At 62.1% G+C, this 56,678-nt stretch carries 54 protein-coding genes (1 of these 54 running past the window's edge); 22 read left to right on the plus strand and 32 right to left on the minus strand.

What is annotated here, in order from left to right; translation table 11 throughout:
* The first annotated feature begins 203 nt into the window (after positions 1-203).
* Positions 204-1,052 (plus strand): hypothetical protein, encoded by an 849-nt coding sequence (locus tag O6W96_RS18820; RefSeq protein ID WP_353470950.1) that lies wholly within the window; start codon positions 204-206, stop codon positions 1,050-1,052.
* A gap of 57 nt (positions 1,053-1,109) precedes the next feature.
* Here the strand turns inward: O6W96_RS18820 and O6W96_RS18825 are convergent, their stop codons facing one another.
* Positions 1,110-1,604 carry a hypothetical protein gene (locus O6W96_RS18825; RefSeq protein ID WP_353470951.1) on the minus strand — a complete coding sequence of 165 codons (495 nt, stop codon included), beginning with the start codon at positions 1,602-1,604 and terminating at the stop codon, positions 1,110-1,112.
* Between the two features lie 484 nt (positions 1,605-2,088).
* Between O6W96_RS18825 and O6W96_RS18830 the strand changes: the two genes are divergently transcribed.
* The 4 genes from O6W96_RS18830 to O6W96_RS18845 all read left to right on the plus strand — a co-directional run bounded on the left by O6W96_RS18830 (position 2,089) and on the right by O6W96_RS18845 (position 5,661).
* Positions 2,089-3,120: a replication initiator protein A gene (locus O6W96_RS18830; protein WP_353470952.1), complete on the plus strand. Its 1,032-nt coding sequence runs from the start codon at positions 2,089-2,091 to the stop codon at positions 3,118-3,120.
* A gap of 447 nt (positions 3,121-3,567) precedes the next feature.
* A complete protein-coding gene (locus O6W96_RS18835; protein WP_353470953.1) occupies positions 3,568-4,371 on the plus strand; it encodes a helix-turn-helix domain-containing protein in 804 nt (267 codons plus the stop codon).
* Positions 4,372-4,672: 301 nt separating this feature from the next.
* Positions 4,673-5,341, plus strand: a complete 669-nt coding sequence (gene parA / locus O6W96_RS18840; RefSeq protein ID WP_353470954.1) for a ParA family partition ATPase — start codon at positions 4,673-4,675, stop codon at positions 5,339-5,341.
* Positions 5,338-5,661: a ribbon-helix-helix domain-containing protein gene (locus O6W96_RS18845; protein WP_353470955.1), complete on the plus strand. Its 324-nt coding sequence runs from the start codon at positions 5,338-5,340 to the stop codon at positions 5,659-5,661. Before parA ends, O6W96_RS18845 begins: the two co-directional genes overlap by 4 nt.
* Positions 5,662-6,539: 878 nt before the next feature.
* On the opposite strand, the gene O6W96_RS18850 is transcribed toward O6W96_RS18845, so the two are convergent.
* A complete protein-coding gene (locus tag O6W96_RS18850; RefSeq protein ID WP_353470956.1) occupies positions 6,540-7,643 on the minus strand; it encodes an HAD family hydrolase in 1,104 nt (367 codons plus the stop codon).
* Positions 7,644-7,799: 156 nt separating this feature from the next.
* Between O6W96_RS18850 and O6W96_RS18855 the strand changes: the two genes are divergently transcribed.
* Positions 7,800-8,126, plus strand: a complete 327-nt coding sequence (locus tag O6W96_RS18855) for a hypothetical protein (RefSeq protein ID WP_353470957.1) — start codon at positions 7,800-7,802, stop codon at positions 8,124-8,126.
* Positions 8,127-8,421: 295 nt separating this feature from the next.
* Here the strand turns inward: O6W96_RS18855 and O6W96_RS18860 are convergent, their stop codons facing one another.
* Entirely contained in the window at positions 8,422-8,685 is a 264-nt protein-coding gene (locus O6W96_RS18860; RefSeq protein ID WP_353470958.1) for a helix-turn-helix domain-containing protein, read from the minus strand.
* Between the two features lie 53 nt (positions 8,686-8,738).
* Here O6W96_RS18860 and O6W96_RS18865 point away from each other — a divergent pair, with 53 nt between their 5' ends.
* Positions 8,739-9,416, plus strand: a complete 678-nt coding sequence (locus tag O6W96_RS18865) for a hypothetical protein (protein WP_353470959.1) — start codon at positions 8,739-8,741, stop codon at positions 9,414-9,416.
* Between the two features lie 5 nt (positions 9,417-9,421).
* Here O6W96_RS18865 and O6W96_RS18870 read toward each other — a convergent pair whose 3' ends face one another.
* From O6W96_RS18870 to O6W96_RS18890, 5 genes are all read right to left on the minus strand, one after another.
* Positions 9,422-9,568 carry an XRE family transcriptional regulator gene (locus tag O6W96_RS18870; RefSeq protein WP_353470960.1) on the minus strand — a complete coding sequence of 49 codons (147 nt, stop codon included), beginning with the start codon at positions 9,566-9,568 and terminating at the stop codon, positions 9,422-9,424.
* On the minus strand, positions 9,558-10,454 hold the full coding sequence (locus tag O6W96_RS18875; protein ID WP_353470961.1) for a glycosidase: 897 nt from the start codon (positions 10,452-10,454) through the stop codon (positions 9,558-9,560). Before O6W96_RS18875 ends, O6W96_RS18870 begins: the two co-directional genes overlap by 11 nt.
* Complete coding sequence (locus O6W96_RS18880; protein WP_353470962.1) at positions 10,451-11,224, minus strand: SDR family NAD(P)-dependent oxidoreductase; 774 nt, start codon at positions 11,222-11,224, stop codon at positions 10,451-10,453. Before O6W96_RS18880 ends, O6W96_RS18875 begins: the two co-directional genes overlap by 4 nt.
* Before the next feature lie 232 nt (positions 11,225-11,456).
* On the minus strand, positions 11,457-11,945 hold the full coding sequence (locus tag O6W96_RS18885; RefSeq protein ID WP_353470963.1) for a DUF922 domain-containing protein: 489 nt from the start codon (positions 11,943-11,945) through the stop codon (positions 11,457-11,459).
* A 292-nt stretch (positions 11,946-12,237) separates the two neighbouring features.
* Positions 12,238-14,655 carry a TonB-dependent receptor gene (locus O6W96_RS18890; RefSeq protein WP_353470964.1) on the minus strand — a complete coding sequence of 806 codons (2,418 nt, stop codon included), beginning with the start codon at positions 14,653-14,655 and terminating at the stop codon, positions 12,238-12,240.
* A 146-nt stretch (positions 14,656-14,801) separates the two neighbouring features.
* Between O6W96_RS18890 and O6W96_RS18895 the strand changes: the two genes are divergently transcribed.
* Positions 14,802-15,290, plus strand: a complete 489-nt coding sequence (locus tag O6W96_RS18895; RefSeq protein WP_353470965.1) for a homogentisate 1,2-dioxygenase — start codon at positions 14,802-14,804, stop codon at positions 15,288-15,290.
* Positions 15,291-15,365: 75 nt separating this feature from the next.
* Here the strand turns inward: O6W96_RS18895 and O6W96_RS18900 are convergent, their stop codons facing one another.
* Together O6W96_RS18900 and O6W96_RS18905 are read right to left on the minus strand one after the other, a co-directional pair.
* Positions 15,366-15,728, minus strand: coding sequence for a winged helix-turn-helix domain-containing protein (locus tag O6W96_RS18900; RefSeq protein ID WP_353470966.1), 363 nt, complete (start codon positions 15,726-15,728; stop codon positions 15,366-15,368).
* Positions 15,729-15,827: 99 nt separating this feature from the next.
* Entirely contained in the window at positions 15,828-16,034 is a 207-nt protein-coding gene (locus tag O6W96_RS18905) for a TOBE domain-containing protein (protein ID WP_353470967.1), read from the minus strand.
* A gap of 225 nt (positions 16,035-16,259) precedes the next feature.
* Here O6W96_RS18905 and O6W96_RS18910 point away from each other — a divergent pair, with 225 nt between their 5' ends.
* From O6W96_RS18910 to O6W96_RS18920, 3 genes are all read left to right on the plus strand, one after another.
* A complete protein-coding gene (locus O6W96_RS18910) occupies positions 16,260-17,675 on the plus strand; it encodes a sugar transferase (RefSeq protein WP_353470968.1) in 1,416 nt (471 codons plus the stop codon).
* A gap of 13 nt (positions 17,676-17,688) precedes the next feature.
* The gene (locus O6W96_RS18915; protein WP_353470969.1) at positions 17,689-18,675 is read left to right on the plus strand and encodes a glycosyltransferase family 2 protein; all 987 of its coding nucleotides are present in this window, start codon (positions 17,689-17,691) and stop codon (positions 18,673-18,675) included.
* A gap of 198 nt (positions 18,676-18,873) precedes the next feature.
* Entirely contained in the window at positions 18,874-19,017 is a 144-nt protein-coding gene (locus O6W96_RS18920) for a hypothetical protein (protein ID WP_353470970.1), read from the plus strand.
* 97 nt (positions 19,018-19,114) lie between these two features.
* Here O6W96_RS18920 and O6W96_RS18925 read toward each other — a convergent pair whose 3' ends face one another.
* Entirely contained in the window at positions 19,115-19,831 is a 717-nt protein-coding gene (locus O6W96_RS18925; RefSeq protein ID WP_353470971.1) for an SGNH/GDSL hydrolase family protein, read from the minus strand.
* 57 nt (positions 19,832-19,888) lie between these two features.
* Between O6W96_RS18925 and O6W96_RS18930 the strand changes: the two genes are divergently transcribed.
* Complete coding sequence (locus tag O6W96_RS18930) at positions 19,889-20,905, plus strand: acyltransferase family protein (RefSeq protein WP_353470972.1); 1,017 nt, start codon at positions 19,889-19,891, stop codon at positions 20,903-20,905.
* A 51-nt stretch (positions 20,906-20,956) separates the two neighbouring features.
* Here O6W96_RS18930 and O6W96_RS18935 read toward each other — a convergent pair whose 3' ends face one another.
* From O6W96_RS18935 to O6W96_RS18950, 4 genes are all read right to left on the minus strand, one after another.
* A complete protein-coding gene (locus O6W96_RS18935; RefSeq protein WP_353470973.1) occupies positions 20,957-22,213 on the minus strand; it encodes a hypothetical protein in 1,257 nt (418 codons plus the stop codon).
* Between the two features lie 4 nt (positions 22,214-22,217).
* Entirely contained in the window at positions 22,218-24,413 is a 2,196-nt protein-coding gene (locus O6W96_RS18940) for a GumC family protein (protein WP_353470974.1), read from the minus strand.
* 43 nt (positions 24,414-24,456) lie between these two features.
* On the minus strand, positions 24,457-25,152 hold the full coding sequence (locus O6W96_RS18945) for a polysaccharide biosynthesis/export family protein (protein WP_353470975.1): 696 nt from the start codon (positions 25,150-25,152) through the stop codon (positions 24,457-24,459).
* 82 nt (positions 25,153-25,234) lie between these two features.
* Positions 25,235-26,707, minus strand: a complete 1,473-nt coding sequence (locus O6W96_RS18950; protein ID WP_353470976.1) for an O-antigen ligase family protein — start codon at positions 26,705-26,707, stop codon at positions 25,235-25,237.
* Between the two features lie 227 nt (positions 26,708-26,934).
* Here O6W96_RS18950 and O6W96_RS18955 point away from each other — a divergent pair, with 227 nt between their 5' ends.
* Positions 26,935-27,978, plus strand: coding sequence for a glycosyltransferase family 4 protein (locus O6W96_RS18955; RefSeq protein ID WP_353470977.1), 1,044 nt, complete (start codon positions 26,935-26,937; stop codon positions 27,976-27,978).
* 53 nt (positions 27,979-28,031) lie between these two features.
* Entirely contained in the window at positions 28,032-29,342 is a 1,311-nt protein-coding gene (locus O6W96_RS18960; protein ID WP_353470978.1) for a hypothetical protein, read from the plus strand.
* Here the strand turns inward: O6W96_RS18960 and O6W96_RS18965 are convergent.
* The 5 genes from O6W96_RS18965 to O6W96_RS18985 form a co-directional block, all read right to left on the minus strand.
* Positions 29,327-30,019, minus strand: a complete 693-nt coding sequence (locus O6W96_RS18965) for an acyltransferase (RefSeq protein WP_353470979.1) — start codon at positions 30,017-30,019, stop codon at positions 29,327-29,329. The two genes, O6W96_RS18960 and O6W96_RS18965, sit on opposite strands and share 16 nt — an antisense overlap.
* Complete coding sequence (locus tag O6W96_RS18970; protein WP_353470980.1) at positions 30,016-31,281, minus strand: glycosyltransferase family 4 protein; 1,266 nt, start codon at positions 31,279-31,281, stop codon at positions 30,016-30,018. Before O6W96_RS18970 ends, O6W96_RS18965 begins: the two co-directional genes overlap by 4 nt.
* A gap of 8 nt (positions 31,282-31,289) precedes the next feature.
* Positions 31,290-32,354, minus strand: a complete 1,065-nt coding sequence (locus O6W96_RS18975; protein WP_353470981.1) for a glycosyltransferase family 2 protein — start codon at positions 32,352-32,354, stop codon at positions 31,290-31,292.
* Positions 32,351-33,838: an O-unit flippase-like protein gene (wzx, locus tag O6W96_RS18980; RefSeq protein WP_353470982.1), complete on the minus strand. Its 1,488-nt coding sequence runs from the start codon at positions 33,836-33,838 to the stop codon at positions 32,351-32,353. The genes O6W96_RS18975 and wzx overlap by 4 nt, the downstream gene beginning before the upstream one ends.
* A gap of 73 nt (positions 33,839-33,911) precedes the next feature.
* Positions 33,912-35,183 carry a right-handed parallel beta-helix repeat-containing protein gene (locus tag O6W96_RS18985; RefSeq protein WP_353470983.1) on the minus strand — a complete coding sequence of 424 codons (1,272 nt, stop codon included), beginning with the start codon at positions 35,181-35,183 and terminating at the stop codon, positions 33,912-33,914.
* A gap of 376 nt (positions 35,184-35,559) precedes the next feature.
* Between O6W96_RS18985 and O6W96_RS18990 the strand changes: the two genes are divergently transcribed.
* The 6 genes from O6W96_RS18990 to O6W96_RS19015 all read left to right on the plus strand — a co-directional run bounded on the left by O6W96_RS18990 (position 35,560) and on the right by O6W96_RS19015 (position 41,552).
* Positions 35,560-36,270, plus strand: a complete 711-nt coding sequence (locus O6W96_RS18990) for a class I SAM-dependent methyltransferase (RefSeq protein ID WP_353470984.1) — start codon at positions 35,560-35,562, stop codon at positions 36,268-36,270.
* An 83-nt stretch (positions 36,271-36,353) separates the two neighbouring features.
* Positions 36,354-36,920, plus strand: a complete 567-nt coding sequence (gene rfbC / locus O6W96_RS18995) for a dTDP-4-dehydrorhamnose 3,5-epimerase (RefSeq protein WP_353470985.1) — start codon at positions 36,354-36,356, stop codon at positions 36,918-36,920.
* An 11-nt stretch (positions 36,921-36,931) separates the two neighbouring features.
* A complete protein-coding gene (rfbB, locus tag O6W96_RS19000) occupies positions 36,932-37,987 on the plus strand; it encodes a dTDP-glucose 4,6-dehydratase (protein WP_353470986.1) in 1,056 nt (351 codons plus the stop codon).
* A complete protein-coding gene (rfbD, locus tag O6W96_RS19005; protein WP_353470987.1) occupies positions 37,984-38,913 on the plus strand; it encodes a dTDP-4-dehydrorhamnose reductase in 930 nt (309 codons plus the stop codon). The genes rfbB and rfbD overlap by 4 nt, the downstream gene beginning before the upstream one ends.
* On the plus strand, positions 38,910-39,776 hold the full coding sequence (rfbA, locus tag O6W96_RS19010) for a glucose-1-phosphate thymidylyltransferase RfbA (RefSeq protein WP_353470988.1): 867 nt from the start codon (positions 38,910-38,912) through the stop codon (positions 39,774-39,776). The genes rfbD and rfbA overlap by 4 nt, the downstream gene beginning before the upstream one ends.
* Before the next feature lie 846 nt (positions 39,777-40,622).
* Positions 40,623-41,552 (plus strand): sugar transferase, encoded by a 930-nt coding sequence (locus O6W96_RS19015; protein WP_353470989.1) that lies wholly within the window; start codon positions 40,623-40,625, stop codon positions 41,550-41,552.
* Between the two features lie 43 nt (positions 41,553-41,595).
* On the opposite strand, the gene wecB is transcribed toward O6W96_RS19015, so the two are convergent.
* From wecB to O6W96_RS19065, 10 genes are all read right to left on the minus strand, one after another.
* Positions 41,596-42,729, minus strand: a complete 1,134-nt coding sequence (gene wecB / locus O6W96_RS19020) for a non-hydrolyzing UDP-N-acetylglucosamine 2-epimerase (RefSeq protein WP_353470990.1) — start codon at positions 42,727-42,729, stop codon at positions 41,596-41,598.
* A gap of 31 nt (positions 42,730-42,760) precedes the next feature.
* Positions 42,761-43,153, minus strand: a complete 393-nt coding sequence (locus O6W96_RS19025; protein WP_353470991.1) for a J domain-containing protein — start codon at positions 43,151-43,153, stop codon at positions 42,761-42,763.
* Entirely contained in the window at positions 43,150-44,154 is a 1,005-nt protein-coding gene (locus tag O6W96_RS19030; protein WP_353470992.1) for a M48 family metalloprotease, read from the minus strand. Before O6W96_RS19030 ends, O6W96_RS19025 begins: the two co-directional genes overlap by 4 nt.
* 101 nt (positions 44,155-44,255) lie before the next feature.
* Positions 44,256-44,489 (minus strand): hypothetical protein, encoded by a 234-nt coding sequence (locus O6W96_RS19035; RefSeq protein WP_353470993.1) that lies wholly within the window; start codon positions 44,487-44,489, stop codon positions 44,256-44,258.
* A 248-nt stretch (positions 44,490-44,737) separates the two neighbouring features.
* Entirely contained in the window at positions 44,738-45,733 is a 996-nt protein-coding gene (locus O6W96_RS19040; RefSeq protein ID WP_353470994.1) for a GDP-mannose 4,6-dehydratase, read from the minus strand.
* 72 nt (positions 45,734-45,805) lie between these two features.
* Entirely contained in the window at positions 45,806-47,767 is a 1,962-nt protein-coding gene (asnB, locus tag O6W96_RS19045; RefSeq protein ID WP_353470995.1) for an asparagine synthase (glutamine-hydrolyzing), read from the minus strand.
* A gap of 467 nt (positions 47,768-48,234) precedes the next feature.
* Positions 48,235-49,314: a glycosyltransferase family 4 protein gene (locus tag O6W96_RS19050; RefSeq protein ID WP_353470996.1), complete on the minus strand. Its 1,080-nt coding sequence runs from the start codon at positions 49,312-49,314 to the stop codon at positions 48,235-48,237.
* 3 nt (positions 49,315-49,317) lie between these two features.
* A complete protein-coding gene (locus tag O6W96_RS19055; RefSeq protein ID WP_353470997.1) occupies positions 49,318-50,421 on the minus strand; it encodes a glycosyltransferase in 1,104 nt (367 codons plus the stop codon).
* A gap of 168 nt (positions 50,422-50,589) precedes the next feature.
* Positions 50,590-51,645 carry a glycosyltransferase gene (locus O6W96_RS19060; protein WP_353470998.1) on the minus strand — a complete coding sequence of 352 codons (1,056 nt, stop codon included), beginning with the start codon at positions 51,643-51,645 and terminating at the stop codon, positions 50,590-50,592.
* Between the two features lie 129 nt (positions 51,646-51,774).
* On the minus strand, positions 51,775-52,878 hold the full coding sequence (locus O6W96_RS19065) for a glycosyltransferase family 4 protein (protein WP_353470999.1): 1,104 nt from the start codon (positions 52,876-52,878) through the stop codon (positions 51,775-51,777).
* Positions 52,879-53,045: 167 nt separating this feature from the next.
* Here O6W96_RS19065 and O6W96_RS19070 point away from each other — a divergent pair, with 167 nt between their 5' ends.
* Together O6W96_RS19070 and O6W96_RS19075 are read left to right on the plus strand one after the other, a co-directional pair.
* Positions 53,046-54,557, plus strand: a complete 1,512-nt coding sequence (locus O6W96_RS19070) for an oligosaccharide flippase family protein (protein ID WP_353471000.1) — start codon at positions 53,046-53,048, stop codon at positions 54,555-54,557.
* A gap of 53 nt (positions 54,558-54,610) precedes the next feature.
* Entirely contained in the window at positions 54,611-55,834 is a 1,224-nt protein-coding gene (locus O6W96_RS19075; protein ID WP_353471001.1) for a glycosyltransferase family 2 protein, read from the plus strand.
* Here O6W96_RS19075 and O6W96_RS19080 read toward each other — a convergent pair whose 3' ends face one another.
* Positions 55,835-56,332: an acyltransferase gene (locus O6W96_RS19080; protein ID WP_353471002.1), complete on the minus strand. Its 498-nt coding sequence runs from the start codon at positions 56,330-56,332 to the stop codon at positions 55,835-55,837.
* A protein-coding gene (locus O6W96_RS19085; protein ID WP_353471003.1) for an NAD-dependent epimerase/dehydratase family protein crosses the window boundary here: on the minus strand, positions 56,329-56,678 show its 3' end. It continues 457 nt past the right edge of the window; the window shows 350 of its 807 coding nt (coding positions 458-807); its start codon lies off the right edge, out of view; the stop codon is at positions 56,329-56,331. Before O6W96_RS19085 ends, O6W96_RS19080 begins: the two co-directional genes overlap by 4 nt.

The following is a 56,678-nucleotide window of genomic DNA, read 5'->3' on the forward strand; positions in this document are numbered from 1 at the left end:
TGCCGGGATACCAGCGTCATTCCGTCCACCTGTATCTCCGTTTGCACGTTCTCGCCCTTGGCGGGGCATGGGGCGGGGGATAAGCCGGGCAAATGTCACCCTGGTCTTCGCCACCCTCTTCGTCATGTTATCGGGCGTTCGGCCTCCGGTTGCAATCTGCGCTACCGCTTCCCGAACTTCATCCGGATGCTGTGTGCCCGGTCATGGATGAGGTCGTCGATGGGAGGGGCGTCGATCGGACCATCGATGTCGACGTCAGGCTGGCCCCAGCCCCACCCCCCGATGCCCCCGAACTCTTGCCCGCGGTCCGCGTCGACGCCGATCACTTCTGGATGGACGTTCCTCGCGTCGGTCGCTTCCTGGTCCGCAACGGGCGCGAGATGATCGTCGAGCCATGTCCAGGCGCACCGGACGGCGATGTACGCGCCTATCTGCTCGGATCGGCGATGGGCGCGCTTCTCCAGCAGCGCGGGCTGCTGCCGCTTCACGCGTCGGCGGTGGCGGTCGACGGACGTGCCGTCGCCTTCATCGCACCGGCAGGCAGCGGCAAGTCGACGATCGCGATGCATCTCCAGCATCGTGGCCACCGCGTGATCTGCGACGATATCTGCGCGATCGAGGTCGGCGACGGGTCGGCGCGATTATCGCCAGGCCTGCGCAACCTCAAGCTGTGGCGCGCGTCACTCGGCGCGATCGCGCGGACCCCCGACGGGCTGGAACCGGTCCTTGTGGACATGGACAAATACCGCGTTCCCATCGATGTGCCGGGTGAGGAGCGTGTCTTCGACCTCGCTGCGGTGGTGCTGCTCGGCTGGGGGGAGGAAACGGCGATCGCACCCTTGGCCGGTGCGGACGCGGTCGGCGCGCTGATTGCCAACACCTTCCGCGGTCAGCTGGTCGCGCCGATGGGACGCCAGACGGCGCATTGGCGGCAGTGTCTCGATCTGTTCGCCGCGGTGGGAGTCCACCGTCTCGTTCGTCCCCGCGCGCTCGATCGGCTGGCCGAGGCCTCGACTCTCGTGGAACGACTGTCGCTCGACATGTCGCGTTGAGCTCATGTCTAGTCGTCGACATGTAGGCGTGTCGACGACTGGACATAGGGTTTGCTCTTACCGTGTCACCGCACTCGACTGATGCGTCCGGCCGGAGATTGATCGAGGGCTCAAGGCGAGGCGGTCGCGCGTGACGCGGGGATCTTCGTACAGGTCGCGTAGCGCGCGCAGGCGGAACGCGTTCCACCAGCGTTGCCAGCGATGCTCGGCCGCGTCGTGGAGCATGTGGCAGCGCTGGCACAGGGCGGCGAGGTTGGCCGGCATGTTGTGCCCCGGATCGTGATCGAGATGCGCGCAGGCGAGCACGACATAGGTAGTGTGGACGCCGGCCAGCTCGAAGCGATCGCGGACTGCGATCCTCCGGCCTTGCGCGGAACGCCAGCATCCCGTTTCGGCGTCCCACCAGCGCCCGTCGCCGAGATGCGCGACGAAGCGGCGATGCGGTCTCGCACATTGTTCGCAGCGTGCGCCCGCGCGACCGAACCGGATCGTGTCCGACAGCTGCGGCCAGTCGATCGGATAAAGCCAGCGGTTTTCGGGGCGGATCGGCATCGTGATTCTATGAGTCAGCGCCGATTCGAAGGAAAGCGAAATCTTTCGCATTTCGTTGCCGTCCTGTTCCGGACGTGTTCGAGACGCGGATCGACGGCCGCTGAAGCACTGCTACGCGTCGACATTCCGATGTGTCGACATGTAGAATCGTCGGGATGTCGGATCGTCGGTGCGTCGGATCGTCTGCGTGTCACGGCCGCTCCTTCTCGAACAAAGGCGACGGAACACCTGTCGGATGGGCGTAACGCGCCCTATCGCTCCACGATATCCTGTCGAAGCCCCGACACACCGACATGTCGACATCCAGACGTGTTAGTGACGCGTATCAGACACGGCAGGCAGCACCGCACCCTTAGTCGATTTGCGTGATGTCGCGGATGAATTTCTACTCGAAAGCACGAACTGGACGGCAGTAGTGCCCTCCCCGCCCCGTATGACAGGAGATGGGATGCCAAAAGTTCGTGCTTTCGAGTAGGAATGAGCAATGACCCGATCGCCCACCGTAAAGCGCACCAAGGATGGCAAGACGACGCCGTCCCGGATTCCCCAAGGCGAGCTCTTCCTGCTCGACAGCCCGCTCTATGGCGAGATCCGTGGCGAGCGCTCGCTGATGGCCTTCCCGTTCTTCGCGCTGAGCAAGAATGCCTGGATGAAGCCGCTCAGCTACCAGACCGATACCGTCACGATCGAGGTCCGCCCGAGTGCCAGCGGCGTCGCGACGATCTACGACAAGGAGATCGTGCTCTACATCGCCAGCCTCATGGCCGCCAAGCTCGAGGCGGGCGAGGACGTCGCGCAGGATTTCGTGTTCACCGCGCACGATCTGTTCAGCGTGACCGGCAGCAACCACAGCGCGCGCTCCTATGGTCGGCTGTCCGAGGCGCTGGAGCGGCTCCAGGGCACGCAGATCAAGACCAATATCGAGGCGGGTGGCGAAGGCGAGGAAGGGTTCTTCTCGTGGTTGTCCGAGGCAAAGCTGCATTACAACAAGACGCGGGCCGGCGAACGGCGGTTGAAGGCGGTAAAAGTACGGCTCTGCGACTGGCTGTTCCGGGCAATCCTGCTCGATCGGCATGTTCTCGACTATGCCGCGGCGTATTTTCAACTCGGACCGATCGAGCGCAGGATTTACGAAGTCGCACGCTCGACCGGCGATGGTGACGGGTTCGAGATCGACCTGGCGACCTTCCGCCTGCAGATCGGCTACCAGAATCCGCTCGCCAATTTCCGCGCCGCACTGCGGCAGATCGCGGGCGCTGACACGATCCCGGACTATCGGCTAGAGCTGATCGAGACCGTCAACGACCCCGACGCGATCGTCGATACCGCCAAGCGCGGTCGCAAGAGCAACCCGGTCAAGGTCGTCATTACCCGACGCCCTCCCCTGCTCGCCGAGTCTGCTCCGGTGATCGGTCCGCCGACCGATTCGGGGCGCGATGCAGGCCGGGAATCGATGCGCGACTCGATTTCCGACTCGCGTCGCGAATCGGCATCGCCCGATTCGCAGGCATCGTGAATTGATACTCGAAAGCACGAAGTTGCATCGGAATTGATATCCGAAAGCACGAACTTGTGCAGTAATTTATACTCGAAAGCACGAACGCACCAATGAATTGATACTCGAAAGCACGAACTTTCGCCGTCGGAATGTAAAGTATTTCGTAATTGATACTCGAAAGCACGAACCGTAGGTGCTTTCGCTCTCCAGGATTTGCTGCAAAAATCAGGAAATGTCGGCGCTGATGCTGGCACGACCGAAGATGGAGCGGCTGTGACCCCATAAAGGAAAGCCCGGCACGAGGCCGGGCATCCCAAGCTTTGATGGAGCGACGTCGCCAAACGTCGATCCGAGGTCACTTTCAGACCTCCTTCATATAGCCGGACACGAACTTCGGTTCAAGGATGCGCGTTTCGCGCCACGCCCCTTTTTGCCTTGGTCCCAGCCCCGACAAGGGGATGGAAGATGACGGTTTTTACCCTGGGCCAGGCGACCGCGAGGGCGCTTGGCAAGGCGGGCGGGAGCCTGCGCGCGCACTGCACGGCGCCTGATGCCACCGGACGCACGCGCACGCCGCATCGCACGGGCGCGCCGGTGCTGCGCGACAGCATCGAGGCGGGAACGTTCGAAAAGCTGTTCTTCGCGGTACCCGCCAAGGGCGAGACCGACAATTTGCTGCGGATCGCCCGGCGGACGCTCGATGCGGGCCGCCAGTTGCGCCGCGAAGCGCGTGCCGGCGACCGCGTCCTGACCGCGGCCGAGCGCCGGATCGTTACGCTGACTGCAGCCGCCGTACGCGTTTATGAGGAGATCCTCACGCTGGCGCGTCTCAACCGCGGGCGCGTCTTTCCAAGTTACGATCATCTGTCCGATGCGACGAGCCTTGGCCGGGCGACGATCGCCCGTGCCCTTCACATCCTCGAGGATATCGGATTCCTCGTCCGTCAGCGCCGCTTCAAGCGGATCGACGCGGACGGACCGGGACCGCGCTACCGACAGACGTCCAATGCGTACCGCCCGACCCTTCCGCAGCGGGTGCTCGGCTTCATGCCACGCTGGATGCGGCCGGCGCCCCTGCCCGACGATGCGGTGCAGCACGAGAGCGAACGCGCCAGCGAGGTCGCGGCGATGGTCGCAGGCCTGTCATGCCGGGATATGGCAGCAGCGACGGTCGGCGGGCAATTGGGCAAGATGCTCGCCAAGCTTGGCGCGAGCATCGATCTACGTGAGCGCGAGTCTCATTTCCATCTGCAACCGCTCCTAAGTTAATATAATTGTTATCAGTCGAACCGACCTAGCCGGTCGGTGAATCAGTCTGGCGACACCGGAACAAGACCAAACACCATGAGAAACGCTCTCGCAAAAGGATAAACCTGGAATGCCGGCTACGCCGTCATATGCTCCCTAGCTGGAGCAAGAGGTTGGTGGTGCGTGCCAATCCAGCTGGTCTGCGTGCCGGGGCCGATGTCGATAGGGCAGGGGCAAAGACAGAAGCGTCAAGCGTACGCGGTGCCAAATCGCTTGCCAGCCCTGTTGCTTTGTCGCCATGTAGACATGTAGGGTGTCTGACATGACGACAATCGCAATCATCAGCCAGAAGGGCGGGGCGGGCAAGACAACGCTGGCGCTTCATCTCGCCGCAGCCGCGCACGATGCCGGGCGGGTCGCGCTCGTCATCGACACCGATCCCCAGGCGACCGCTAGCCAATGGGCGGCGTGGCGCGAGGAGGCTCCGCCCGAAGTGATCGATAGTCCGCCGCCCCGACTTGCTGCGAAGGTTGCGCAGGCGAGGGAACAGGGCGCCGAGTTTATCGTCATCGATACGCCGCCGCATGCCGACAGCGCTGCACGCGCTGCGGTCGAGATCGCCGATCTGGTGCTGATCCCGTGTCGACCCAGCGCGTTCGATCTTTCGGCGATCCAGACGACCGCAAAACTGGTGCAGTTGCTCCGTAAGCCGGCCTTCGTCGTCTTCACCGCGGGTTCGCCCAACGCACCGCGGGTCTATCAGGAGGCGGGAGAACTGGTCGAAAGCTTCGGGACGCCCGCCTGTCCGGTCCAGATCCCCGATCGCGCCGCCTTCCGCCACGCCAGCGCCGAAGGCCGCACGGTCATGGAGTTCGAGCCGACCGGCAAGGCTGCCGATGATGTTCGACAGATCTACGAGTGGACATGTAGACAGGTCGGCATGTCGACCAAACCTGTCAAACCGGCGCGAAAAGGAAAAGTCGCAGTATGAGCCGCAAGCCCTCGTTCGCCAATCTGCGCGATCGCACGCCCCCCGCACCGGCCGCGTCTGCCGGCATCGCGCAGACGACCAATTCGAGCCATGCGCCGGCGGGGCAGGGTCAGAACGGCCAGACCCTGGGAGGGCAGGGGGCTACCACCGGGCCCGCCAGCCGCCAGGGCCGCAAGCAGATTGCCGGCTTCTTCTCGCCCGAAATGTCGTTTGCGATGCACACGCTCGCACGCCGTCAGGGTCGCAGCCTTCAGGCGCTGATGGCCGAAGCGTTCAACGATGTCCTCCGCAAGCACGGTGAAAGCCCGATCGGCGACTGACCTGCGTATGATACGTTCAAGTAGCTGGCCGGTTCTTGCGGGTTGCTGCCGTTGGACGGTCAGTGAATCTCGCGCGTCCCGAGCATTCCAGTATCTCGCCTTGACCATGATGAATGAGTAGCATATTTTTCAAGTACCAAGATGCCCTGAACGGCTAAATTGGCGATCCTAATGAAAATTTAAAATTGCAGTAGTGTTATTGATCTGATTCTGGCGGACGAGTTAAGGCATGCTGCTGATGGGCGAGCGAACCTGGCGCAAGAGGTGCTGTTCTACGGCTTCAGTCTGGAGCAAAATGTTCCCATGAATGATATGCTGCACTCGGTTGGCTGGTTCGTGGCCTGTCGCGTATCAGCGAGCATTTTAGCCGTTCTACAGCGAGATGGGGCGAATATCGATCAATCCTGAGTTGATAATCCACATGCTCACCCACGGCTACGCTGGTGCCGTTTTGATCGTCGCTCCCCTTCGGGACCTACCGGTTGCTTGATGATCTTGGACCACTAACCTCCGCTTCTGCAATCTGCCTGATCCCGAAGGAAGGTTGTGCTGTCATAGCAGGAGATACGGTTTGTCATGGTTCCGGTTGGTCGTGAAATCTCTCGTGGTAATTTACATCGCTGGCGTAGCCTACGGGCAGATCAACAAGAACGACAATGCGCTTCCGAAGGTTGCCCCCCAAGAATGAACGAGCAGGCACTGGCAGCCTGGCAAAGATTGGGTTCAGGTGTCGCTCTGGCCAGCGACCACGCCTCTTCCGAAGCCCGAATCCGGCGATAGGTCCGAGGCGGCCGGTAACGGGACGGGACTCGTGTGTAAGCGCAAATGGCATTGGGCGCCAAGGCGGCCTAACGCCGCTGGGCTTAGCGATGGAGAAGTCAGTCGCTCGCGCGGCGTGCCTCAATCTGCTCGAACGCACTCTGAATCAAAGCGGCTCGGCTGTTTTCGGGTTGAGCACGTGTGCAATAGTGATCTTCCGCCGCCTGTTTCGCAGCAGCTTTTTCAGTATCGGGCGCACGCTCGACAGCTTGGCGTAAACGGCCCATCTCGTTCGCCCAACGCTGATTATGGAGATAGTCGAGGTTCGCATCGATGCTTTCGATGACAAGCTCCATTTCCGTTTTATGGGTTGCCGGGCCTCGATCCGGGCACGCGTCGGCCAAGCCGCTAGCGGCAATGAAGCGGCGAACGTGGGACGCACGGCCATCGCGATCGAGCCACCTTGCACGTGATCCAGCATCGACGGCGCCGACGATATCGTCCCGCCAGGTGTCGCCCACCATCAGCAGCTCGTTAGGCTCACAGCCTAGCTTGGCAGTCAGGCCGGCGTAGAACGCCCGCTCAGGCTTGATCGCGCCTGCATCGAAGGAGAGGTGCCAAACGTCGATCAAATCGCCCAGGAGGGCCTTTAGTGGGGCCGCGTAGGGCATTGCGAGGTTGGAGGCGAGGGCGACTTTCATGCCCTGATCGCGAACCCGGTGCAGCGTATCGAGCGTATCAAGGTAGAGCGTGATCGTCGCCAATTCCTCATCCAGTGCCGCCAGCTCGATGTCCGGACGAGGCAGCCCTAGGGCTGCTGCATAGTCGGCAAGCCCGATCGGCTGGGCCATCGGCGAGGGGATCATCTTCGCCCGGTCGCGCGCCTGCCGGATCAACCGCTCGAACGGATGCCGCTTGCGGCCGATATGGACCAGGGTGCCGAACGCATCAAACGCAATGGCGCGCGTAACGGGTTGGCCAACGCCGTGACGAAACGCGGCGTAACGGCGATCCACAACAGTAAGTAGACGGGTGTACAGTTCATCGCTGACGGCGCCTGCGTGAACCATCGCATCGGCGATCACCGCTGCTATGGGATCGGTCGGCGTGCGAAAAGCCATGACCGCCTCGTTTCCGCGAGGACGGCCGGCGAGATCGATCAGGACGGCATCATAAGCCGCTTTTTCGGCCGGGTTGCGGAAGCTTGGACGGGCATCGCTCATTGCAGGATCGTCCTGTCTTAGGGACCGGTGGTGGGTCGTTGAAAGTTCGTCCGGACAAACTTTGTATCTATAAAATCTTTACGTGGTTCTGATGGCAGGATAGGCCACCGGCCGGTTTTGTATTACAATTCCGGTTTTGTCTGCCATAAATAATGAATGACCCGTTTCACAGTCCGCCTCGACGACATGACCGCTGCTTATTTCGACGCCTTTGCCGAACAGTTCGGGGGGCGGTCGCAAGCGATGCGGGCGTTGATTGAGCAGGCACTTACGGCCTCACGCGCCACGCAAAGCTCGTTGCCCGAGGGGGGCGGGAAGCAGCGGCTTGAGGTACGGCTTACCCAGGACGATATGGCGTTGCTGGAAGAGGCTGCCAAAGCACGTCATTGCAAGCCAACCTGGTGGGCGTCTCAGCTAATCCACGCTCAACTTCGGGGAGAGCCCATCGCATCCCCACTAGATTTTGCAGCCATTTTTGAATAGCCATTTCCAGAGCCTGTCAAAGGGCCACCATCCCAATCTCAGGTAGATCTGGAAGCGGCGGGACAGATGCGCCTGCTGGACTGATTGGCGAACCGAACAAGCGGTGGATCACGGGCCACGCAATGCCCTGAGCGTTGTTTGTGCAACGCTTTTTGCCTTTGCGGTCGTGATGGCAGGATAGCCTTAGCGGCGCTTATGTATTACATTTTTTCCGGTTTTGTCAGCCAGTGCGGATCGCCTGCATGCAAATGTGATTCGGGGAAGCAGCGATTTGCGCAGTGCAAAGTCGTGTAGGCTAGCCGTTTCGGGCAGCTCGGGGGCGTAAGGGTGCTTCGGGCGGTTCGAGAGCGTCGCTACCTTCCAGCAGATCAACCACACGGAGGTTCAAGGGTGTTGCCACGTCCTGCATCGTCAGCAAGGTTGGGTTGCGGCGCCCACGTTCAATATCGCTGAGGTAGGTCCGATCCATGCCGGCACGGAAGGCAAGTTCCTCCTGCGTCATGCCGGCAGCCAGGCGGTGACGACGAACATTCAGGCCAACTAGCGCACATAGCTCCATGCGCCAGTAGGCAGACGATTGTCGACTATATCTCTATAGGATATAGTCGACATATGACCGAAAACATCGTGCCTGCCCTGGCAGCACAGCTCGATCGCGAAGCGCTGATGACGCGTTCCAAGGCACTTCATGCGCTAGGCGGGCAACACTTTCGGGGCGTGGCGCCATTCCTGTCGTCTGCGCGCGCGCAGGGTCATGCCAAGCGGTTGTCCCGTCTGCGTTCCGAGGCATGGACTGAAGACAATACTCAGGCGGTGTTTGTGATCGAGCTGGCAGCGTGGACAGCCGATGAGGGGCGTAGCACAGCGTTGCAGCGCTACGCCCGCCAGCGATCGGCGCCGATGACCTCTGATGAAACAGCCGTGCTTGCCGGTATGCAGATGAGCGTCATATCATTCTGGACAGTGCAGGAGGCGCACCCCGTCGCTGGGTGGATTATCCGGGATTTGTTGAACGAGGGGACGGCTTGGGTCGTCGATGAAACCCTTGAGAGTTATATCACTCATGGCGCACGGCCCCACTTCCTTGCTCGCCTGTTTCGGGCCAAGCGGGAGGATTTCTGGTTGACCTGCGGCACCATAATCACGCTGCCAGGGGCAGTGGAATCTGTCGTGTCAGAACGAGAGGAAGATGTTTTCAGGTCTGGCTCCGAACAGCATGCCGCTCGCAGTCGGCATAGCGATTATGTCTCTAATCTCTATGCCCAGATCCCGAGGATCGGCGCGACTTGAACGCGTCAGGCCGCTTCCGATACTTGAATATGGACGACCAGACCGGAAGCGGTGTCAAGGTTCACTAGCGCATTCAGCAAAGAATTTTCCATCTCGCCCTGCAACAGGTCGTTGAGGCGAGGGCGGGTAATCCCGAGCCGGTTAACCGCCATATCGGCGTATCAACGCTCGCCGCAGCATCCGGTCCTCCAGCGAATAGTAGAGCGCGATCCGATCGCCGGCTGCCACGGTCGATGCCGCAAACGCAATGTCGGTCGCTTCGCGGTTCGACGCCGGTGGTGGCACCAGCAGCGGTTCGAGTCCGCGTCCCGTCACACGCGCGAAATCGGGACTGAAGCTGATCCAGCCGATCCGCCAGCGCGCATCGTGCGTCGCACCGTTGTAGAACATCATCGGATCCTGCCCCGCCGCCTGCCAGATCGGCCCGGTCGACAGATGCCAATTGTCCCAGCTGTCCGCGCGGATCCCGAACGGATCAGGCAGCACGGTCCACGGACCCTTCGCCGTCGGCCCGCCTGCCATGCCGATCCGCGACGCGCCGTTCGCGGCATATTCGTAGAATAGTCGCCAATCCCCGGCTGCGGTCTGCGCGAGCGTCGCTTCCTTGATATTGCCTTCGCCGGGCGGTGCCTTCAGCACCAGGTCCTCCTTCACCAGCGCGGTCAGGTCGGGCCCCGCCGCCAGGATCATGCACCCCTGCGCTCGCGCCGCATCGACGCCGGTATAATAAACGAGATACTCATGACCGGTCACGAGTACGGTCGGATCCTCGCACCCGCCGGTGTCTTCGGCACCCGGGCCAGGCATGATCGCGAGGCCCGGATCCATCGTGAAGGTCAGCCCATCGCGGCTCTCCCCGCGCGCGATGATCCCGGTCGGATCGCGGGGCCCGAGCGGATGCGGCACGCCGCGCACCATGATCCGGTACAGGTCGCCTTCCCGCCACACGAACGGACTCATCAGGTCCATGCCGTCGACGACCGATGCAGCGGAGATCATGACGGTGTCGAGCTGCTCGACTGCGTACGTGATCGTCATGCACCCTGCGCCACGGTGAGCGACAGCGCGCCGTCGATCGTGACGGTGGTGCCCGTGATATAGTCCGCTGCCGGCGACAGCAGGAACACGACGAGTGCCGCCACCTCGTCGGGTCGGCCGGCACGCTTCCACGGGATCGCCGCTTCCTTCGCCGCCAGCTCGTCGGGATGGTCGAGCGCGGACTGGTTCATCGGCGTCAGGATCATTCCCGGCGCGACGCCGTTCACCGCAATACCCTTGGGCGCCAGCTCCAGCGCCAATGTCGCGGTCAGCTGCGACAGGCCACCCTTGGCAGAATCATAATCGACCCCGCCCGGGCGCGGGGCGCGTTCGTGGATCGACGAGATGTTGACGATCCGGCCCTTGGCATTCTTGGCTTCGAGCGCGCGGACCAGCCGTCGGCAGGTCAGGAAAGGGCCATAGAGATCGGACCGGATGACCCGGTCGAACTGCGCAAGCTCCATGTCGACGAGCATCACTCCGCTCATGTTCAATCCGGCGGAATTGACCAGCAGGCTGACGGTGCCGAATGCCTTTTCGGCCTCCGCGAACAAGCGTTCGACCGCGGCTTCGTCACCGACATCGGCCTGCACGGAAATCGCACGATCGTTGCCACCGATCGCGGCACAGACTGACTGTGCCGCTGCGGCATCCTTGAAATAGGTAATCACGACGCGGGCACCGGCATTGCCCAACGCTGTCGCGCAGGCGGCGCCAATCCCGGATTCACCGCCGGTGACGATAACGATCTGATTGTCGAACAGGGTCATCACCGCTGAACCTGCGGCATGACATCCCAGTTGCATGAATTCGCCGCCATAAAGGGTAGCCGCCATCCGCGTCGTAAATACGCGCGTTTCCACGACTTCGCTTCAGACCCCGTGAATGGACGTCGGGCTTTGGGGACGGTTAATTCAGGCGTCGGTGGTCGCAAAAGGGTGATAGTGGAATGGAGAGTAGGTACTGCGGCGTCTTTCCCCAGGAAGATGAGAACGATAGCGTTTACTGCAACACGGCACACTGCGTAGCGCCGCTGTCAGTTTCCCGGTCATAGGCGTTTTGCGTGGCCCGCGAGGCAGCTTCATCGGCATCGTACGCGGCTTTGTAATGGCTGCAATTCGTTCCGACGATCGCCACGCCAAAATCATGGATATGCTGGTAGCTCAGCCGGATATGTCCCGCTTCGTGCTCCTTCAGGCCAGCGATGAACGGTCCCCATTTCGCCCGAATACGCTGAGGAACAGAGCTTTCAGCCACCAATCGCGGCAAAACGACGATCGCGCCAAGTTGCGAATCCAGCTTTACGACCTTGCAGACTCCCTTGGTCGTCATCTGGAGAGGTCGATAGCGCGAGGTGTAGCGGGTTTGACCCAGCGCCCAGCTCCCGTCCGGCCGATGCGGACTATTCGATTGGATAGAAGCATTGATCGACTGCTCGTCAGTTCCGGAGACGTCGTAATACTCCACAACAACGTTTTGCAGGCCCTGCAAGGGATCCGCCCGGGATGCTATGGAAAATGTCTGGGCGCCGCCCGAGGCTGGTAGAGTTCCTACGACGGCTGCAAGGCAGAGCGATATGCCTTGGCGAACTGTCGGTCTCGGTCGAGCGTGAATCTGAAGCAGCATGGCGCTTCATTGCCCGATGCCTGAGCTTCTGCAAATGGCTGCGGCCGGTGACCGGCGATGAACCGAGCGCATGGTGCGCGCCACATACGCCGGGAAAATCCGGCGGACTGGAGCACCGTGCTGCAAGGACCGATCGTCGCTTCTCCCCGCAACGGCCTTATTGATGCGCGCGGAAGGTCACGCCGATCGTGCGCGGATCGCTGGGTGTCGCGAGGATCAGGCCCGAATTGCCGGCCTGGATCGTGACGTTCTGGATATAGTCGCGATCGAACAGGTTGCGGGCGAAGACGGCAAGCTCCCAGCCCTTTTCGCTGCGATAGCCGACGCTGCCGTTGACGACGCTGTAGCTGCCGATCGTCGTGAAGCGCGAACCGGTCGGATCGCCGAACTGCTTGCTGCGATAATTCGCATCGGCGTGCGCGAACAGGCTGCCCTTCAATGCCTCGACGGGACGGAGATAGTCGCCGCCGACGGTATAGGACCATTTCGGCAAACCGGGCAGGCCCGTGCCGCTCAGGTTGCAGGACGCCGCTGTATTGCCGATCAGCTCTATCGGGCAGGGGCCCGCAGGGTAGCTGTCATACTGGCCATCCGCATATGCAGCGGACGCCCGAAGCGACAGGTCGCGGGTGATCGCTGCAACGGCGTCTGCCTCCACGCCCTTGACGGTGACACGCGGAATGTTGGCGAGATAGGTACGTAGCGCGGCTGCGGCGCGGGTGTCGCTGACGTTGGTCTGGAAGTCGGTGACACGGGTGTAGAAGCCATCGATGTTGACGATGAGCCGGTTGTCGAACAGGCGCGTCTTCACCCCAATTTCATAGGCGGTGTTCTTTTCCGGCCGCACGACGGCGGTGCCGATTGCCGGCAGGTTCTGATCGTTCAGCGGCAAGCCCGACATGTTGATGCCGCCCGACTTCTCGCCGCGCGCGTAGCTGACATAGCCGAGCACGGTGTCGGTCGCCTGCCAGGCGATGTTGGCGCGCCCGGTCAGCGCACCATCGTTGACCTTCGCGGCATAGGTCTGGCCGCGCAGGATCCCGAGCCGGGCGTTGATCAGCGCGGCGTTGGTGGTGGCAGGCCCGCCGAACACGAACGTGTCGTAGCTGCCGGTCTTGTGCTCATAGGTGTAGCGCAGGCCCCCGGTCAGCGTGATCCGGTCGACCGGCCGCCAGTTGACCTCGCCGAACGCGGCGTAGCTGTTCGACTGGAAATCGGTGCGGCCATCGGTGCCGTAGCCGTCGAGCAGATTGGCAGCGACAGGGGTCGCGTTCGCGCCTGTCGTCGTGCCGATCAGATAGCGCGCGGCTGCCGGGCCGTAGATCGAGATCGGCCGTCCCTCCACGCGCTGGCGGAAGAAATACAGCCCGCCGACGTAGCTGAGCGCATGGTTGCCGTTCGAGGCGAGGCGAAGCTCCTGGCTATACTGATCCTGGCGCGACGGGATGTGCTGTTCGATCTGGATCGGAATGCCGGTATAGTCGCGGTCGTTGGCGGCATCCCAGTTCCAGAAGCGCCAGGCACTGACCGACGTCAGCGTGGCACCGCCGAGATTCCAGTCGGCGATCGCCGCGACGCCGCCCTCGTTGGTATCGACGCCGAGCTGTGCGTCGATATCGGTTACGCGGTCATAGGGGTTGGTGCTGGGCGGCGTGTAGTTGAACTGCGTGGCAAGGCCGGTCGGTCCGGCAAACTGCCGCGTGGCGGTGCGCGCCACGTCGCGGGTCGCGACACGGTAATAGACCTGCGTGCAGCAGTTGCTCTGGAAGTTGGTGAAGTCGGCGCTGAGCTTGATCTGGAACATCTCGGACGGCTTGAACAGCAATTGCCCGCGGACTGCCTGGTTGCCGATCTGGTTCTGGTCCCGGCCGGTGCGGATATTGTCGATTACGCCGTCGCGGCGTGTCGACACGCCCGATACGCGGAACGCCAGCGTATCACTGATCGGCCCCGACGCGGCCGCCCTGACCTGGACGAAGTTGAAGCTGCCGACCGAAATCTCCTCGCTCGCTTCGGGCGTGAAGGTGGGTGCGCGCGTGGTGATGTTGATCGCGCCGGCGGTGCTGTTCTTGCCGAACAACGTGCCCTGCGGACCGCGCAGCACTTCGACCTGGCCGATGTCGCTGAAGTCGAATGCGGCTGTCGCAGGGCGGGCATGATAGACCTGGTCGACGTAGAAGCCGGCGCCCGGCTCGAGCCCGTCATTGGCCTGGCTGACGGCGACGACGCTGCTGCCCAGGCCCCGGATCGTGAAGGCGGTATTGCGGGGGTTGGCCGAGCTGTAGTTGAGCGTCGGTACGAGCTGTGACAGTTGCTGCGTGTTGACCGTGTAGGAGCGGTCGAGCAGCGCGCCGCCCACCACCGAGAGCGACCCGGGGATACGTTGTGCGTCCTCGGCGCGACGGCGCGCCGTGACGGTGATCTCGGGGAGTCCGGCCCTGTCGTTATTGGCCCTGTCTTCGTTGGCACCGGTCGCCGTCGCGGTCGACTCGTCGTCCCGTGGCACCGACCGGTCCTGTGCGAGAATGGGAGTAGCAAGCGCGATGATGCTGACGGCGCAGAGCAGGTAACGCATCGAAAATTTCCCCTGTCGACCAACACGCTGCTAGTGCAGGGTAACTAGGTCTATATCCAGCCATATACAGACCTGAATCGATTGGAAAAGACCTTGCCGGCATCCTCTTGATTTCCTTGCTCGTCCTTGCTCCGAGCCTTCAGGCGATGCCCTCGATGGGCCATGCCGAGGTCGCATGCCCCGCGACGTCGGTTCCGCTACCGAGCGGGCTCGAAGGGTGGGCTCGCAAGCAGCCGGTTCGTGCTGGCGACACGGCTAGGACGGCCACCACTCTACCGCTGGGGTCGGGCGTCACGGCGACGCTGCTGCCGACACCGCAGATCACCTATTCCGTCCGCGCGAAGAAGCCCGTCGGGCCGGCGAGCAGCGGCGGGATGTTTGCCTTCGCCGTACCCGCCAGGGGGCGCTACCGCGTTGTGCTGGGCTCTGCGGCGTGGATCGACGTTCTGCGCGACCCGACGCTCGGGACATCGGGCGTGGCGCCGCCCATTCCGTCGGTCGCGCATGCGCATGGGCCCGATTGCACAGGCCTGCGCAAGATGGTTGATTTCGATCTGATGCCAGGCCGCCATCTGCTGCAAGTGGTCGGCAACAGCACTGCGGTGCTGCCCATGATGGTGGTATGGATGCCGTGAGCCGTCGGTATTGCCGAACCGCTAGCAAAGCCTGATCGGCGAGGACGACACGAAGGAAAGCGAAGGCGCGATGCGTCACCCTTCCGGTTTGATGGCGTCTATCAACCAGTCGAAATCCGGTCCCGCGGCCGCAGCGACCATGCGCGCTTCGATTGCCCGGTAGCTGGCGAGCATCTTCTCGCCGAACGGGGTCAACTGAGCGCCGCCCGTTGTGCCACCGCCGACACGGGTTTCGACCACGGGCTCGATCCATGCCTGGTTGAGGCTGTCGACGAGCAGCCAGATGCGCCGGTAGCTCATCTTGAGATCCCGCCCCGCAGCGGAGATGGAGCCGGTGCGCTCGATCGCGTCGAGGACAAGCGCCTTGCCCGGCCCGATCGCGGGTTCCACGCCGCGCAGGAGCTGGACGTTGACCTTCAGGGGACCATCAATCGCCACCTGTGCGCTCCCGGTCGAGGGCGTGACCCGCAGCTATTGGATGTGGCCGGTGTCGGGTTGCGCCGTGCAGGGCCGCACCGACGCATCCCGACCCGCGCATCACTTTCCGATCAGGACGTCGCTCGCCTTGACGAGTATTGTCACCTGATCGCCTTCGCCGAGCGCCAAGTCGGCGATCGCCTCTTCGGTAATGTTGGCGGTGATGATGATACCGTTGCCGATATCCACCTTGACCGAGCCGTTCACCGCGCCGGGATGAATGCTGCTGACACGACCGGAGATCTGATTGCGCGCGCTGATTTTCATGCGGTCGCCTTACAGAATGCCAGGATTGGAAGAAAGCATGATTGCTCCGTGTATGGGATCAAAGCCGACCGGCTGTACCAACGACCAAGGCGCAGTCGACGATCGTGGCAGGGCCCGCCCGCCCGCCGCAACGCTGGCCGCATCGAGACTAACGGTCGTTGCATATCCGTGGCATAGGCGGACGCTGGCGGGCAAGCCACTCAATGGTCCACCGGAACAGACTAGATGAATATTCAGAGCAATCGTCGCTACGACAGCGTCACCAACCCGACAGAATCCTTGATCCTCCCAGACTCGCTGATCTCGGTCAAAAACATGGAGACGCGACGGATACGCTGCTACGCGGCGCTGGCAGGGGCCGACGTGATGGCGATCGGCTTGGGGTTCCTGTTCGCCAACCTGATTTATCTCGGCACATGGTCGACGCTCCACGGCACGACGATGTTGAGCGTGCTGTTGCCGATCTACCTCTGGGTCGCGGCGATCAACGGATCCTACAACGGGGCAGTCCTGCGCGATCCGCGGGTCGGCGCGTTCACCGCGATCCGCGCGATCGCCTTCGCCGCCGCGGCGATGCTGATCATCGCCTATTCCTTCAAGGTCGGCGCGGCGTTCTCCCGCCTGGTCTTCTGGACGGGCACGTTGAGCGCGGCCGGGCTGATCATCGGCGAACGGCTGATCTTGGGTAGGACCATGCTGCGCCGTCTGGGGGGGACGCCGTTCAGCACCGTGGTGGTGCTCGACGGCATCGCCTGGACTGCGCCGTCGCATGGCATGATCCTCGATGCCGGACAGATCGGGTTCGATCCCACGACCGAGGATCCGCTCGAATATCACCGCCTCGCCAAGCTCGTTGCGCATGCCGACCGCGTGGTGATCGCCTGCCGCGACGACCGCGTGGTCGCCTGGGCGCATGTGCTGAAAAGCATGGCCGTCGACGGGGAAATTCTCACCCCCGAGGTCGATCGCATCGGTATGATCGGCGTCAGCCATTACCATAACCACCGGACACTGGTGGTGTCGGCAGGGCCGCTGCATCTGCGCGACCGCATCATGAAGCGGCTTTTCGACATCGTCGTCTCGATGCTGGCGTTGGTGCTGCTGTCGCCGTTGCTGGTAGGCATCGCGATCGCCATCCGTCTCGAATCCCCCGGTGCCGTGTTGTTCCGTCAGCAGCGGATCGGCCGCGACAACACGCTGTTCATGATGCTCAAGTTCCGCAGCATGTTCGACGACCAGTGCGATGCGACCGCCAGCGTGCTGACCACCCGCAGCGACAGTCGCGTGACCCGGATCGGCCAGTTCATCCGGCGCAACAGCATCGACGAACTGCCGCAGCTCATCAACGTGCTGCGTGGCGACATGAGTATGGTCGGGCCGCGGCCGCATGCGTTGTCGGCGCGCGCGGCCGAGCAGCTCTATTGGGAGATCGACGCGCGCTATCGGCATCGCCATGCGGTCAAGCCGGGCGTGACCGGCCTTGCGCAGATCCGCGGTTTTCGCGGCGCGACGGTTCTGACCGCAGACCTGACCAACAGGCTGTCGTCCGATCTGGAGTATCTGCGCGACTGGTCGATGGGTAAGGATATGTGGATTTTGTTCAGGACCATCTTCGTCATCAGGCACGACAATGCCTTCTGATCCGGCCTTTCCCGTGTCCGAAACCGGAACCCGGCCCGGAACCCAGCAGTGGACGATCGATCCGGCGCGCGTGTCGGTGGTCATCCCGACGCTCAACGCGGGCGCCTATCTGTCGGCGCTGTTACCGGCGCTGGCAGGGCAGGGGCTCGCGCCTGCACAGTTCCTGATCGTCGATTCCGAGTCCGACGATGACAGTTGCGCGGCGTTCCGCGCTTTCGGGGCGACGGTCGTCGGGATCGAGCGTCGCACGTTCAACCATGGCGGAACCCGGCAGCGCGCGGTCGAGATGCGGCCCGAGGCCGATATCGTCGTCATGCTGACGCAGGATGCCATCCCGCAGGCTCCCGATACGATCGCCCGACTGGTCGATGCGTTTGCCGATCCGCAGGTCGGGATGGCGTATGGTCGGCAGCTGCCGCGCACCGTCGCGCGCGGTATCGAGCGGCATGCCCGACTGACCAACTATCCCCCGGCCTCGGAGACGCGGTCGCTCGAGGATCGCGCGCGAAGCGGCGTGAAGACGGTATTCTGTTCGGATTCCTTCGCCGCCTATCGCACCCCCGCGCTGGCGGCGGTCGGTGGGTTCCCTGAGGATGCGTTCTTCGCGGAGGACCAGCTGGTCGCCGGACAGATGCTGATCGAGGGCTGGCGGATCGCCTATCGCGGCGATGCAGAGGTGATCCACAGCCACGGCTATACGATCGCCGAGGAATTCCGCCGGTATTTCGATGTTGGCGTGTTTCACGGTCGCAATCGCTGGCTGCTCGACACCTTCGGCACGGCCGAAGGGGAGGGGCTTCGCTTCATCCGCTCGGAACTGACCTATCTGGCGCGGCACGACCCGCTGCAGCTGCCCTCGGCGGTCACGCGGACCTTCGCCAAATATGCCGGCTACAAGATGGGCAGTCGCGAGGCCAAATTGTCGAACCGCTGGAAGCAGCGCCTGTCGATGCAGCCCTTCTACTGGCGACAGCGCGATCGTGCGGAGCGACAGGCCTGAGAGGCTCCACGTCGTCAGGGCTGCGGTCTTTTGCCCCGACGAGGGCCGATGATCGAACGCAGCCGGGCTAGTCGATACCGTCGAATTCTACCTGAAAAGGCGTACATCTATACCATATATTCCGTTGTTTCTCGGCGATAGGGGAGATTTCGGTGCAATTTTGGATGCATCGATTTCAAGGACGTCTGGCCCAAACCCATGGCAGAAAACGAACGCGACTATTATTTTGCCAGGGCGGCCGAGGAGCGGTCGATCGCGGAAATGACCAGCGACGGCTGTGCAAAAGCCGTGCATCTCGAACTGGCCCGCCGGTATGCCGATCTGGCAAACGGCAAGGTTTAGACGTCGCTAGCTTTGATAGACCCTGGCCAGCATAGCTCTCCAGGCGATCGTCGAAGGCTCATCGCCGATCGTCATGCGCGGTAGTCAACAGCCCCGGTCACTTCGATCGCAGCAGGCGCAGGATCACCGGGCGTTCGAGTGCAGCCATCGTGACGAACCCGGTGTCGTCGGGATGGGCCGGATCCGCCAGCGGAATCCCGCCCTTGTCCTGCGCGCGCGCATAATCGATCACGACGATCCCGGCAGCCGCGATCTCGCCGGATTTGATCATCGTGTTGAACGCGAGACGTTCACGTTCCTTGTCAGCCGGGAAATGGCGCGCGAGGATCGTCCCGACCGCGACCTTCCAGCCGCTGGCCTTCAGTCCCGTCGCATAGCTCCGCAGCGTTGCGTACAGCGCCGGCGCCTTTGCGTCCTGTTCGAGGTCGTTCGAGCCAGCCAGGATGATCGCCACGTTACGGACGCCCGGCCGCTTGATCGCGCCGATATCGTTGATCCCGACGATCGACCCCAGCGTTATGCCGTTGATCCCCTTGTTCACGACATCGACCTTGGTCCCGAAGCGCTGCTCGAAAAGCGCAGGTCGGGATTTGGTGGTGGGGTCCGACGACCCCTGCCCGAAAGTGATACTGTCGCCTACGAACACCACTTGGTCGCGCGCCGATTTGATGTATGGCGATAGCGCTGATGCGGATCCGGTCGCAACGGCGAGGCCAAGGCCGGTGGCAAGCCAAGCGGCCTTCGCGATGGCAGATCCCCGACCTAGCCTGTGGTAAACACGGGATATTATGTCGATCGCCTCCGTTACCTCCATTCCGATTTTTGCATACCGGGAGGGCTCACACCCTTCCGTAATTCGGGTCCGCTAGCAGTGCAAGACAAGCGTACATTCCTGCGTATCCAGATATTGCGGTTCATCGCTGCTGCCGTCGTCGTCGCCTATCACGCGCAGATCACGACGATATCCTATTTCGGGGGAGACGACCCCTATCCGGTACTTGAACTAGGCGTTTACGGGGTCGACCTGTTCTTCGTGATCTCGGGCTTCATCATTGTCTTCATCGGCTCGAGCCGGGAGACGACGGCGCCGCTGTTCGTGAAGCGTCGGATTGAGCGGATCGTGCCGATGTACTGGATCATGACGATCGCGACGTTCGCGCTGACGCATATCCCCGGGCTGGCGCGAAATGAGGTGTCGGGCCCGGGGCATCTTCTCCAGTCGCTGCTGTTCATGTCCTGGGTCAATGGCCCCGAGACCTATCCGGTGTTGAACGTCGGCTGGACGCTCGAATATGAGATGCTGTTCTACGCCGTTGTCGCAGTGGCGATGGCCTTGACCAAGCGGCCCTGGGCAACCGCCGCGTTCGTCATGCTAGCACTGGTCCTGTCGGGACGGGGAACGTCCTTCTTTCTGCAGAATCCGATCATGATCGAGTTCGTGTTCGGGATGACGATCGGCACGTTCCTCTACGATCGCCGGCTGTTCCCGTGGATGCTGCTCGGCAGCCTGTTTGTCCTGGCGACGCTGCCGATAAGCGGTGCGGCGTGGCGGGTATGGGCCTTTGGGGTCCCGTCGGCCGCGCTGGTCTCGCTCGCGCTCTACGCCGATTTCCGCAAACCCTATGCGGGTACGCTACTGCCCGAGCTCGGCAATGCGTCCTATTCGATCTATCTGGTCCACGTGATCGCGATATCGTTCGTCTGCAAGATCACGTCGGTGGCGATGCCCAAGCTGCCGACCGCGATCGGCGTACCGCTGATATCGGTGTTTGCGATCGCCGCGGGGTATCTCACCTATCGGCTGATCGAGCAGAACCTGCTTCGTGTCTTCGGCCGCAAGCGCAGCAAGGCCGCGCTAGCGGTCAATCCTCCGGTCCACGCCGAATAGCGGCTGTCCTGCCCGGCAGGACAGCCTTCCGGCGATCGTCGGGCCGGAGGGCTAGCGAACGCGGATGTCGCCGATCGTGACCGATTGCGCATCGAGCCGGTCGCGCGTCATCAATGCCAACTGTTGCGCGCCGCAGCCGTCGCTGGGCACGTCGAACGTCACGTTGGACAATTCGTCGCTCGCTCCGCGTGCGAGGCGGCGCGGCAGGACCTGCTTCGAGGGCAGGCAGGTGATCGTCCACCCGGCAGCCGCGGCGCTGGGCGATCCGTCGATCCGTGCGGTCAGGGTATGTTCGCCGGCCGGCAGGATCACCACCTGTGATGCGAGCGGCGTGCCGCCCGCGACGTCGGTGGGGATGGTCAGCGACGATCCGCCTGGAGCGTCGGCGAAGGTCATCGCAAGATCGGGGTTGAAGACCCATTCGAACCGGCTGGTGGGCGCGTCGTTGGGCCGCACCGCCGCGCGTGCGAAATTGCCGTCATAGGGCGACGTCGACAATCGGCTCGCGGGGATATTGAAAGCGGTCGCCCAGACCTGGCGCGCTCGCTGGAACTGGCCGAGATCGATCAGGCGTTCGGCATAGCTCAACCATTCGATCGGTCCGATCATCTGGCCGCGGGCCTTCATGTCGCGAAACAGCGCTTCCATGCCTGCGGTCGAGGTTGCCGGCAGGTTCTGGCGGATATCGGCGAAGAACGCACCGCGCCACATCGGCTGGTCGCCAAGGCTGTCGGCAAGCGCACCGCGCAGGTGAGGCTCGGTGACCGCAGCCCGGAACAGCGGCTGGGTCAGTTCGCCCGATCGGTTGCGGCGCGCCAGCGCATCGGCGCGCTGGATCACGGTGACATAGTCGTCGCGCATGACGGCGTCGCGCAGCACCCACAATTGCGTCGGCGTATCGCGCCACCCGAGTGCGGCTGCCTGCCGCATGATCGCGGCGCCGCGGTCACGCTGCCCGAGCGCCTCGGTCGCAAGCCCGAGCACGCGCATCGCCCGGTCGTTGGTCGGGTCGACCAGCACGATCGACCGGGCGAGCGCCGCTGCAGGCGCGCGTTGCCCGGCTGCCAGCAGGCTCTGCGCCATGATCGCCCCGGCCTGCGGATGCGCGGCTGATCCCGTCGCCGCCAGAAGGTGCGGATCCGAAGACCGGGCCGCGAGCGCGGCGACCCCGGCCGCGCTGATCTGCCAGCACAGGCCGGTCCCCAGCAGTACGGCGACAAGCGTACGCGCTATGCGGCCCGTTTTGCCAACCGTCTTAGTGGCGGGCCGATCGGGCGTCTGGGGGATGGTCTTACCGGTATCCGGCATGCATTCAGCTCCGGGTATCGGGTTGACCATAGCTGTACGAATAGCCGTAATCGGTCGAGTGCCCGATCACCTTGGCATCGAACTTCGTCAGTAGCGCACCGACGACATAGGCACGTGCGGCCTTGAGCCGGGTCAGCGCGATCCGCGCCTGGCGACCGCGGGCATGATTGGCCTGGACCACGAACAAGGTCGCATCGACATGCGACGCGAGCGTCGGCGCATCGGCGAGACCCAGCACTGGCGGGGCGTCCACCAAGATGATGTCGTAATCGTCCTTGATCTGTTCGATCAGCGTCGCCAGCCCCAATCCGGCGATCAACTCGGCAGGATTTACGGGCAGGGGCCCGGCCGAGATGAAGTCGAGGTTCGGCGTGGTCGTATGCTGCAGCACTTCCTGCAGCGTCGCCTGGCGTGCCAGCAAATTGGCGAGGCCGAACTTGTTGGGTAGCTCCAGATTGCGATGCTGGGCCGGCTTGCGCATGTCGGCATCGATCAGGATCACGCGGCGACCAATCTGTGCGAACCCGCGGGCAAGCGCATAGGAGGTGGTCGACTTGCCTTCCGACGGCCCCGTGCTGGTCACCATCAGGCTGTGCGGCGCACCGGTCGGAGTCGCCAGTTCGAGGGCCGCACGCAGCGCGTAATAGGCCTCCGACGTCTCCGAGCGTACCTTCTGCAACTCGGCATTGGGACTCTGGCCCGCGGCGAGCATCGGCACGAGCCCGATCATGCTCGTGCCGAGTTCGGTCTCGACATCCTCCGACGAACGGATCGCATCGTCGAAATGCTCGCGGAGCACGACATAGCCGATACCCAGCAACAGGCCGGTGAACAGCGCCAGTGCAAGATTGAGCAACAGTCGCGGGGATACCGGGACGATCGGTGGATCGGCGCGGTCGATGATCGAGACGTTGTTCGACGACACGCCGGCGGTCGCGCTCACGCCCTTGTAGCGCTGCAGCAGCGCATCGTAGAGCGCGCGGTTGGTATCGACTTCGCGCCGAAGGATATTGGCCTGGACGCCGCGACCCTGCTCGGTGAGCGTCGTGCCCTTCAGCTTGTCGAGATCGCGTTCGAGCGCCTTTTCCTGGCTCAGGGCGATTTGATATTGCTGGCGGACGCCGTCGCGGATGCCGCTGGCGATGCGCGAGATCTGGTTGTTGAGCGTGTCGATCTGCGCCGCAGCCTGGGTCTGGCCGGGATAGCCCGACAGATAGCGCTTGGCGTTCTGGGCGTATTCCGCCTGCGCCTTGGCGCGCTCCTGAATCAGCACCTGGATCGCGGCGTTGCTCAGGACTTCGGGCTGGTTCAGCAGCGCTGTTCCTGATGCCTCACGCCACCGCTGCTCGGCCATGATGCGATTGCTGACGGCCTGCGAATAGGCCTGGTTCAGTTGGATCAGGTTTGCGGTCGTCAACGACTTCGGTCCCGAGGACTGGCCTTCGGAAGACCCTGAACTCGCGTCGATCAGCCCGGCTGAGCGCGCATAGGCGATCTGAGCACGCTCGGATTCCTCCAAGCGCTGGCGGGTCTGGCCGAGCTGCCCTTCAAGGAAGCGACGGGCATAGGCCGAGGTGTTGAACTTGCGCTGGATGTTGCTGACGATGAAGCTGTCGGCAAAGCTGTTGGCAACCTGCGCCGACAGCTGGCGGTCAGGGCTCGAGAACGAGATCGTCACGATTCGCGAGTCGACCGGAAGCTCGACGTCGAGATTCTTCTGAAGCGCGTCGACGACCTGCTCGCGACGCGTCTGGACCAGATTATAGGATCCCCGTGGCTCGGCCGCGGGTTTGACGTGCATCTTCTCGAGGAAGCTGTTGTTCCGGTAGAGACCGCTCGATTCCGCGACCTGGCGTGCCAGCGTCCGGCTCTTGATCACGTCGATCTGGGTCTGGAGGAACCGGTCGCCGTCGAGGATCGATTCACTCGGCTCGACATCGGTACCCGCCAGGATCTGGGCCGCCTGCTGGTCGATCTGGATCAGTGCGTCGGCCCGAAAGATCGGCGTGCTCAGGAACGTGATCAGCAGGCCGAGCAACATCGCCACGATGACCGTGATGAGCAGCTTGACGCGGTTGCGATAGGCTGCCGACCATACAGCGCGCAGATCGATCGGACCCTTGGTCTCGTCCGGCACATCGTTGAGGAGCGGCGTATCCGCATCCGGGAAACGCGAAAGGCTGGGGGGTACACTATTCATGCGAGATCCGGACGAACGAGGATATTTGATGACGAAACAACGGTCAGCGTATTAGCGGAATGAAGAGCGCTGCGGCCGGTGCGAGGCTCAGCAGGTCATAGCCGACCGTCTTGATCGCCGATGTGCCGACGACGACATAGTCGCCGCTCTGTAATACGGGATCCTCGGCATCGCCGTTGCGAATGTCGCCAAGGTTGAACAAGGCGCCCTGGCGCTGTCCGTCGATCGTGCGGAAGACGGCGACCTTGTCGAACGTCGCGGTGCGCGTCGCGCCTCGCGCCAGCGCGATCGCCTGAAGCAACGTCGTGTCGCCCTGCAATCCGTAGACACCGGGAATGCCGACCGCGCCGTCGACGGTGACGCTTTGCGCCCGCGATTCCGCTACGATCACTGAGACGCGCGGGTCGACCAGATAGCGTGCTGCCAGCTGTGCCTGGATCGAATTGGCCAGCGCGGCGGTCGTCTGTCCCGCCGCACGGATACGTCCGATCAACGGCAGCACCAGGGTTCCGCCCGTCTCGACCGGGGCTTCCTCGACCGACATGTCGGGTTCGCGGAACACCGTGATGGTCAGCTTGTCCTGAGGATTGATGCGGTATTCGGGACGCGAATCCACCGGAATCTTCGCCGGAATAGTGGTGTAGGCAGCCGGGCCCGCCGGCAGCCTCTTCCAGTTTTCGGACGAGACGCAAGCGCTGAGCGTCATGCTCGACAGCAGGAGGAAACTACCAGCCTTCATTATGGCCTCTATCAAGAAACTACCGGGCTGCAGACTGTTTCCGCAACCGACTTGGCCGCTTACCCGTGGTTTGGCCGATTGGCTAGAGCCTCGCCTTTCGGCGGGGATGGCGCGGCGCCGCGTCACGGCCGGTACCGAAGGGATTGGGCGTGGCGGCAAAGCGCAGCGGAGACGCCAGGATCGCGGCTAGCACCGCGAACACGCAGGCCAGCAAAAGCGTCCGCAAGGGATAGTCGACGATCGAGGCGGCCAGCAGCAGCAGGATGCCCGTCGCGGCCGTCAGCATCGGCGAAAAGTCCGGCGCGTCGATCCGGCCGCGCAAGCGCGACCATGCGGTGACGCCGAACCACGCAAAGAACGCGATCACCAGCAACAGGCCGGGCACGCCCGCTTCGAGGGCGATTTCCATGAAGTCGGCATGCGCGTGATTGGTATAGGTCTGGTGTACCGCGTTGAGCGTCTCGCTCATCCGGAACACGGGGACGAACGTTCCCAGGCCCGATCCCCATGGCATGAACTGGCGGATCGCGGCAATCACGTCGGGCCAGAAAACGTAGCGGCCTTCCTGGCTGGCACCGAACCGGTCGAGCGTTTCCTTCACGATCGACGACTGCGCGATCAGGATCGCGGCGACCATTAGGGCCACGGCTGCACCAACGGCGATCTTCCAGTGGCGCTTCACCAGCGCATAGCCGCCGAACACGGGGACGCAGGCGAGGAGCGCGATTGGCAGCAACGCGATGCCAGCGCGCGAGAGGCAGCCGAGCACTGCCAGCGCCAGGATCGCGATCACGATGCCGGTCACCGCGCGCTGCGTGCTTTGCTGGGCAAACCGCAGGGCACTTCGACCGAGCATGGCCGCCAGCGGGATCGCGACCACCAGCATGGCGGCATTATGGTTCTTGTTGGCGAAGATTCCCTTGCCCTTGGTGGCATGCGGGGCGTCGTAGAGCGTCAGCCACATCGCGCCCTGGGCCTGGATCATCACCAGCATGGCGCTGACGACCGCCGCGGCGACGATCAGCAGGATCAGCTTGAGCTGCGCGTCGCGATCGAGATGCACCGTGGCGACGAACATCGCGATCGGCGGAATCAGGTAATACCCCGCTTCGCGCGTCGCGGTCGGATCGAGGCTAAGCGGCAACCAGGTGCTGCCTGCGCCGACCACGTCGAGGACGCTGATGATCATCTCGCGTCCCGGCAGCGCGCGCCACAGGCCGGGTGGCAGCGGAATGATCTGCACGACGATCAACAGCACCAGCGCGCCGATCAGGATCAGGCCGGTCGTGACCGACCGGCTGCGGGGCGCATGCCAGCCGCGCGCGAAAAACCATCCGAGCGCAAAGACGCCGGCGATTTCCACGATCATCCGCTGGATCGGTGAAATCGGGCTGCCCCCGCCGAGCAATAGCGCCAGACACAGCAATCCGGCCGCCATGATGAAGTCGCCGCGGCGTGTAGTATAGCCGGTCTTCGCGATGACGTCGTCGCGGTGCGTCGGCTGGCCCGCCGCTGCGGTGACGTCGTCGTGACGCGTAGTGTACGATGCGGTCACTTTTCCTCGCCCGTGATCGTCGGTAAGGTGCGCGTCTCGCATACGGGTTTCGGGATGGCAACGTCGACCACCCATCCGCTTCCCCACAGGCTCGCTTGATCATGCCCACCCCCGCAGCTTTGCATCCTCCCGGCGCGACGGGATCAACGGTAGCATCTGGCCCTCGTCTCTGGTTCGTGGGCGCCCTTCCGCCTCCGCTGCACGGGCAATCCAACTGCAACCGGGCGATGCTCGACTATTTCGTCGCGCACGGCGCACCGGCGCGTCTGCGCGATACCGGGGGGGGGGGCACAACCAAGCTCAAGCGGACCATGAGCGCTGCGCTCGCCTTGGCGGTCGGCGGAAAGCGCCATGATCGCGCCTATCTCTCGGTTCCCGGACAGCGCGGCGTCTGGCTGTTCGTCCTGCTAGTCCTGATCCTGAGGTTGCGCGGCATCGAACACTGGGTTCACCATCACAGTTTTCGCCCGATCAACCTCGGCCCGTCGCGTGCGATGCGCGCGCTGGTCGCAGCGGGCGGGCGCCGCCAGCATCACATATTGCTGTCGAACGACATGCGGCGCCGGTTCGCCGGCCTCTATCTGGACGATGAGACGGACGACCGCGCCACCAGTCTTTCCAACGCCTATCTGTTCGGCCCGCGGATCGAGGACGATCATCCTCGGGCCCGTCCCCAGCGGCCGGTCACGCTGGGCCATATGAGCGTGCTGACACGGGAAAAGGGGGTGCCGTATCTGCTCGATCTGTTCGCAGGTCTTGCGGCGCGCGGGCATGACTGGCGCCTGGTGATCGCCGGCCCCTGTGCGGATCCCGCCTTGCGCGCGGCGCTGGCGGCCGCGACGGTTGCCGCGCCGGATGGACGACCGGGCCTCGTGGAGTATCGTGGCTCCGTCGCGGGTGCGGAAAAGGAGCGGTTCTTTGCCGATGTCGACCTGTTCGTGCTGCCGACGACGCTGATCGACGAGGCGGAGCCGCTGGTGATGCTCGAGGCATTCGCGCGGGGCGTCGAGGTGGTGGCGAACGATACAGGGTGCATCCGCGACCGCATCCGTACACCTGGCCATCTCATGACACTCGATCACGATCGCGATCTCGCGCTGATCGAAGAGCGTGTCGCCGATCTCGCCGGCGACTGGACCACGGCCCAGCAGTCCTGCATCGCGCATGCGCGCGCCATAAACGCCGGTGCCGAAGTCGAGGCGGCCCGCTTCTTCCCGCGTCTGCTGGCTCCGTTCGGCGGAGTTGCCAGCAGCGGATCGCCTGTGACATAGCCGCTGTCGCCCAGCCGCTCCGACGTTGGCGTCCTTCACCCCGGAACCGTGCGATGAATATCTATCTGGTCCTTTTCGCGCTGTACGTCCTGGCGCCAAAGATCGACCTGTACGCGATCGGCGCCGCAGCCATCCGTCCCGAAGACCTCATCAGTGCGTTCGCGTTCTTCATCTATATCGTCACCGCGCGTCGGCGCCTGTCGATCCCCATTTATGCCCGCGCGTATCTCATATTCATCGGGTTCGGGCTGATCTCCGCGGTCATCAACATCGCGCAGGGCGGGTTGGTCGGGATCGTCTATGGCTTGCGGCTGGCGCAATACATGACGTGGTTCTTCATCATCTACGAGGCTGCGCCGCGGCTGAGTACGCGCGCGTTGCGGACCGCGCTGCTGATCGTCTGCAGCGTCTTCGTCATCTGGGGCGGAGCGGAATATTTTGGCGTGATCGGGCGCATCGGCAAGTTTGCCGGCGCGTCGCAGCGATTGACGATCAACACCTCCGGACCGTTCGAAACCTCGGCGATGCTGGCGATGCTGGCTTATGCGGCACCGGCGCTGTGGCTCACGCCTTTCATGATCGTGCTCATCTTCCTGACCCAGGCACGCGTCACGCTGCTCGGCATTCTCGTTAGTTTCGCGGCCGCCCGCCCTGGCCGCACGATGGCCGTCGGGTTCGCCGGTGCGGTCGTCGCGACGGTCGCCGCACAGCCGTTGTACACTGCGATCAGCAAGTCGCGGCTCGGTGAATCCGAAACACCGCTAGCGATGGGCAGCCTGCTAAAATACACGTGGAAGCGCGTTCCGACCGTGCCGCGACCGAGCTATTATCGCGAGCGCTTCCTGAACGGCGTCCTGATCTACCGCTATATGCCTAACACGCGCGGCGATCTGAGTTTCAAATATCGCGCTGTCCGCTGGCCGATCATCGTCAAGTCGACCGCTGCCACCTGGGTCACGCTGTTCGTCGGCTGGGGACCGGGTGCGTGGAGCAACGCGGTCGACGGGTATTATGTTCGCGTGTTCGGCGAAACCGGGCTGATCGGAGTCGTGTTGTTCCTGGGCTGGATTGTGGTGTCGCTGCGCGCGCTGAAACAGCGCAGTATCGGCAAGTTCTCGCTCGTCATGCTTGCAGTCGCCGCGCTGTTCATCGATATCTTCAGTTCGTCGAAGGTGATGCCGATCCTCTGGGCATTCTTCGCGCTGGAACATGCCGGCCATCCCTTCGCGTTCCGGCAGGCAAAAGCGCTGTTCCGTCGCGGCAAACGCCGGCTGCCCGCACCACATCCTGCGTCGAGTGGTATCGAGGCGAGTGGCGTGGGGGCGGGGCGGCAAGTGGGGACGCCGTCCTACCGACCGAGCTGATCTGCAGGGCCGATCGACCGCGTGACGCGTGCCGGTGCGCCGAGCGCGACCGAGAAGGCGGGGATCGAGCGGGTGACGACCGAGCCTGCGCCGATCACTGCGCCTTCGCCGATCGTGACGCCATCGAGGATCGACACGTTGTTGCCCAGCCAGCACCGATTACCAATCGTGACGCCTTTGCGCGATACCGCGCCAGAGACGAAGCTGCCGTCCGCCCCCGCTTCGTGCGATTCCGCGGTGATGTTGAGGCCGGCACCGATCTGAACGTCTTCGCCGATCACCACCGGCCCGCCCAGGCCGATGACCGCGTTCGGCCCGATATAGCTTCGTTTGCCGATCGTGAGGCTTGCCGCGCGCCGGTTGAGGCCGCTGCGGCTCTGGATCCACACTCGTTCGCGCAACGTGACGCGGTCGCCGAGCGATAGCCCGTCCTGCGCGGCGCAGTCGACATAGCCATAGCCACCGATCGCGACGCCGCGACCGAGCCGGAGACGACCGGACTGGACGAACTGGATCCCAGGACCCAGCAACAAACCACTCGGCCGACGCAGCCGCACCAGGCTCCACATCATGCCGCGCAGGAACGGGATGCCGCCCTTCGCGACGAGGTAGCCGATGTCGCCGGCATCGATGGCGTAGGTTCGACCGGTAAGCTTTGCGATCATGTTTGCGATCATGCCGCGTCACTCCGTGTTGCCGACAGGACCTGCCGATAGACCGCCATCGTCCGTTGATAATAACGCTCGGGCGAGAAATCCTCGGCTGCGCGCGCGCGGCCGGCCAACCCCATCCGGCGTGCCATGTCGGGCGCGTCGGCAAAACGCTGGATGCGGTCGATCAGCGCATCGCGGTCGCCGGGGGCGACGTGGAAACCGTCGATGCCATCGCGGACGGTCTCGGCGACCCCACCGATCGCCGAGGCGATCACTGGCGTGCCGTGCGCCAGTGCCTCGATCGAGGTAAGCCCGAACGGCTCGGGCCCGAGCGACGGGACGACCGCGCACAAGGCACCGTTCCTCGCGGCCGCCAGTGCGGCATCGTCCAGATTGCCACGCCATTCGACATTGGCGAGGCCGGCCGCGTACGTGCGGACCGCATCGCCGTCGGGGCCCTCGCCGGCAAAGACGAAGCGGATCGCGGGCAGCGCTCGCGCCACGTCGACCAGCGGGAAGATGCCCTTGTACCGTTCCAGCCGCCCGACGAAGAGCACATAGTCGCGTTGCGTTTCCCCAGCTGCAGGCGGCAGGGTCACCGGGTGATGGATCGTCTCGATGCGCTCGCCCGCCATGCCCATTTCGATCAGGCGGTCGCGTTGATAGTCGCTGATCGACAGATAGCGGGCGATGTCGCGCTTGTGGCCGAGCATGTCCGACAACCGCATCTCCGCCATGTTCCAGAGCGACCGGGTCAGCGATCCCCCGGCGCAGCGATGCCGCACCACCTGCGCGTAGCGGCGATCGTGGCAATCGGTGCAGACATTGCCGTCGCGGTAGAGCAGCGAGATCGGGCAGACCGCACGATATTCATGCATCGTCTGGACGATCGGAATGCCGCGCCGCGCGATCTCCGGCAGGATGGCAGGCGTCAGGCGCTTGAAATAGCTGTGGAGGTGGACCAGGTCGATCGCCTGTTCGTCGAGCACCAGCCCGATCGCGCGCCGCGCGCCCGGAGAGTAGAGCGTGCGCAGCAGATCGGCCGAGCCGGTATCGCTGGTGGGCGGTGCAGGCGGAAAATAGCGGGCATATTCGGTCGGCCGGTTCGCCGAGTCCGCGCCAGCAAAGGGGATGACCTGATGGCCGTGCGCCTTCAATATGTCCTCGAGGCGGAACATCGCGACGTCCATCCCCCCGCGGACGTAATAATTCTGGCTGACGTTCAGGATGCGCAGCGGTCGACCGATCGGATCGAGCGTCAGGGAGGGGGCTGCAGCGGTCGTCATGGCGGCGTTCATACTGCGCCGATCAGCAGGCGGTACCACCGCACCGGGCGCAGATGGCGAAACGAGATCGTCGCATCGATCGCCTGTGCGACGTCCTCGCGATCGAAAGCCTGATTCCAGTACCGGTTGGTATGGCGCAAGGCGATGCCCATCGTCGACGCCTGGATATGACGCCACCAGCGGGGCGCGATGCCGCTGTCGAGCAAGGCATCCTGCAGCCGCGCCTGGCAGCGCAGGAAGCCCAGTTGCGTCTCCGGGCGCGAGGAGACGTTGGTATCGACGCGCGAGATCGCGAGCGGTGCCCGCAGCTGGACGAAGCGGTGATAGCGCGCGAGCCGGGTCATGAAGAAATAGTCCGCCGACGGATAATCCGCGGCGCGGTATCCGCCGAGCGCACGGATTACCTTGGTCCGCACGACGAGCCCCAACCCACTGCCAGCGAGGCTGCCGAAGAACATCTGCGCGGGGCGCAGACGACGCGTCCTGCCAAGTCCGAAGCGGAACAAGTTGCGCAGCTTTTCCGCGCGGGACAGCGGCGCAGCGGGGTCGCCCGCGCCGCTACGTTGGTCGAGAAACCGTAGTGAGCATGCGATCGCGTCGATCGCCGGATCGGCGGATAGCGCCCGGCGCATGGTCGCGACGAAGGTCGGGTCGAGCAGGTCGTCGTCGTTGAGGATCGTGACCCATTCGCCGCGGGCGAGTGACAGGCTTCTGTTCCAGTTGCCGAACAGCCCGGCGTTGATGGCATTGCCGTAATAGCGAAAGGCGATGTCGCGGAGCCCCGGCAGCGCGGCGAGCAGCCGGTCCGCATCGGCGGATGCCGGATCGTCCTCGACGATGACCAGTTCGACGCCGTCGAGATCGGTCTGCGCCAGCACGCTCGCCACGGTTTCCTCGAGCAGGCCGGGGCGACGATACGTCGGGATGGCGATCGTGAGCGTCGGTGTCGCGCTTGCGTGGTCGATACGCACCGCGCTTTCGAACAGGCATTCGCTCGTCAACCCTGCGACTGGCGCATCGGGTTCGGGGCGCCAGACGAAACGGCCTTCGTCGTTCGGAGTGTCCCGGGTCATGTCCGTGCGATCTCCCGCCAGGCCATCAATGGCCAGCGCCAGTTGTTGTAAGCCAGCTGCACGACGCCTTGGCACAGGATGATCCACGCGACTCCCGCACCGCCCCAGCTCAGCAGGATCACACCGGTCGCGACGGCGATACCTGACAGGATCGATGACCGCAGAAAGGGAACATTGTTCGCGGTAGTGATGAAGAAAGCGGCGTTCGAGTGGAATCCTTCGAGCAGCAGGATCACCGCAAGCAGCGCCAGAACCGGCCGATCGAGCAACGCGATATGGCTGCCGATCAGCGTCAATAGCGGCGGTATGGCAAACAGCACGAACGCGGCGCCGGTGAGATAGATCGTGCCGTAAAGCATCATCGCGGCACCGAATATGCGGCGGAGTTCGATACCGTCTTGTGCGACGCGCGCGGCGACCAGCCGCGGCATGGCCACCTGCATCGGCAGCTGTGCGGCTGCACACAGCGCCATCAACAGCTGCAGCGACAACGCATAGGTACCACCGACCGCGACGCCTGCGACGCTCGAGATGACGAAGAGGCTGAAGCGCGTGATGAGAAAGCCGCTAATCGCGACGGCACCCATGCGACCGGCGTTGGGCGATACGATCTTGAGCACATCGCGCACTGCATCGCGGTCGGCATTGCGGGCGTCGTGATCGCCCAGCGTTCCTCGCATGAAGCGTTGCGCCACCAGCCTGGCAAAGATCTGCGCCCCGATCAGCGTCATCGCAAGCGCGACCAGTCCACCTCCCGACAGCAGGACGATGATCCCCAGGATCGAAAAGGTCGAGCGGTTGGCGATGATGTAAAGATAGTTCTGCTCGACCCGACCGGACCCCATCAGTAGGGGGCTGATCCACAGGAAGGACAGCGTCAGTCCGATGCTGCCGCACAACAGCAACCAGGCGGTCTGGACCGATCCGGTAGGGATGCCGCCTTCGCGCGCCAGCATCGTGATATAGGGCAGGCCGCAGACGACCAGGATCACCACTACGCCGAGTGCCAGCAGGCGATAGAAGCGATGCGCGGCAGCGAGGGCTTCGGCCGCCAGACGATAGTTCGGCTGCTCGTCTTGCGGCACGGCCTCGCCAAGCCCGGTGCGTTCAAGCTTCCTGGCGCCCGATAAGGCGAGGGCGATCGCGCGCGTGAAGCTGGGTTGGAAACCGAAATCGCACACCATGGCAAGCGACTGGACGGTCACGAAAATATACCAGATTCCGATCGTCGGAGCGGACAGCCGTGTTACCATGAACGGGATCAGCAGCAACGCGGATCCGTATTGGACGATCTGGGCGGTGAGCCCCACCGCCAAAGCACGATGGCGAGACGCCTGTCCTATCAACCACTTCATTCGGCCGCCTACCATCGTCAAGGACGGGATCGCAAGGTAAGCGCGCTTCGCCATCCAAGGCAGGTCCATGCCGATCGCCGGCTTGACGAGGCCGCCCGCGCGACGAAGCCTGATGCCAGTTTTGATCACCAGCGTGGCACAGGCGTCTTCGCGTGGTAGCGGGACCTGCGGGACAAAGGCACGGGTCCTGCCGGGATGAGTGCTACTGGCGGACGAACTGGCCGACCTGGACATCGGCGATACGCCGGTACCGGTTCACGAACAGGCTTTCCTGGTCGTGGCCGCGCGGGACGCGACTGTTGTTGATGTTGACATGCGCGAGCTGCTCTTCGGGCGTCGAACCCAGTGTGGTCGGCTGACCGAGCACGATCGGTGTCGTCCGGGTGGCGGGTACGAAGCGGTTCGCGGTCGCTGTCACGCGGCTGACGTTGTAGCTGAATTCGATACCGGCCTTTGTGAAACCGCGAATGGCATTGTCCCGGATGACGACGCCGCCCGTATCCCCGCCCATCGCGACGCCGATCGGCGTGCCGCTGATCGTGTTGCGCTCGATCGTCAGGTTGCGCGGTTCGCCGTGGATGCGATTGACGCGTACGCCCGCGGTCCGGCAGTCGGCGATCACGTTACGGGCGGCGACGCAGTCCGCGACGGTTTCTAGGAATACGCCGATGCTGCATCCGCGGATCTGGTTGTCGGTGATCGTCGCGCGATGCGACGTGGCGACCGTGGAATGGCCGGCGGTATCGTCGCCATACACGTCGATCGCATTGTCGTAGCAGTCGTTGATCCGGTTGCCGACAATCTCGACGCCGTCGAACTGCGAGCATTGGATGCCGATGAAGCTGGTCCGCTCGACCAGGTTGTTGGCGATGCGCAGGTTGCGCGATACGGACTCGATCGATCCCTGCAGCATGATGCCCTGGCCGACGGCATCGTGAACGGTCAGATTCTCGACCGTCACGTCGACGCAGCGTCCCTTCCAGCCCAGCAGCACAGCGGCACCGCCGAACCCGTCGCGGAACTGTCCCTGGCCTTGGCGGCTGCCATCGATCGTAAAGCCTCGGAGCACGGCGCGGCTGATCTCGCCCTTGCTGGCGATGATCCGCGCATAGCTGCCCGGGCCCAACTGCGCATCGGCAAGCTTCAGGATGCACCGTGCGCGATCGGTCCCTTCGAGCGTCACGCCCGAGCGCAGCGTCAAGGCGCTGCCGCCATCGCCGTCGTCGGAGGGACGATAGCGTAACAGATAGGTGCCGGGGTCGAGCGTCACCACGCCTCCGCCGGCCTGTGCGGCCGCATCGATGGCACGCTGGATCGCCGGCGCGTCGTCGGTGACGCCGTCACCCCGCGCACCGAACGCGCGGACGGTTCCGGCGCCACTCGAACGCGCAGCCTGCCCGCATGCTGTCGACGCGATTGCCAGCAAAGTGCTGCCCATCATCCATCGCCGATCGATACCGGTGCGATTCCGCATAGTCGTTCCCTTCTAAAAAGCCGGCATCACGACAGGGTGCTACCGACCGGGTCGGAAAAGCGCCGCTTCGAGCTGGCCAGTTGATCTACGGCAGATCCGTGCTGTCGATCTGCGCAAGGCATGGCGTCACGCCATCTCTGGCCTGCGGGTGCCCCGGGTGCAAGTCCGATGCTCCGATCGGGTTTTCGTAGAGATTGCCCGGTATTTCCTTCCCACGGCGATGCCGAAGGTTCGTTCGAAAATCTTCGCGACCATGGAAGGCATGGCGATCTTTCATGAATAAATAGCGGAATTATTCCCAAAAAGCAGTGGTTTATAAATCGAAAGATCACGGTGAGATAGGAAAGGCATTCAATTCTATAATCAACCATGAATAATGATAAATACCGTCTTGGTTGATTCTATACCAAGCTTGGAAAAAACGATTATGGTCGAAGCTATAGATATTATGGTCGAAGCTATAGATAAATATCATAATCATGTTCGTAGTGATGTATTTGATATAATTCCCGATTGTGCAGGGCGCGTGCTCGATCTCGGTGGTGGCGTCGGGGCAACAGGTGCTGCACTGAAATCCGCGCATGGGGCCACATTTGTAGTCGTGGCGGATCAGGTCGCTGGAGATACCGCAGACGGCGTCGACGTCGCGGTCAGCGGAAATCTCGAAGACCCGATCTTCTTGCGCACGCTTCTCGAAGACCATGGGCCGTTCGACACGATCCTGTGCTTCGACGTGCTCGAGCATTTGCGGGATCCGTGGTCGACCGTCGAGGAGCTTCACAGGGGCCTGGCGCTCAACGGAATCATCGTGGCGAGCATCCCGAACGTCAATCATCATAGCCTGGTCGTGCCATTGGTTCTTCGCGGTCGGTATGAACTGCAGGATGCAGGGCTGCTCGATCGCACGCATCTGCGGTGGTTCACCAAAGCCACCGCGGTCGAGATGATGACGAAATCGGGGCTGAAGCTCGAGACCGTCGGGGGCTATCTCGGCAGGAAAAAGGGCCTGCTGAATGCGCTGAGCCTGGGCATGCTGGGGCGGTTCATGGTCATGCAATATCTGGTGCGGGTGCGTCGGGTCGCCTAGCAATCGAGGGCGAACGGCGCGGCACGAACCGGAGCCGTTCGCCCGATTGCCCCTGATCGAGTGCACGGCTATGTCGCCTGCCCATGTCTTGCGTTCAATTGATCCGTCCCAGGCGTCACGGTGATACCCGTGGCTGGTTTACCGAAACCTACAATGTCGAGGCGTTCGCCAAGCTGGGTATCACCTGCACTTTCGTGCAGGACAATCACTCGCTGTCGGTCCCCGCATTCACCTTGCGCGGACTGCATTTTCAGACGCCGCCACGCGGGCAGGACAAGCTGGTGCGGTGCATCCGCGGCCGGATCTTCGATGTCGCGGTCGATATCCGCAAGGGTTCGCCGACCTATGGGCAGTGGGTCGGTGCCGAACTGTCCGCCGAGAACGGGCATCAGCTTTTCATCCCGATCGGCTTCGCGCACGGCTTCGTGACGCTCGAGCCCGATTGCGAAGTGACGTACAAATGCTCCGACACCTACGCCCCCGACGCCGATGGCGGCATCCGCTGGGACGATCCGGCAATCGGCATCGAATGGCCGATGCCGGCCGGCACCACTCCTGAACTCTCGGCCAAGGATGCGGTCCAGCCGCTGCTCGCCGCGTTCGACAGCCCATTCCCCTATGACGGCCGCCCGCTCGGCCCGCTCGTCTGAAGGACAGACCCATGCGTATCTTCGTCACCGGCGGGGCCGGCTTTATCGGTTCGGCGCTTGTCCGTCACCTGATCGAGAACACCGGCCATGAGGTCCTGAATTTCGACAAGCTGACCTATGCCGGCACATTGTCGACGGTCGAGCGCGTCGCGAGTTCGAACCGCTACCGCTTCGTCCAGGGTGATATCTGCGACGCGGAGGCCGTCAAGGCCGCGATCGCCGAGTTCAAGCCCGAGATCGTCACGCACCTCGCTGCCGAAAGCCATGTCGATCGCTCGATCGACGGCCCCGGCGCGTTCGTCCAGACCAACGTCGTCGGCACCTTCACGATGCTGAGCGAAGCGCGCGCCTATTGGCTGGGGCTCGACGACGAGGCGAGGGCGGCGTTCCGCTTCCATCACATCTCGACCGACGAGGTCTACGGCTCGCTAGGCGACACCGGGCTGTTCACCGAGGACACGCCGTACGATCCACGCTCGCCCTATTCGGCGTCGAAGGCGGGCTCCGATCACCTCGTCAGCGCGTGGGGCCATACCTTCGGGTTGCCGGTGCTGATCACCAACTGCTCGAACAATTACGGGCCGTATCATTTCCCGGAGAAGCTCATTCCGCTGATGATCGTCAAGGCGCTCGCGGGCGCCGACCTTCCGGTCTACGGCAAGGGCGATCAGGTCCGCGACTGGCTGTTCGTCGAGGATCATGTCCGCGCGCTGCACGCGGTGTTCGAAAAGGGCGAGCCCGGCCGGACCTACAATGTCGGCGGGAACAACGAGAAGCAGAACCTCGAGGTCGTGAAGACCGTCTGCACAATCCTCGACCGGCTGCGCCCGCGTGCCGACGGCAAGTCCTACGCGACGCAGATCACCTATGTCGCCGACCGTCCCGGCCACGACAAGCGCTATGCGATCGACGCGAGCCGGATCAAGGACGAGCTCGGTTGGGAGCCGACCGAGACGTTCGAGACGGGTATCAAGAAGACCGTCGCCTGGTATCTCGACAACCAGAGCTGGTGGGAAGCGATCGTCGCCGAGCACAAGGCCGATCAGCGCCGCGGGCTTTCGGTATGAGCGATGGCGGTCAGGCGGACGGTATCAAACAGGTCCTGGTGACCGGCGGGAACGGCCAGCTCGGCACCGAGCTGAAGCGCTATACCTGGCCGGAAGGCTGGGCGGTCACCGCGATCGACATCGACGAACTCGATTTGCGCGACACCGCCGCGATCGCCGCGATGGTGGCGTCCACGCCCTGGGCCGCGGTGATCTCGGCCGGTGCCTATACCGCTGTCGACAAGGCCGAGAGCGACATCGTCACCGCCTGGGCCGTCAACGCGATGGCGCCCGCAGCGTTCGCTGAGGCTTGCGCGAAGGCGGGTATCCCGATCGTCCAGGTCTCGACCGATTACGTCTTCGACGGCGCCCGCGATGGCGCGTGGGACGTCAACGATCCGGTCGCGCCGCTTGGCGTGTACGGCGCGTCGAAGCTCGGGGGCGAGCTCGCGGTCCGCACCTCGGGCGCACGGCACGCGATCGTCCGGACTGCCTGGGTGGTCAGCGCACACGGCAACAACTTCATCAAGACGATGCTCCGCGTCGGCGCGACCAATCCGACACTGCGCGTGGTCGACGACCAGCAGGGCAGCCCGACGTCGGCGACCGATCTCGCAGCCGCGCTCGCGACGATCACGATGCGTCTTGTCGAAGATCCCGCTGCGCCGACCGGCACCTATCATTTCAGCAACGCCGGCGCGGTCACCTGGGCAGGTTTCGCGCGCGAAATCTTCGCCCAGAGCGCCGCGCGGGGCGGGGCCAGCGCCGAGGTCGAGGGTATCGCGACCGCCGAATACCCGACCCCCGCCACGCGCCCCGCCAATTCGCTGCTCAGTCATGACACGATCACCCGCGACTACGGCATCCATCCGCCGGCGTGGCAGACTGCGCTCGGCAACATCCTCGACGAACTGCTCGGGGCCCCCAAGAAGGACATCTCCCAATGAAGGGTATCATTCTCGCAGGCGGCTCGGGCACGCGGCTTCATCCAGCGACGCTGGCTGTGAACAAGCAGCTGCTGCCGGTCTACGACAAGCCGATGATCTATTATCCGCTGTCGGTGCTGATGCTCGCCGGCATCCGCGACATCCTGATCATCTCGAGCCCCGAATATCTCGATAACTACCGTCGCCTGTTCGAGGACGGCTCGGCATTCGGCCTGGCGATTTCCTATGCCGAACAGCCCAAGCCCGAGGGCCTCGCCCAGGCGTTCACGATCGGCGCGGACTTCATCGGCGACGACGATGTCGCGCTCGTGCTCGGCGACAACATCTTCTTCGGCGCGCATCTGACCGATCTGCTGGCGAGCGCGGTCGCACGCAAGGGTGGCGCGACGGTGTTCTCGTACCGCGTCGAGGATCCCGAGCGCTACGGCGTGGTCGAGTTCGGGGAGGGCGGCAAGGCGGTCAGCCTCGAGGAAAAGCCGGCAAAGCCCAAGTCGCACCATGCGGTCACCGGCCTGTATTTCTACGACAACCGCGTCGTCCAGTTCGCGCGCGACCTGAAGCCGAGCTCCCGTGGCGAACTCGAGATCACCGATCTCAATCGTCTCTACATGGACGCCGGAGACCTGTTCGTCGAACAGATGGGCCGCGGCTACGCCTGGCTCGACACCGGCACGCACGATAGCCTACTGGAGGCCTCGGAGTTCGTCCGCACCATCCAGCACCGTCAGGGCATCCAGGTCGCCTGCCTGGAGGAGATCGCCTACCAGCAGGGTTTCATCTCGATCGATCAGGCCCGCGCGGCCGGCGAACGCTTCAGCAAGACGGCCTATGGCCGCGCGATCCTGAACGCGATCGCGGAGTAAGGCGCACAGGACGATCCTGCGAGGTAGCTAGTCGTTTCACTACTGATAAAAACGGCTGACTGGATTTGAATATCAAGGCTTTCCTTGAGCCGGTACCGATATCAGGATCACGCGGTCCTAGGCAGCTATATCAGGAATTGGCATTCGGTACGTCTGTGATGACCGGCTCCCGTCGATAATGATAGCTGGGATCGTCAAGCCTATACTGTGGCTCATCGGGCGTCGGTAAGAGCGCGCGAGTAAAGGTGTCGGCTCTGTAAAAGCATCTTTTTCGACCTAGTTTTCAACGGCGAGCGCCGTATCCGGATCCCACGTGCCGGACGGTTGGCATGCAAGCTAGTCGGCAATGATTATTGTAAATTTGAATTGCTTGCTCTTGTGCGTTGTCCGGCATAGTGGCCTGTTAGCTCGACTGTACGCTGGCTTTGCCGCAGCTCTGACATAGAGATGGTTGGTCGCTGGCTGAGTATGGGGTGGCTTTTGTTAGTACGAGGTGATCAGGGAAGATCGACGCGAGCGAGCCACACAGAGGTTCGGTTGTTGAAGCCGCTTGTTCTCGTAGCATTAGCCGCCTATTGTGTGCCGCTTACTTCGCCTTTGATAGCGTCCGGTACCTTTTCACTGGATCTGCCAAGCACGGTAAACACGCAGATTACCTCGCTGATATCGGCGGTCGTGGCATTGCTCGTGTTTCGCAGGGTAACGATCTATCCGGGCGCGCGCGCATTCAGTTTTATATTACCGGCTTTCTCGACAACGTTCGGGTCCGCTGCGGCAATATTACTGGTTTCGCGAGCCAGCTATAGCGGGTCCATGCTACTTGCCGGATATATTGCTTCGGTAGGCATGACGTTTCTTCTAGGTTACTTCAACCAACGCGCGGCACCGAAGCGCATGTACTATGTACCGGTTGGTAAGACCGGTATCGTCGACGATACGCCTGACGTGGATTGGATCAGGTTGGTCGAACCTGTCGTTCCGGACGATCCCAGTGCCTCGATCGTGGTCGATCTACGCTCCGATCACGCGCCCGAATGGGAGCGTATGCTGGCCCAGGCGGCGCTCTCCGGCATCCCGGTCTATCACACCAAGCAGTTGCGGGAATCGCTGACCGGGCGTGTCCAGATCGAGCACCTGTCGGAGAACAGCTTTGGGTCGCTGCTGCCGGCGCTCGGCTATCGTGGTGTCAAACGAACGATCGACATCGTCGCGAGCGTCGTGCTGCTGCCGATCCTGCTGCCGTTGCTGATCGTCGTCGCGCTGCTGGTGCGGGCAAGCTCGCCCGGGCCGATCCTGTTTCGCCAACGCCGGATGGGCTATCGCGGCGTGCCGTTCGATATGATCAAGTTCCGCACGATGGTGGAGCAGGAGGCGACGACCAGCGATGCCGCGGCGCGGCACTCGGCGATCACGCGCGATGCCGATAATCGCATCACCGGGATCGGCCGTTTCCTGCGACGTTCGCGGATCGACGAACTGCCGCAGATCGTCAACATTCTGCGCGGTGAGATGAGCTGGATCGGGCCGCGCCCGGAGGCGGTGCCGCTATCCGCCTGGTACGAGAGCGAACTGCCGTTCTATGCCTATCGACATATCGTCCGGCCGGGGATTACCGGCTGGGCACAGGTCAACCAGGGTCATGTCGCAGGACTCGACGACGTCCACGTCAAGCTTAACTATGATTTCTACTACATCAAGTTCTTCTCGTCGTGGCTCGACCTGCTGATCGCGTTGCGCACCATCGGAATCATGCTCACCGGCTTCGGAGCGAAATAACCGACACGCGGTTACCGGTGCGGAAGACGTCGCGCCGCGTGGTTCAGGAGCCTGTCCTGTCCCGGGCCATGTCCTGAACGATCCGTGCGATACGGGCGGCTGCCTGTCCGTCACCATAGGGATTGTGCGCGAAGCTCATCGCATCGTAAGCCGAAGCGTCGTCAAGAAGCATAGTCGCGGTCGCAACGATGAGATCGACGTCGGTTCCGACCAGACGGACGGTTCCTGCCTCCACCGCCTCCGGTCGTTCGGTCGTCTCGCGCATCACGAGTACCGGCTTGCCGAGCGAGGGCGCTTCCTCCTGGACGCCCCCCGAATCCGTCAGAATGAGATGCGACCGGTTCATCAGATAGACGAACGGCAGATAATCCTGCGGCGCGAGGAGGTGGACGTTGCCAAGGCCGCCTAGCGTGCCGGAGACCGGGCCCTTCACGTTAGGGTTGAGATGCACCGGATAGACGATCTCGACATCGTCGCGAACGGCGAGGCGGGCGAGCGCTGCGCAAATTCGATTGAACCCATCACCAAAGCTCTCCCGGCGGTGTCCGGTCACCAATATAAGGCGCTTGGCGGGATCGAGCGCGAACCGGTCGGCCAGATCGCGCTCCAGTGCTGCGTCGGCACCGATGATGGCGACGGCCTGCTGTAGCGCATCGATCACGGTGTTGCCGGTGACGTGAATATTGCCGGCCGGTACATTCTCGGCGGTCAGGTTTGCACGCGAGCGTTCGGTAGGGGCGAAATGCAGCGTAGCGATAGCGCCTGCAACCTTGCGATTCACCTCTTCCGGCCACGGTGATAGAATGTTTCCCGTGCGCAGGCCGGCCTCTACATGGCCGACTGGGATGCGCTGGTAATAGGCCGCAAGTGTCGCCGCTAGCGTGGTGGTGGTGTCGCCGTGAACCAGCACGAGATCGGGCCGGAAGTCGGACAGGATCGGCTTTAGGCCGTGCAACACGTTGGCGGTGATATCGGTCAAGTCCTGACCAGGTTTCATCAAGTCGAGGTCATAGTCGGGACGGATGTCGAACAGGCCGAGAACTTGGTCTAGCATCTCGCGATGCTGGGCGGTGACGCATACGCGCGCATCCACGCCCTCTACTCCTGCCAACGCATTGACGACTGGCGCCATCTTGATGGCCTCCGGACGGGTTCCGAACACTGAAAGGACGCGCATGACGTTAGACCCTTGCTTGCATGACCAGCTGTCAGCCAATGAATTCTAGAGTGGCACGCGTGACTATCGCAGCGCCGATCAACGTAATCAGCAGGGAACGCCAGCGAAATCGGCGATAGAGGCGCGGTTGCGAATACGGATGCCTTACATCGTACCGGCGCAGGCGGCGGTGGATGCTGCGCTGCCGCGCGTAATGCTGTCGTTCGTCGTCCTTCAGCGCGCGATCGTGCCGTGCGCGCGTATCCGGATTGGATAGGCAGCGATAGGCTTCCTGCACATCGGCTAAGCGCTTCGTCAGATCACCGATAGTCGGCGCATGATCCGGATGATGATACCAGACGAGCCGCACGAACGCAGCTCGAATGTCGGTCGCCGTGGCGTCATGCGTGACGCCAAGTACCTGATAGAAATCGCGTTGTGTCATGGCATGCGCTGTGCCGCTACGATCGCCTGCATCGCCTGCATCGCCTGCATCGCCTGCATCGCGGCGATCCGCCGACCGGCGGAATCGTGCGCCTCAAACAGGCCGAGATTGTTGCCGAGCCGCGTCAGCACGGCCGCACCTCTGACCGGATCAAAACCGGCGTCGATCATCAGTACGCCGGCAAGTGCGTCGGCGTCGCGTTCGGCTTGTCGTACAATCCGGCCACTGTTTCCCAGCGTATGGCCAAGGCCATGCTTGACACTATTGCTGCGCATCACGGTCGCATGGCGCAGGATGTTGTGCGCCATTTCGTGCGCGATGACGAAGGCGAGTTCGTCGTCGTCGTGTATCTTCGCGAGCAGTCCGGTGGTTAGGAAGACGTGCCGTCCGTCGGCATAGGCGTTACGCTGTCCCGATCGAGCCAAGTGGACATGTGATGGGCAGGCAAGCACAGGTGTGACTCGTACGGTTGATACGATGCCCTTTCGCAGTAGCGTTATCGCAAAAGGCGCGATCTTGGCGGCAAGTAGATCGTCGATCGCATCGGCGCGGGCATGGGCGACGCGCGCATCAAAGCGTGAGAGAAGGCCGACTTCGGGGGGCAGCGCCGAGCCGTCTATAGCAAGTAGCACATCGCCGGGCGCGATGACTCCGGCGGTTGGGCCCGTCGGCACGACGGCAATGACGCCTGGTCCCTTGTCGAGCGCATGACTGTTCGTTAGCCCAGCGCGATCATTTGGTTCGAATTGCGACAGATGCTGCAAGACAAGCCCAATTGTAGATTCGGGCAGTTGGCACCGTGTATGGCCGGCAACGGCGAGGCGGAACGCGATAGCCGCGACACGGCCATCCTCTTCGCGACCCGGCAGGGTAGCTGTCACCGGTACGGTCCGTGCAGCGGTCCTGTCTGCACCCTGATTCTGCCCGGTCATGCTCACCGGACCCGTCACCGTAATTGCGATCGGCACCAACACACTAAGCGCGAACGCGGCGTTAGCCATGGTCGTCTACCGATCGCTTCAGATGGTTACGAATCATAGACAAGAAAAAGGCCCGGAATGCGTTACCATCCGAGCCATTTTCTTATTGGAAACCGAACAGCTTACGGGCTGTTGGGCGAGTCATCCGAATCTGCAACGACATAGATGCCGAGGCCGACGGCTACGACTGCGAGTGCCGCAATCAGGAAGCCGCCACCAGCGAGTGCGTTGTCGCCGTCGACCGATTCGGTCGCAGGCTGGGTAAGCGGCGTGGCAACGGGTGCCGCTGCCGCGATGGTCGGCGCTGCGACGAGCGAAAGCGCCGCCATTGCCGTGTAAAGAGCCTTCAATTTCACGCCGTCATCCCCTTTTAGGATTCAGAGAACCTAATATCGTGATCCGCCTACACCGGACCGGCCTGCGTTGTCACGTAGAATCTTTGCAGCACAGCGATATTCGATACCAGTATACTGCGATGGTCCAACTTCGTCTGTCGAGACTAGTTCCCGATTTTTCAGAATATGCCAAAATCGATCGAGCCGTCGCATTGAACCCGCCGTATTGAAAAAGGGTTGATCGCGATCACTGGGCGTCCGCTCGATCGTCACAGTCCGTGATAGGCGCGGTACCATTCCACGAACCGTGGCACGCCTTCGGCGATCGTGGTGCGCGGCTCGAAGCCCAGGTCGCGCTGAATCGCGCTGATATCGGCAAACGTATCGCGCACGTCGCCGGGCTGCATCGGCAGCAGATTGCGCGTGGCAGGGCGGCCGCAGGCCTGCTCGATCAGCGAGATCATCTGGCCGAGATCCTCCGACTGGCTGTTGCCAATATTGTAGATCCGGTGCGGGCCGATGCTGCCACCGGCCTTCACGGTACCGTCGTCGGCTGGCGGATTGTCGACGCAGGCAACGATGCCGGCGACGATGTCGTCGATATAGGTGAAGTCGCGCCGCATGTTGCCTTCACCGAACACGTTGATCGGCCTGCCGTCGAAGATCGCCTTGGTGAACAGCCACATCGCCATGTCCGGACGACCCCAGGGACCATAGACGGTGAAGAAACGCAGGCCGGTCTGCGGGATCCGGTAGAGATGCGCATAGGTCTCGCTCATCAGCTCGTCCGCCTTCTTGGTGGCGGCATAGAGCGACAGCGGCTGGTCGACGCGGTCCTCGACGCGGAACGGCAGCGTGTCGTTGCCGCCATAGACCGACGAGGACGAGGCATAGACCATATGCTCGACCTTCCGGTGCCGGGCGATCTCGATCATATTGAGATGCCCAGCGAGATTGGCCTGCAGGTAGGCGCGCGGGTTCTCGATCGAATAGCGCACGCCGGCCTGTGCGCCGAGATGGACGATGCGGTCGAAGTGTTCGCCATCGAGCGCGGCCTCGAGCGCGACGTGATCGGAGAAATCGACCTGCTTGAACGCGAAGCCGGTACCCAGCTTGGCGAGCTCGGCCAACCGCGCATGCTTCAGCTTGACGTCGTAATAGTCGTTGAGGCAGTCGATGCCGAGCACCGTGTCACCCCGTGCGAGCAGGTGGCGGCTGACGTTGAAGCCGATGAACCCGGCCGCGCCGGTAACGAGAACGCGCATGCAGTCACTCCTGAAAATCGAGATGGCTCTAGGGGGCAGGTCGCCAAACAGCAACGGCAGGCCTTGTAGCGATCAGCCTGCGGTCCATTCGCGCGCCCATGCCTGGAACATTAGTACGCCCCAGAGCGCGCCGGTCCGGTCGTGCGTACCAGCAATATGCTCGGCCCAACGCCCGCGGATCATGGCTGCATCGAGCGCAGGCTGTTCGGCTAGCGCGCTGTCGGACAGCAAATCCTCCGCCCATTCGCGCAAGGGCCCCCTGAGCCATGTGCCGATCGGGATCGCAAACCCCGCCTTGGGGCGCTCTATCATCTCCTTGGGTACATAGCGGTACAGGATCTGCCGTAGTGCCCATTTGCCCTGCCCGCCGCGCATCTTGAACTCGAGCGGGGTCGCCCACGCCTGTTCCACCACACGGTGGTCGAGCAGGGGCACGCGCGTCTCGAGGCTGGCCGACATCGCCGCGCGGTCAACCTTTACCAGGATGTCGTTGGGCAGGTACGACTGCATGTCCCAATGCATCATCTGCTCCTGCGCCGTGTCGCGCAACGCAGGCGGGGTATCGATCCCCGCAGCAAGTCGCGCGGATGATGTCAGCGGCAGCCTACCAGCCCATTCCTCGCTCGACGCGCGGTAGATGTCGGCGATGCCCAGAGGGGTCTGCAGCATCCGCCCGACCTTGTGGACCTTGTCGCCAAGTTGCGAGATACTTGGCACCGCAGGCAGCCTGGTGAGACTGTCCCAACGCGAGGGCGAGATCGACGTCAGGGCCTTGCCTAGCCTGCGACGCACGGGCTCCGGGATGCGCGCTGCCCTGTCCCAGGTGCGGCGCGACACGAGATACCGGTTATAGCCACAGAACAGCTCATCCCCGGCGTCACCCGACAAGGCAACCGTCACCGACTGACGTGTCAGGCGGCTGAGTAGCACGGTCGGAATCTGCGAGGAATCCGCGAACGGCTCGTCGTAGATACGCGCAAGATCGGGGATCACGGCGCGTACGTCCTCGGCACCTACGTACATTTCATGGTGATCAGTGCCGAGATGCGCGGCTACCGCGCGCGCATAGGGGGCTTCGTCGAAGCCGGTCTCGGCGAAGCCGATCGTAAAGGTCTTTACCTCGGCATTCGTCACATTGCGCATGAGCGCGACGATCGCGGAGGAATCGACACCGCCGGACAAGAAGGCGCCGACTGGCACATCGGCGATCGCCTGCTGCCGTATGGCATCGGACAGACGCGTCTCCAGGCCGGACAGCGCTTCTGCCTCGGTCATCCTGTCGTCGGCACCAGCCGCGACGACGTCATTTAGCGACCAGTAGCGCCGCAGCGTGATTCCGGGATACGACACATTGTTTGCGGTCGGCGGGGCGGGCGGGATCGTTTCGAGCGCTGCGCGATCGAATGTCGCAATCACACCTGGCTCGATCTTGTAGACATGTCGAAGGATCGACCAGGGCGCGGGAACGTAATTGAATCTGAAGTAGAGCGACAGAACCTCTGGATCGATCGGATTGTCGAACCCGGGCGCCGCGCGCAGTGCCTTGAGCTCCGACCCGAAAACGAGGCCGGCGTGGCTCCATCCGTAGAAGAGTGGCTTCTCCCCCATCCGGTCGCGGGCAAGATGAAGCTGGCGTTCCTTTCGGTCCCAAACCGCCAGCGCGAACATCCCCACCGACCTTTGCAAGGTTGCCTCCAGCCCCCAGCGCTCGATGCCGTGGACGAGCGTCTCGGTATCGGAGTGACCACGCCAAGCAATCGCGCCGTCCGCTTCAAGTTCCGCGCGGATCGCTAGGTGATTGTAGATTTCGCCATTGTAGACCAGCAGCCAGCGTCCGTCGGGCGAAGCCATCGGTTGGTGCCCGGTGGGCGACAAGTCGATGATTGCAAGCCGACGATGCGACAGAGCGATACCAGCTTCTGCGTCGGCCCAAGCACCGCTGTCGTCGGGGCCGCGGTGCGACAGCGCGGACGCCATGGCGGTGGCGTCGACTGCCTCGCCAGACTTGCTCCAATAACCCGCGATCCCGCACATGCGCTACTTCCTACTATTTCCACCGAATGCCGCTCAAAGCGCATCGCCCCGCGCAAGTCCAGTGGCGGGCGTGGTCACAGGCGAGAGGAGATAGTTGTCCGATCATTTCTTCCGGCAAATGTACATCTAGGCAGCAGGGTATCAATGCAGGCGACCCACCAAAAAAGTCAGTCGCGCATGCCACATATTTTTGCGGCCTGCCGGTCATGATTATCCCTATTCTTACTAACTGATGGCTATCGTCACTGGTATGTGCTCGCTGGAACCGACTGCTCTGTTACGCCTTTTGGCAAGACGCTATTGCCGAGGCGGAAGCGGCGCCGATGGTGATCGATCCACGCCGACCGAAAGGCGTGCCGTCGCGGTAAAGCGGCAATTTCACCATCCCACAGTCCGGATGAGCAACCGGCGCCCCTCGACACGCCGATCGGTCCGCGGTCGCGGTGGAATGGGCGGCGAGGGTCAGGTCACATCGAGACCAATGAGAGCGTATGCTCGGTCAACCGATCGATCGAGTAATCCGGAAAATCCTTCAGGTCGGGACGAGCGTCGATCGCGAGGATTTTGGCGGACCATTCCTCCACGTCGAAATCTTCGAGGCCGACATCGATAAATTCTTGCGGCACTTCGAGGCTCGATAAGGCGCACGTCGTCAGACCTGAAAGCTTTGCCTCGAGAAGCGCAAAAGAAAACGACTCCTTTGATGCCGTGTGGATATAGATATCGTGCTTCGCAAGTTCTAGAAGAACCTTCTCGTGTGGTAACCTTCCTAGGAAATCGACGGAGATCTTGCACTGCGCAGCATATTTTTCCAAGCCGTCACGATCGGGTCCGTCACCGACAATCGTAAGCGTTGCCAAGGGGTCGACCGCGGCAATACGGCTGAATACATCAAGCATGAAGTAGATATTTTTACGCGCCTCCAAGGCACCGCAATATATCAAGGACCGGTTGTGATCGAAATCGTCTTTGTGCCCGCGTGGGGTAAAGTCATCCGTATTCACCCCTAGCTCAACGACGTCGAGATCGATACTTTCAAATCCGCGGAAATGAATATCCTCAAGAAACCTCTTATATGGATCGGACACGGTGATTACGTGATGATCGAGTCTGTTGATCAACTTTACTTCTTTTGCCTTTAATCGAGATATCTTGTCGCTGTCAAAATTATATGACTGGAGATTATCGCTCCACACGGCATGCAGAACGCTTATCGACGGATTATCGGAATTCCATCCGAGATAGATATCTTCGAATACAAGCAGGTCGGATTTATCGCGCTCGATAAAAATCTTGTACAGCTCTCTGGTAAGCAGGCCTTTGTAATAGAAGCCAAGTGGCGGATATATCCAGTTTCCTATGATCGTTACGATATGAGGAAGGTATCGGAAAACCCACGGCAAACAGTCGAGCGTGATGGTATCGACCGACCACCCGCGATTACGAAGACCTTCCGACAAGGTCGTGGTATGCATGAACGCGCCGCCTGATCTGGACGCGAAGCCTCCATAGAACAGTATTGCATGTTTTTTTGGTATTTCAGCCATACATCACAACCCATCGACGCCAAGCAATTCGGCGTGCCGCTTCAAGACGTTGTCGACACGGAATCCCTGTATCGCGTCCTGCAAATCGTCATTCGATATCGGCGATTCGAACGACTGGAGAATTCCTGCCGCCAGCGCCGCCGGATCGTTCAAGGGAACGAGATAGCCATATCGTCCGTCCTGGAGGACTTCGCGTGGGCCGGTAGGGCAGTCCGTCGATACGGGTGTGCAACCGGAAAGCATCGCCTCGACTAAAACATTGGGCAGCCCTTCGAGATAGGACGATAGTACGAATGTATCCGAACGACTGAAATAGTTTAGGGGATCTTCGACGTTACCGTAGAGGACTACGCTGTCCGACAGGCCCAGATCGTCGATACGAGATTGCAGCGCCGATCGTTGCGATCCCTCACCTAGGATGGTCAGGTGGGCATCTGCCGAACGAACGACGATGCTCATGGCATCGATCAGATCGGCAAATCCTTTCCAGGGTTCGAGGGCGCCAGCCGCAATGATCCTATAGACATGGTCGCGCGGCAACGAAGATCTGGAATTCGTCCGGTTGGCTACAGCAGGGGACTCAGCATCGCCGACGATGTTGTAGACGCAGACATGACGGGACGAGGAAAATATCTGCCTGTACTGATCGACCATGTCCTTGGAAACGCATGTCAGAACGTCGGCGCGTGGCATCACGAGCCTCATGACCTGCTTCAAAAGCCATCCCTTGCTGAAGACCTGGCTGGAATAGGTGTCATAGGGCGTTACGCGCGACGAACAGCTGATCTTGGCGGTCGTCCGCGACAGGTACGCCGCGATGAGCACCATGGAGTTGAGATGGTCGCCCGCCGAGAAGACGATATCGGGTTCATAACTCTTGAATAGCCGCGCCAATGGGAGAACCATCGACGAGACGCGAGCGCGTTGCAGGAACACGATGTCCAGGCCATCGCCGACGGGCTGTTCGATGCCCTCGTTCAGCATGCCGTATACAAGCTTCACCGTATGTCCGCGGCGTGCCAGCACGCGCGCCAGACGCAGTTGCGCCAGCGGCACGCCGGACAGGCCGTAGCGACCAGCGAGTAAAAGGATCTTTTGGGTCGTCATGAGGAATCCGGTTTGACGTTTACTGCATTTTCCCGGCCCGGCAGGCAGCGTCTCGTGCAGATCGGTCGGCGAAAATATCGCCTCGTAGGGGCTTTCAGGTCATTTGAAAACGGCGCGTGGATGCGCGCGCGGTCGTGCCATGCGACGACGTCGGCCCGCAGCGAGAAATCAGGATCCGCTGATGTGCAGTAGTTCGAAGTGTCGGGCAATCACTACGTCTTCGCGGAACGACGCGATGGCACGGTCCAGCACGTCGCGCGTCGCCGGGGCGGCGAGAGCGCATTCGATCGCGTCGGCCATCGCCGGCACGTCGTCCATCGCCACCAGATAGCCCACTCTTCCACCCTCGATCACCTCGCGGGGGCCGGTCGGACAGTCGGTCGCGACAGGCGTGCAGCCCGCGACCATGCCCTCAACCAGCACGTTGGGCAGCCCTTCGGCATAGGAGGTCAACGCCAGCACGTCGGCATGCGCAAAATAGGCGAGTGGATTATCGACTTGCCCAGGAAGCCAGCAGCGGTCGGCGATGCCCAGCTCGGCGATCTGCGCCTCCAGCTCGGGACGGCGATAGCCTTCTCCGAACAGTGCCAGGCGGATGTCGTGACCGCGACGGTTTAGCTCGCCCATCACCGAGATCAGCATGCGGAAGTTCTTGCGGCCCGTCAGCGTCCCCGCCGCGACGACCAGCGGCAGATCACGATCGACGAACCAGGGATGGTCAACGGGCTGCGCCGCGCGCGCCCGCGTGGTTGTGTCGTCGATGATATTGTAGACCGCGACGTGCTTGCCCGCCGGAAAATACGTGCGGTAATTGGCAACCATGTCTTCGGACACGCAGGTCAGCGCGTCGGCGCGGCGCATAGTGACGCGCATCGCCTGCTTGCGCAGCCAGCCTCTGGTGAAGGGCGTATTCGAATAGCTGTCCTTGGGTGGCACTCGAGAGGAGCCAGTAATCTTTGCCTTCGATCCTGCCAGGATCGCCGCCACCAGCACTGCGCCGTTGAGGTGATCTTCGGCGGAGAACACCACGTCGGGCTTGGCGACTTTTAAGTAACTAATTAACTTAGGAATAATATAGCGGATGCCAGATACATCCCAAGCGATCACGTTTACTCCCGGCGTGTCTGGGATGGTGAGCACAGGGTTGGTCGATCCTATGACGAGATCAACCTGATGGCCTCGGGCGAAGAGTGCAAGTGCCAACCGTCGTTGTGCCAGCGGCACACCAGCGATTCCCCAGACCGGGGTTACTACGCAAATCTTCATATTCTGATCGTACTCATCTTGGAACGTTTTGCCGACCCGACCCGACCTGTCGAAAAGTACACAAAAACAGTGCGTGATGATTAAACGTTATGCAAGCGTCGAGTTGCTCGACGGAGCCATGATGTGCCTGAGCCGTGCGGCACCTGCAGTCCGCGAGTGATCGCGTTCGTACAGCGCGCGCATCGCGGGATCATACGGCGGTGGTGGCGCGGCTACCACGTCTGCCACGGCACGGACGAAGGCATCGGCGTCTTCGCAGCACCAGCTCGCTGCCACCACGTCCTCAGCATAACCCGACAATGCTTCCGGCGTAGCGGCGATGCGTTTGCCATACATCAGCGCCTCGGCGACCTTGGTCTTCATTCCCGATCCGTCGAAGATCGGCGCGATCACCAGCCTCGCGCCGGCGTACCAGGGCGCGAGGTCGTCAGCCGCTCCGACCAGCTCGACATTGGCTATCGCGTCGAACACGTCTGCGAGTTCTTCCATCGCGCGCCCGACGACCTTCACGGGAAGATCGATCCGCGGCGCCACCTCCTGCGCGAACCAGCGGATGCCGGCGATATTGGCGTAGAAGCCGCCACCGACGAACAGCAGGTAGCCACCGGGGATTGCAGGGGCGGGAGGCGTGGGCGCTGCCCGATCCTCCAGCACCATCGGCGCGACTGCGTCGGCGCCGCGGCCGTACAGGCGTCGCAACCCGGCAGAGTCGCGATCGCTGAGCGTCACCAGGATGTCGCTGCGGCGGACCGCCATATTCTCGGCAAGCCAGTTCGCACCGAGCACCGCCACCGATTTGATGGTGCGCCGTGTGCGCATCGCGCCCCAGAAGAAGCGGGTTTCGACGTTGTGGAAGAAAGTGATGATCCGCACGCGAGGCCGCGCGCGTTTCACCGCAGCGACCGCGGCGCCATAGTTCGACCCGTCGACGAACATCTGCGTGATCTCTTCCGCATCGATACGCGCGACAAGATCGGCGATCAGCGTGGCGTCGATCCCGTCGACCCAGCCGCGCCACGCGTCACGGGGCCGAGAGGTGGAGCGGGGCGGACGCACATGAACCAGCCGATCGCCGAGCAGGTCGCGCAGCACCAGCAGGTTGGTCCGGCTCAGCATAGCTCGTCCGCCCGGCGGTGCCGAGAGGTCGACTGCGCTGAGCAGCAGTACTTGGCCGTAAATATCAGAAGGCAAGCGAGGCGTGGTATGCACAATCATTGCGCACGTATCCTACCTTTCCAGCCTGTTCGCCATCTCTCTGTTCGCACCTAGAAACGAGCCCACTTTTCGAATGCGTGTTAAGCCCCTCCATGTTAGGCGGCCGCTGCGGTCGACGAGCCTTTCTAACTGGATGATATTTCATGCTTCGGCGTAACGTGATTGCGAACTATGCCGGCCAAGCATGGACCGTCCTCATCGGCTTTGCGTTCGTGCCAGTCTACATCCGATATCTTGGTATCGAATCCTTTGGTCTGATCGGACTGTTTGCCATGCTGCAGGGCTGGCTGGCGCTGCTTGATATGGGCATGTCGCCGACGCTGGGCCGTGAAATGGCTCGACTTAGCGGTGGTACGCAGAAGCCTGAATCGATCAGGGACTTGCTGCGATCGATCGAAACTATCTGTTTGGTCGTGGCGTTAGTCATCGTTTTCGGGATGTGGGCGTCATCGGGCTGGCTGGCATCGCATTGGCTCAAAACAGGATCTGTACCTCAGCCTGTGGTTGCGCAGGCCTTCTTGCTGATGGGATTTGTTGCGGCCATCCGGTTTATGGAAGGCATATATTTAAGTTGCCTCGTGGGCTTACAACGCCAAGTGCTGTCCAATGGCGCGACTGCGCTACTGGCAACTGTCCGCAGCGTCGGGATATTGCTGATATTCCACATGTTCGGAGCGTCTATCATCGTCTTTTTCGAATGGCAGGCAGCCATGTCAGTCGTGACGGTCGCGTTGTTAGCTGCCTTGACCTACCGTTCAGTACCAAAAATTGCGAGAAATGCTCGTTTTTCGGGAAGCGCATTGCGGTCGGTCGGCAGGTTCGCCGGAGGTATGACCGGTATAACCCTTGTCGGCGTGCTCGTTACGCAAGTGGATAAACTGGTGTTATCCCGCGCTGTAACGTTGAAGGAGTTTGGTTATTATAGTCTCGCTAGTACCGTTGCGGCTGTTATATTCTCCGTAGTCTACCCGCTTGCCCGCGCTTGGCAGCCTAGAATAGTTCAGTTGTTATCAAGCAACGAAACAGGTGCGCTTGTTCGCCTATATCATCTAGGATCGCAGTTGGTTGCTGTGGGCGCAGGCAGTGTTGCTGCAGTTATGGCGTTATTCGCATATCAAGTGCTTCTCTTATGGACGCACGATCCGGAACTTGCGGGGAAGACTGCAACGGTACTTTCAATCATTGCTATCGGCAATCTACTGAATGGACTGATGGTTCTTCCCTATTATCTGCAGACAGGGGCGGGTTGGACCCGTTTAGCGTTCCTATCAAACGTTGTCGTGCTAGTGTTCGCTTTGCCCGCGATCATGTATGTGGCCCCGGTATACCGCGGTACTGGCGTAGCGATCGTGTGGCTGCTTAGTAATGTATTTCACCTGATCTTCACGATCAACATCATGCACCAGCGTCTGCTCCGGTCCGAGATGCGGGCTTGGTACGTCAAGGATACTATCATTCCCATCGTTTCGGCAACGTTAGCGGTTGTTCTGGTTAAAATATTATTCCGAGGAATATCGGACGGTAGCATGTGGCAACTGGTACCGCTGGCCTTGGCCGGCTTGGCCTCGATTGCGGCATCCGCCTTCAGCGCTCCTGCTGTACGACTGATCGTCCTAGACCGCATCGGCTACAGACGCGCCCGTTGGGCAATATAATTCAATCCGACGCAATATCGATAAATCATATTTACGAAGAGCGAGCTTAGACGATGACCGGGGAAAAAGTTTCTGTCGTGATACCGACGCGAGACCGGCCGGATACGCTGGCAAAATCGCTGTTGACGGTAATCAATCAGACGCATCGCAATATTGAGGTAATCGTTAGCAATAACGGCAATAACCCTGAGACTAACAGGGTTATCGAGGCGATTGGCGACAGTCGGGTGCGCTGTGTCCAGCCATCGGCTTCGCTCAGCATGTCGCACAATTTCGAGTTCGCAATGCAGCACGCGACGGGCGATTTAATCGCGTTGATTGGCGATGACGACGGCATTCTTCCGACGGGAATTGAACGTGCCGTAGCAATGATGAGGGAGTCCGGCGCCGAGGCCCTTGCATCGGTCAATTGTACGTTCCGCTGGCCAATCGATCAGCAATCACAGCAAGGTGTATATCTTTCAGTACCAATGACGTCGGGTTGGTCGTGGCGCGACAGTCGGACAGTCATGCGGCGAGTGTTGGAGCGAGATCTCAGCTTTAATGAAGCACCAACAACTTATACCGGCGGTGTAATTAGTTCCCAGCTGTATGATCGCATCAAGCAGGTTCGTGGATCTTTTTATCAATCTCAAATTCCTGATACATTTTCAGCCTTTGCTTTTCTCAGCGTGACTGATCGTTACATTCTTGCGCACGAACCGTTAATGATCGCCGGTGTATCGGGACATAGCCACGGTCAAACAGCACTCGGTGTTAAAAGTCATTCATTCAACGAAGATCCTAATATTCCATTTCATTCGGACCTTCCACTTCCGGAAGAAGGAAGGCTGACATTCTCCTTCCAAGCTCTACTGTACGAGTCGTATCTACAGACGCAATATCTGCGCACTGACAATTCTCTGACGACAATCAAAGATCAAGTCGTTGCCACTGTTGCTTATGCCAAGGCGCACCGAAACTGGACCAAGGGAGGGGATAAAGCATATGACGCGTGTGTAAGATGGGCTCGAACTATGGCTGCGCATCACAACCTTGACGTTCAGGAAATTGAAGAGAAGGCCAAACGCTTGTCATTTGCTCAGGCGTCGTCGCAGTATCGCCAGACCGTACGGGATTTTCTGACCCGATATGTCATAGATGATAAGATTGCGCTCAATATCTCGGATGTATATCAAGCCAGCATCGTTGCGGAATCGATCCGGCTAACCAAGCCGAATAGGCTGCATAGCTACCGACGAACGTTTGCCCGGAAAATTCGAAAGAGCATCGGCTGATCAGCGTTTGCCGATGCGGTGGGCCGGTACGCCGGCCCATATTTCATGCTGGGCGACCTGCTTGGTAACGACCGCGCCTGCTGCGATCACAGCGCCGTCGCCAATGGTCACGCCGTCGAGGATCGTGACGTTTACCCCGATCCACACATCTCGGCCAATCGTCACGCCGCCCTTGCTGGGAGCGAAACCCTGAGCGCGGATCGGACGGTCGAGTTGCGCTATCGAGTGATTGGCCGGCACGATGCTGGTGCCCGCCGCAATGAGCGTATCGTCGCCGATTGTGATGCCGTTGCCGCTGTAGAGCACGCAGTGTGGGTTGATATTCACCCGGTCGCCGATCAGGATATCGCCGGATCCGCCAACGCAGCGGATGACGACGAATTCGAAGATCGCCGACCCTGCACCAACCACGATCCGCGTGCCACGTGTTGAAGGGAAGATGCGCGCGTCGTCGCTGACCCAAGCGTCGGGGTGAATGTCCAACCCGGCCACGGTCATGCCGCCGCTCTCAACATGCGCGCGAAGGACGAACGAAAATCCTCGGGCTCGATCCCCAGTTCGCCACGCATTCTCGCAATATCTATCGTTGGAAAGCCGATGGTAGACGCCGTGCCATAAGTGATTTGGGCCCCCGTCCGCTCGGCAAGCGCCGCACCGATGGTGGCATTGTCAGTGCTGGTTCCGCTCGCGACGTTCACAAGCCGACTTTCCGCCCGCAACGGCATGCGTGTGATCGCTTCCACGGCGTCTTCGACTGCAAGGTAATCCTTGGCGGCGCTCGCACCTGTGCCGATATGAACCCGTTGCCTGGTGACCGCGTCTCCGACCACCGACGTCAGGAAGT

Source organism: Sphingomonas faeni (assembly GCF_040407495.1).
Lineage (GTDB): Bacteria > Pseudomonadota > Alphaproteobacteria > Sphingomonadales > Sphingomonadaceae > Sphingomonas > Sphingomonas faeni_D.

What these genes read in the sequence shown, in the direction of transcription:
- O6W96_RS18880 (WP_353470962.1), bottom strand. Translation starts at nt 11,224, where the DNA reads ATGACCCTGTTCGACAATCAGATCGTTATCGTCACCGGCGGTGAATCC.
- rfbB (WP_353470986.1), top strand. Translation starts at nt 36,932, where the DNA reads ATGCGTATCTTCGTCACCGGCGGGGCCGGCTTTATCGGTTCGGCGCTT.
- O6W96_RS18975 (WP_353470981.1), bottom strand. Translation starts at nt 32,354, where the DNA reads ATGACCCGGGACACTCCGAACGACGAAGGCCGTTTCGTCTGGCGCCCC.
- O6W96_RS18875 (WP_353470961.1), bottom strand. Translation starts at nt 10,454, where the DNA reads ATGACGATCACGTACGCAGTCGAGCAGCTCGACACCGTCATGATCTCC.
- O6W96_RS19040 (WP_353470994.1), bottom strand. Translation starts at nt 45,733, where the DNA reads ATGCGCGTTCTCGTTACCGGCGCGGCCGGGTTCATCGGCTTCAACGTC.
- O6W96_RS19050 (WP_353470996.1), bottom strand. Translation starts at nt 49,314, where the DNA reads ATGGCTGAAATACCAAAAAAACATGCAATACTGTTCTATGGAGGCTTC.
- O6W96_RS18865 (WP_353470959.1), top strand. Translation starts at nt 8,739, where the DNA reads ATGACCGAAAACATCGTGCCTGCCCTGGCAGCACAGCTCGATCGCGAA.
- O6W96_RS18825 (WP_353470951.1), bottom strand. Translation starts at nt 1,604, where the DNA reads ATGCCGATCCGCCCCGAAAACCGCTGGCTTTATCCGATCGACTGGCCG.
- O6W96_RS19030 (WP_353470992.1), bottom strand. Translation starts at nt 44,154, where the DNA reads ATGGCTAACGCCGCGTTCGCGCTTAGTGTGTTGGTGCCGATCGCAATT.
- O6W96_RS18945 (WP_353470975.1), bottom strand. Translation starts at nt 25,152, where the DNA reads ATGAAGGCTGGTAGTTTCCTCCTGCTGTCGAGCATGACGCTCAGCGCT.
- O6W96_RS18960 (WP_353470978.1), top strand. Translation starts at nt 28,032, where the DNA reads ATGAATATCTATCTGGTCCTTTTCGCGCTGTACGTCCTGGCGCCAAAG.
- asnB (WP_353470995.1), bottom strand. Translation starts at nt 47,767, where the DNA reads ATGTGCGGGATCGCGGGTTATTGGAGCAAGTCTGGCGAGGCAGTCGAC.
- O6W96_RS18855 (WP_353470957.1), top strand. Translation starts at nt 7,800, where the DNA reads ATGACCCGTTTCACAGTCCGCCTCGACGACATGACCGCTGCTTATTTC.
- O6W96_RS19015 (WP_353470989.1), top strand. Translation starts at nt 40,623, where the DNA reads ATGACGTTTCTTCTAGGTTACTTCAACCAACGCGCGGCACCGAAGCGC.
- O6W96_RS18985 (WP_353470983.1), bottom strand. Translation starts at nt 35,183, where the DNA reads ATGCGGAATCGCACCGGTATCGATCGGCGATGGATGATGGGCAGCACT.
- O6W96_RS18835 (WP_353470953.1), top strand. Translation starts at nt 3,568, where the DNA reads ATGACGGTTTTTACCCTGGGCCAGGCGACCGCGAGGGCGCTTGGCAAG.
- parA (WP_353470954.1), top strand. Translation starts at nt 4,673, where the DNA reads ATGACGACAATCGCAATCATCAGCCAGAAGGGCGGGGCGGGCAAGACA.
- rfbA (WP_353470988.1), top strand. Translation starts at nt 38,910, where the DNA reads ATGAAGGGTATCATTCTCGCAGGCGGCTCGGGCACGCGGCTTCATCCA.
- O6W96_RS19075 (WP_353471001.1), top strand. Translation starts at nt 54,611, where the DNA reads ATGACCGGGGAAAAAGTTTCTGTCGTGATACCGACGCGAGACCGGCCG.
- O6W96_RS18870 (WP_353470960.1), bottom strand. Translation starts at nt 9,568, where the DNA reads ATGGCGGTTAACCGGCTCGGGATTACCCGCCCTCGCCTCAACGACCTG.
- O6W96_RS18970 (WP_353470980.1), bottom strand. Translation starts at nt 31,281, where the DNA reads ATGACGACCGCTGCAGCCCCCTCCCTGACGCTCGATCCGATCGGTCGA.
- rfbD (WP_353470987.1), top strand. Translation starts at nt 37,984, where the DNA reads ATGAGCGATGGCGGTCAGGCGGACGGTATCAAACAGGTCCTGGTGACC.
- rfbC (WP_353470985.1), top strand. Translation starts at nt 36,354, where the DNA reads ATGTCTTGCGTTCAATTGATCCGTCCCAGGCGTCACGGTGATACCCGT.
- O6W96_RS19080 (WP_353471002.1), bottom strand. Translation starts at nt 56,332, where the DNA reads ATGACCGTGGCCGGGTTGGACATTCACCCCGACGCTTGGGTCAGCGAC.
- O6W96_RS19070 (WP_353471000.1), top strand. Translation starts at nt 53,046, where the DNA reads ATGCTTCGGCGTAACGTGATTGCGAACTATGCCGGCCAAGCATGGACC.
- O6W96_RS18965 (WP_353470979.1), bottom strand. Translation starts at nt 30,019, where the DNA reads ATGATCGCAAACATGATCGCAAAGCTTACCGGTCGAACCTACGCCATC.
- O6W96_RS18905 (WP_353470967.1), bottom strand. Translation starts at nt 16,034, where the DNA reads ATGAAAATCAGCGCGCGCAATCAGATCTCCGGTCGTGTCAGCAGCATT.
- O6W96_RS19055 (WP_353470997.1), bottom strand. Translation starts at nt 50,421, where the DNA reads ATGACGACCCAAAAGATCCTTTTACTCGCTGGTCGCTACGGCCTGTCC.
- O6W96_RS18955 (WP_353470977.1), top strand. Translation starts at nt 26,935, where the DNA reads ATGCTCGACTATTTCGTCGCGCACGGCGCACCGGCGCGTCTGCGCGAT.
- O6W96_RS19025 (WP_353470991.1), bottom strand. Translation starts at nt 43,153, where the DNA reads ATGACACAACGCGATTTCTATCAGGTACTTGGCGTCACGCATGACGCC.
- O6W96_RS18830 (WP_353470952.1), top strand. Translation starts at nt 2,089, where the DNA reads ATGACCCGATCGCCCACCGTAAAGCGCACCAAGGATGGCAAGACGACG.
- O6W96_RS18850 (WP_353470956.1), bottom strand. Translation starts at nt 7,643, where the DNA reads ATGAGCGATGCCCGTCCAAGCTTCCGCAACCCGGCCGAAAAAGCGGCT.
- O6W96_RS18935 (WP_353470973.1), bottom strand. Translation starts at nt 22,213, where the DNA reads ATGCCGGATACCGGTAAGACCATCCCCCAGACGCCCGATCGGCCCGCC.
- O6W96_RS18910 (WP_353470968.1), top strand. Translation starts at nt 16,260, where the DNA reads ATGAATATTCAGAGCAATCGTCGCTACGACAGCGTCACCAACCCGACA.
- O6W96_RS18940 (WP_353470974.1), bottom strand. Translation starts at nt 24,413, where the DNA reads ATGAATAGTGTACCCCCCAGCCTTTCGCGTTTCCCGGATGCGGATACG.
- O6W96_RS18895 (WP_353470965.1), top strand. Translation starts at nt 14,802, where the DNA reads ATGCCCTCGATGGGCCATGCCGAGGTCGCATGCCCCGCGACGTCGGTT.
- O6W96_RS18990 (WP_353470984.1), top strand. Translation starts at nt 35,560, where the DNA reads ATGATAAATACCGTCTTGGTTGATTCTATACCAAGCTTGGAAAAAACG.
- O6W96_RS18890 (WP_353470964.1), bottom strand. Translation starts at nt 14,655, where the DNA reads ATGCGTTACCTGCTCTGCGCCGTCAGCATCATCGCGCTTGCTACTCCC.
- O6W96_RS18860 (WP_353470958.1), bottom strand. Translation starts at nt 8,685, where the DNA reads ATGGAGCTATGTGCGCTAGTTGGCCTGAATGTTCGTCGTCACCGCCTG.
- wecB (WP_353470990.1), bottom strand. Translation starts at nt 42,729, where the DNA reads ATGCGCGTCCTTTCAGTGTTCGGAACCCGTCCGGAGGCCATCAAGATG.
- O6W96_RS18920 (WP_353470970.1), top strand. Translation starts at nt 18,874, where the DNA reads ATGGCAGAAAACGAACGCGACTATTATTTTGCCAGGGCGGCCGAGGAG.
- O6W96_RS18925 (WP_353470971.1), bottom strand. Translation starts at nt 19,831, where the DNA reads ATGGAGGTAACGGAGGCGATCGACATAATATCCCGTGTTTACCACAGG.
- O6W96_RS18845 (WP_353470955.1), top strand. Translation starts at nt 5,338, where the DNA reads ATGAGCCGCAAGCCCTCGTTCGCCAATCTGCGCGATCGCACGCCCCCC.
- O6W96_RS18820 (WP_353470950.1), top strand. Translation starts at nt 204, where the DNA reads ATGGATGAGGTCGTCGATGGGAGGGGCGTCGATCGGACCATCGATGTC.